The 57,671-nt window shown below is 34.0% G+C and carries 52 protein-coding genes, 1 tRNA gene and 1 other RNA gene (1 of these 54 running past the window's edge); 34 read left to right on the plus strand and 20 right to left on the minus strand.

The features are described 5' to 3' along the window. Nucleotides 1-108: 108 nt before the first annotated feature. A complete protein-coding gene (locus EBF09_RS05435; protein ID WP_121764123.1) occupies nt 109-672 on the minus strand; it encodes a hypothetical protein in 564 nt (187 codons plus the stop codon). 55 nt (nt 673-727) lie between these two features. Here EBF09_RS05435 and EBF09_RS05440 point away from each other — a divergent pair, with 55 nt between their 5' ends. Further along, entirely contained in the window at nt 728-3,952 is a 3,225-nt protein-coding gene (locus tag EBF09_RS05440; RefSeq protein WP_121764124.1) for a two-partner secretion domain-containing protein, read from the plus strand. Between the two features lie 734 nt (nt 3,953-4,686). On the opposite strand, the gene flgL is transcribed toward EBF09_RS05440, so the two are convergent. Further along, nucleotides 4,687-7,281 carry a flagellar hook-associated protein FlgL gene (gene flgL / locus EBF09_RS05450; protein WP_121764126.1) on the minus strand — a complete coding sequence of 865 codons (2,595 nt, stop codon included), beginning with the start codon at nt 7,279-7,281 and terminating at the stop codon, nt 4,687-4,689. Between the two features lie 148 nt (nt 7,282-7,429). On the opposite strand from flgL, the gene aspS reads away from it, so the two are divergent. The 12 genes from aspS (at nt 7,430) to EBF09_RS05510 (ending at nt 17,859) form a co-directional block, all read left to right on the plus strand. Then, on the plus strand, nt 7,430-9,181 hold the full coding sequence (gene aspS / locus EBF09_RS05455; protein WP_121764127.1) for an aspartate--tRNA ligase: 1,752 nt from the start codon (nt 7,430-7,432) through the stop codon (nt 9,179-9,181). A gap of 9 nt (nt 9,182-9,190) precedes the next feature. Continuing rightward, on the plus strand, nt 9,191-9,763 hold the full coding sequence (locus EBF09_RS05460; protein ID WP_121764128.1) for an adenylate kinase: 573 nt from the start codon (nt 9,191-9,193) through the stop codon (nt 9,761-9,763). Nucleotides 9,764-9,772: 9 nt separating this feature from the next. Next, nucleotides 9,773-10,291: an inorganic diphosphatase gene (gene ppa, locus EBF09_RS05465; protein ID WP_121764129.1), complete on the plus strand. Its 519-nt coding sequence runs from the start codon at nt 9,773-9,775 to the stop codon at nt 10,289-10,291. Nucleotides 10,292-10,462: 171 nt separating this feature from the next. Then, entirely contained in the window at nt 10,463-11,488 is a 1,026-nt protein-coding gene (locus EBF09_RS05470; RefSeq protein ID WP_121764130.1) for a DctP family TRAP transporter solute-binding subunit, read from the plus strand. A 54-nt stretch (nt 11,489-11,542) separates the two neighbouring features. Next, complete coding sequence (locus tag EBF09_RS05475; protein ID WP_121764172.1) at nt 11,543-12,061, plus strand: TRAP transporter small permease; 519 nt, start codon at nt 11,543-11,545, stop codon at nt 12,059-12,061. Between the two features lie 9 nt (nt 12,062-12,070). Then, entirely contained in the window at nt 12,071-13,345 is a 1,275-nt protein-coding gene (locus tag EBF09_RS05480) for a TRAP transporter large permease (RefSeq protein WP_121764131.1), read from the plus strand. A 2-nt stretch (nt 13,346-13,347) separates the two neighbouring features. Continuing rightward, nucleotides 13,348-14,100, plus strand: a complete 753-nt coding sequence (locus tag EBF09_RS05485; RefSeq protein ID WP_121764132.1) for a cytochrome c biogenesis CcdA family protein — start codon at nt 13,348-13,350, stop codon at nt 14,098-14,100. Between the two features lie 9 nt (nt 14,101-14,109). Then, nucleotides 14,110-14,784, plus strand: coding sequence for a hypothetical protein (locus tag EBF09_RS05490; protein ID WP_121764133.1), 675 nt, complete (start codon nt 14,110-14,112; stop codon nt 14,782-14,784). 165 nt (nt 14,785-14,949) lie between these two features. After that, on the plus strand, nt 14,950-15,456 hold the full coding sequence (gene pseH / locus EBF09_RS05495) for a UDP-4-amino-4,6-dideoxy-N-acetyl-beta-L-altrosamine N-acetyltransferase (RefSeq protein ID WP_121764134.1): 507 nt from the start codon (nt 14,950-14,952) through the stop codon (nt 15,454-15,456). A 48-nt stretch (nt 15,457-15,504) separates the two neighbouring features. Then, on the plus strand, nt 15,505-16,596 hold the full coding sequence (pseH, locus tag EBF09_RS05500; RefSeq protein WP_121764135.1) for a UDP-4-amino-4,6-dideoxy-N-acetyl-beta-L-altrosamine N-acetyltransferase: 1,092 nt from the start codon (nt 15,505-15,507) through the stop codon (nt 16,594-16,596). A gap of 53 nt (nt 16,597-16,649) precedes the next feature. Beyond that, complete coding sequence (hisF, locus tag EBF09_RS05505) at nt 16,650-17,420, plus strand: imidazole glycerol phosphate synthase subunit HisF (protein WP_121764136.1); 771 nt, start codon at nt 16,650-16,652, stop codon at nt 17,418-17,420. 7 nt (nt 17,421-17,427) lie between these two features. After that, nucleotides 17,428-17,859: a YqaA family protein gene (locus tag EBF09_RS05510; RefSeq protein ID WP_121764137.1), complete on the plus strand. Its 432-nt coding sequence runs from the start codon at nt 17,428-17,430 to the stop codon at nt 17,857-17,859. Between the two features lie 14 nt (nt 17,860-17,873). Here EBF09_RS05510 and EBF09_RS05515 read toward each other — a convergent pair whose 3' ends face one another. Genes EBF09_RS05515 through EBF09_RS05525 form a run of 3 tightly spaced genes read right to left on the minus strand, consistent with a single transcriptional unit; the run spans nt 17,874 to nt 21,445 of the window. Further along, complete coding sequence (locus tag EBF09_RS05515) at nt 17,874-18,425, minus strand: UbiX family flavin prenyltransferase (protein WP_121764138.1); 552 nt, start codon at nt 18,423-18,425, stop codon at nt 17,874-17,876. Further along, entirely contained in the window at nt 18,422-19,318 is an 897-nt protein-coding gene (flgA, locus tag EBF09_RS05520; protein WP_121764139.1) for a flagellar basal body P-ring formation chaperone FlgA, read from the minus strand. The genes EBF09_RS05515 and flgA overlap by 4 nt, the downstream gene beginning before the upstream one ends. Next, nucleotides 19,319-21,445, minus strand: a complete 2,127-nt coding sequence (locus EBF09_RS05525; RefSeq protein WP_121764140.1) for a heavy metal translocating P-type ATPase — start codon at nt 21,443-21,445, stop codon at nt 19,319-19,321. Nucleotides 21,446-21,615: 170 nt separating this feature from the next. Between EBF09_RS05525 and EBF09_RS05530 the strand changes: the two genes are divergently transcribed. From EBF09_RS05530 to EBF09_RS05595, 15 genes are all read left to right on the plus strand, one after another. After that, nucleotides 21,616-22,641 (plus strand): ribonucleotide-diphosphate reductase subunit beta, encoded by a 1,026-nt coding sequence (locus EBF09_RS05530; RefSeq protein ID WP_121764141.1) that lies wholly within the window; start codon nt 21,616-21,618, stop codon nt 22,639-22,641. Beyond that, the gene (locus EBF09_RS05535; RefSeq protein ID WP_198672546.1) at nt 22,631-23,353 is read left to right on the plus strand and encodes a carbon-nitrogen hydrolase family protein; all 723 of its coding nucleotides are present in this window, start codon (nt 22,631-22,633) and stop codon (nt 23,351-23,353) included. Before EBF09_RS05530 ends, EBF09_RS05535 begins: the two co-directional genes overlap by 11 nt. Continuing rightward, nucleotides 23,354-23,983, plus strand: coding sequence for a protein-L-isoaspartate(D-aspartate) O-methyltransferase (locus tag EBF09_RS05540; protein WP_121764143.1), 630 nt, complete (start codon nt 23,354-23,356; stop codon nt 23,981-23,983). Nucleotides 23,984-24,047: 64 nt separating this feature from the next. Then, nucleotides 24,048-24,147, plus strand: a tRNA-Sec gene (locus EBF09_RS09085). Between the two features lie 68 nt (nt 24,148-24,215). Continuing rightward, nucleotides 24,216-27,833 carry a DNA translocase FtsK gene (locus tag EBF09_RS09495; RefSeq protein ID WP_332870711.1) on the plus strand — a complete coding sequence of 1,206 codons (3,618 nt, stop codon included), beginning with the start codon at nt 24,216-24,218 and terminating at the stop codon, nt 27,831-27,833. A 171-nt stretch (nt 27,834-28,004) separates the two neighbouring features. Then, nucleotides 28,005-28,826 (plus strand): substrate-binding domain-containing protein, encoded by an 822-nt coding sequence (locus EBF09_RS05550; RefSeq protein WP_121764144.1) that lies wholly within the window; start codon nt 28,005-28,007, stop codon nt 28,824-28,826. Nucleotides 28,827-28,866: 40 nt separating this feature from the next. Next, a complete protein-coding gene (gene pstC / locus EBF09_RS05555; protein WP_121764145.1) occupies nt 28,867-29,730 on the plus strand; it encodes a phosphate ABC transporter permease subunit PstC in 864 nt (287 codons plus the stop codon). Between the two features lies 1 nt (nt 29,731). Next, the gene (gene pstA, locus EBF09_RS05560; protein ID WP_121764146.1) at nt 29,732-30,550 is read left to right on the plus strand and encodes a phosphate ABC transporter permease PstA; all 819 of its coding nucleotides are present in this window, start codon (nt 29,732-29,734) and stop codon (nt 30,548-30,550) included. 1 nt (nt 30,551) lies between these two features. After that, nucleotides 30,552-31,310, plus strand: a complete 759-nt coding sequence (pstB, locus tag EBF09_RS05565) for a phosphate ABC transporter ATP-binding protein PstB (protein ID WP_121764147.1) — start codon at nt 30,552-30,554, stop codon at nt 31,308-31,310. A gap of 69 nt (nt 31,311-31,379) precedes the next feature. Further along, the gene (locus EBF09_RS05570) at nt 31,380-32,045 is read left to right on the plus strand and encodes a response regulator transcription factor (protein ID WP_121764148.1); all 666 of its coding nucleotides are present in this window, start codon (nt 31,380-31,382) and stop codon (nt 32,043-32,045) included. Continuing rightward, on the plus strand, nt 32,045-33,700 hold the full coding sequence (locus EBF09_RS05575; RefSeq protein WP_121764149.1) for a sensor histidine kinase: 1,656 nt from the start codon (nt 32,045-32,047) through the stop codon (nt 33,698-33,700). The genes EBF09_RS05570 and EBF09_RS05575 overlap by 1 nt, the downstream gene beginning before the upstream one ends. Before the next feature lie 856 nt (nt 33,701-34,556). Beyond that, on the plus strand, nt 34,557-36,587 hold the full coding sequence (locus EBF09_RS05580; protein ID WP_121764150.1) for a TonB-dependent receptor domain-containing protein: 2,031 nt from the start codon (nt 34,557-34,559) through the stop codon (nt 36,585-36,587). A gap of 76 nt (nt 36,588-36,663) precedes the next feature. Then, the gene (locus tag EBF09_RS05585) at nt 36,664-37,224 is read left to right on the plus strand and encodes a hypothetical protein (RefSeq protein WP_121764151.1); all 561 of its coding nucleotides are present in this window, start codon (nt 36,664-36,666) and stop codon (nt 37,222-37,224) included. A 41-nt stretch (nt 37,225-37,265) separates the two neighbouring features. Beyond that, nucleotides 37,266-38,171: a DUF3137 domain-containing protein gene (locus EBF09_RS05590; protein ID WP_121764152.1), complete on the plus strand. Its 906-nt coding sequence runs from the start codon at nt 37,266-37,268 to the stop codon at nt 38,169-38,171. 9 nt (nt 38,172-38,180) lie between these two features. After that, entirely contained in the window at nt 38,181-39,098 is a 918-nt protein-coding gene (locus tag EBF09_RS05595) for a DUF3137 domain-containing protein (protein ID WP_121764153.1), read from the plus strand. On the opposite strand, the gene EBF09_RS05600 is transcribed toward EBF09_RS05595, so the two are convergent. The 9 genes from EBF09_RS05600 to ssrA all read right to left on the minus strand — a co-directional run bounded on the left by EBF09_RS05600 (nt 39,088) and on the right by ssrA (nt 46,791). Further along, nucleotides 39,088-39,960 (minus strand): ATP-binding cassette domain-containing protein, encoded by an 873-nt coding sequence (locus EBF09_RS05600; protein ID WP_121764154.1) that lies wholly within the window; start codon nt 39,958-39,960, stop codon nt 39,088-39,090. The genes EBF09_RS05595 and EBF09_RS05600 overlap by 11 nt on opposite strands. Then, nucleotides 39,957-40,616, minus strand: a complete 660-nt coding sequence (gene modB / locus EBF09_RS05605) for a molybdate ABC transporter permease subunit (protein WP_121764155.1) — start codon at nt 40,614-40,616, stop codon at nt 39,957-39,959. Before modB ends, EBF09_RS05600 begins: the two co-directional genes overlap by 4 nt. 8 nt (nt 40,617-40,624) lie before the next feature. Then, nucleotides 40,625-41,002 (minus strand): molybdate ABC transporter, encoded by a 378-nt coding sequence (locus tag EBF09_RS05610; RefSeq protein WP_121764156.1) that lies wholly within the window; start codon nt 41,000-41,002, stop codon nt 40,625-40,627. Continuing rightward, a complete protein-coding gene (gene modA / locus EBF09_RS05615; RefSeq protein WP_121764157.1) occupies nt 40,995-41,756 on the minus strand; it encodes a molybdate ABC transporter substrate-binding protein in 762 nt (253 codons plus the stop codon). The genes EBF09_RS05610 and modA overlap by 8 nt, the downstream gene beginning before the upstream one ends. Before the next feature lie 18 nt (nt 41,757-41,774). After that, complete coding sequence (locus tag EBF09_RS05620; protein ID WP_121764158.1) at nt 41,775-42,584, minus strand: molybdenum-dependent transcriptional regulator; 810 nt, start codon at nt 42,582-42,584, stop codon at nt 41,775-41,777. A 174-nt stretch (nt 42,585-42,758) separates the two neighbouring features. Next, nucleotides 42,759-43,472: a YebC/PmpR family DNA-binding transcriptional regulator gene (locus tag EBF09_RS05625; protein ID WP_121764159.1), complete on the minus strand. Its 714-nt coding sequence runs from the start codon at nt 43,470-43,472 to the stop codon at nt 42,759-42,761. A 44-nt stretch (nt 43,473-43,516) separates the two neighbouring features. After that, entirely contained in the window at nt 43,517-44,962 is a 1,446-nt protein-coding gene (guaB, locus tag EBF09_RS05630) for an IMP dehydrogenase (RefSeq protein WP_121764160.1), read from the minus strand. 2 nt (nt 44,963-44,964) lie between these two features. Further along, entirely contained in the window at nt 44,965-46,326 is a 1,362-nt protein-coding gene (gene gatA, locus EBF09_RS05635; protein ID WP_121764161.1) for an Asp-tRNA(Asn)/Glu-tRNA(Gln) amidotransferase subunit GatA, read from the minus strand. Between the two features lie 85 nt (nt 46,327-46,411). Next, nucleotides 46,412-46,791: a transfer-messenger RNA gene (ssrA, locus tag EBF09_RS05640) on the minus strand. Nucleotides 46,792-46,870: 79 nt separating this feature from the next. On the opposite strand from ssrA, the gene panB reads away from it, so the two are divergent. Together panB and ruvB are read left to right on the plus strand one after the other, a co-directional pair. Further along, the gene (gene panB, locus EBF09_RS05645; protein ID WP_121764162.1) at nt 46,871-47,686 is read left to right on the plus strand and encodes a 3-methyl-2-oxobutanoate hydroxymethyltransferase; all 816 of its coding nucleotides are present in this window, start codon (nt 46,871-46,873) and stop codon (nt 47,684-47,686) included. 3 nt (nt 47,687-47,689) lie between these two features. Continuing rightward, nucleotides 47,690-48,691, plus strand: a complete 1,002-nt coding sequence (gene ruvB / locus EBF09_RS05650) for a Holliday junction branch migration DNA helicase RuvB (RefSeq protein ID WP_121764163.1) — start codon at nt 47,690-47,692, stop codon at nt 48,689-48,691. On the opposite strand, the gene bioD is transcribed toward ruvB, so the two are convergent. From bioD to EBF09_RS05680, 6 genes are read right to left on the minus strand one after another with little or no spacing between them, the layout of a single operon-like run. After that, nucleotides 48,692-49,300 carry a dethiobiotin synthase gene (gene bioD, locus EBF09_RS05655; RefSeq protein WP_121764164.1) on the minus strand — a complete coding sequence of 203 codons (609 nt, stop codon included), beginning with the start codon at nt 49,298-49,300 and terminating at the stop codon, nt 48,692-48,694. It abuts the gene before it with no gap. Then, on the minus strand, nt 49,300-50,073 hold the full coding sequence (locus EBF09_RS05660; protein ID WP_121764165.1) for a HesA/MoeB/ThiF family protein: 774 nt from the start codon (nt 50,071-50,073) through the stop codon (nt 49,300-49,302). The genes bioD and EBF09_RS05660 overlap by 1 nt, the downstream gene beginning before the upstream one ends. Nucleotides 50,074-50,118: 45 nt before the next feature. Next, nucleotides 50,119-51,267: a glycosyltransferase gene (locus EBF09_RS05665; protein WP_121764166.1), complete on the minus strand. Its 1,149-nt coding sequence runs from the start codon at nt 51,265-51,267 to the stop codon at nt 50,119-50,121. Then, on the minus strand, nt 51,264-52,379 hold the full coding sequence (locus EBF09_RS05670; protein ID WP_121764167.1) for a glycosyltransferase: 1,116 nt from the start codon (nt 52,377-52,379) through the stop codon (nt 51,264-51,266). The genes EBF09_RS05665 and EBF09_RS05670 overlap by 4 nt, the downstream gene beginning before the upstream one ends. Continuing rightward, nucleotides 52,376-53,308: a glycosyltransferase family 2 protein gene (locus EBF09_RS05675; protein WP_121764168.1), complete on the minus strand. Its 933-nt coding sequence runs from the start codon at nt 53,306-53,308 to the stop codon at nt 52,376-52,378. The genes EBF09_RS05670 and EBF09_RS05675 overlap by 4 nt, the downstream gene beginning before the upstream one ends. Nucleotides 53,309-53,317: 9 nt before the next feature. Continuing rightward, the gene (locus tag EBF09_RS05680; protein WP_121764169.1) at nt 53,318-55,027 is read right to left on the minus strand and encodes an ABC transporter ATP-binding protein/permease; all 1,710 of its coding nucleotides are present in this window, start codon (nt 55,025-55,027) and stop codon (nt 53,318-53,320) included. Nucleotides 55,028-55,174: 147 nt separating this feature from the next. Here EBF09_RS05680 and EBF09_RS05685 point away from each other — a divergent pair, with 147 nt between their 5' ends. The 4 genes from EBF09_RS05685 to EBF09_RS09540 form a co-directional block, all read left to right on the plus strand. Further along, the gene (locus EBF09_RS05685) at nt 55,175-56,257 is read left to right on the plus strand and encodes an FUSC family protein (protein WP_121764170.1); all 1,083 of its coding nucleotides are present in this window, start codon (nt 55,175-55,177) and stop codon (nt 56,255-56,257) included. Between the two features lie 199 nt (nt 56,258-56,456). Continuing rightward, a complete protein-coding gene (locus tag EBF09_RS09500; protein ID WP_332870712.1) occupies nt 56,457-56,603 on the plus strand; it encodes a hypothetical protein in 147 nt (48 codons plus the stop codon). Nucleotides 56,604-56,620: 17 nt separating this feature from the next. Further along, nucleotides 56,621-56,962 (plus strand): PAS domain-containing protein, encoded by a 342-nt coding sequence (locus EBF09_RS05690; RefSeq protein ID WP_332870713.1) that lies wholly within the window; start codon nt 56,621-56,623, stop codon nt 56,960-56,962. Between the two features lie 655 nt (nt 56,963-57,617). After that, nucleotides 57,618-57,671, plus strand: partial view of a methyl-accepting chemotaxis protein gene (locus EBF09_RS09540; protein WP_408609808.1) — the start only. The gene runs 636 nt beyond the window's last position; 54 of the gene's 690 nt are visible here — the first part of the coding sequence; the start codon lies at nt 57,618-57,620; its stop codon lies off the right edge, out of view.

Here is a 57,671-nt window from a genome sequence, read left to right on the forward strand (position 1 = left end):
CCCCCCCCCCCCCCCCCCCCCCCCCCCCCCCCCCCCCCCCCCCCCCCCCCCCCCCCCCCCCCCCCCCCCCCAAAATAGCCTCTCTTTATTAACCCCTTCTTTTACTTTTTATCCATACTTACATAATACACATACAAATCTTACAAACAAACTCTTATTTAATAAATTTAAAACAAACACTATAAACAATTTTAAACTATCCACTTTGTCATTGCGAGCAGTGCTTGCACTGCGTGGCAATCTAAAAAGAGCAACCAAAAAATCTAAACCATTCCTTTTTAATTTCTCTACTCTCCTAAATTCTTTATTCAAAAGTAATTCTCTTAGGCGAGAAGTGGGAGCCCTGAATTTATAAGTAAATTCTTCCCATTCACTGCCTAAGCAGTTAATCCTTTGGAAATCGCCACGAGAATTCTTTTGCAATAAAGAGTATTCCTTCCCTTTGTCATTACAAGGCTTAAAGCCCATCACTCTGTCATTGCGAGGAGCAAAGCGACGAAGCAATCTAAAAGAACAACCCTTAAATGTAAATTCTTTTAGACTGCCACGAGCTAAAGCTCTCGCACTAATCAATAACAATCTTAAAGAATCTACTAGAGGATTCTTTTCCCCATTTATGAATCCTCTACTAGATTCTTTAATTAAATAAGAAAGAATAAAAAAGAAAAACAATTTCTTTTTTAAACAAAGAATCTAAATTTGAAAGATATTTTTAAAAGGAGAATGAATGAAAACTTTAAATCTAAAGAAAAGTATTAGCATTAGCATAGTAACTTCTATACTTTTATCTAATCAATTACTCTTAGCTAATCCTAATAATATCCCTAAAGGTTCTTTACCTAATGGTGGAAAGTTTGTAGGTAATAATGGAGGGACTATTATTTCTAATGGTAATACTATGACAATTACCGGTAAAGGTAATGGAGGAAATCATGTAATAGCTTGGGGTGGAGGATTTAATATAGGTAATGGCTATCAAGTTAATTTTGAAGGAAGTGGAACAAAAGGATATTTAAATTTAGATTATTCAAAGAATCCTTCTAAAATTGCAGGAGTTTTAAATGGTAATAACCATAATATATTCTTAGTTAATCCTAGTGGAGTATTAGTAACAGAGACTGGAAGCATTAATGCTAATAGATTTGTAGCTTCTACTACTCCTGTGAGTATTGATGATATAAATACTTTTAGTGATCCTAAAACAGATTCTTTTACTTTCTCTCCTGTCTTTAAACCTTCTAAAGCTGGAGATATTATCAATAAAGGAAACATTAATGCTAATAAAGTCTTACTAATAGGAAATAATGTAAGAATAGATGGAGGAAAGCTAGGCAATGAAAATGCAAAAGCACATTTAGTGGGGAATTATATCCATTTAGATAGAAATATTAATGTAAGTCACTTACACAACAAAAAGATAGATGTAACTTCTAAAAATGCAACCTATCTCCAAAATAAAATGATAGATTTTGCTAACAATAACTATATCTTTTTAGGAGATTTAAACCATTTAATCAATGTAGTAAATTATCAAGAAACAAATGGAGAATTACATTATGGTTCTAATACTTTTAAAAAGGCAATCACTCTAGGCAATATGGGAAGTGCTAAAGAGAATGCAATAGAATGGTGGTATTTTGCTAATGGGTGGAATAATAATAAAGGGGAAACTAGGAATATTAGCGAATTTAAATTAGTGGGGGATATTGATTTTGGCGGGAAAGAAGGAAAGAATTATACAAATTATTGTCTAAGCAATGGGGAATGCACGAGTATGATTGTGGGAAAAGATTACGAAAATGCTTTCACGGCTGGCTTTGATGGACAAGGACATACGCTAAAGAATATTAATATTAAAATTAGCGAAGAGGCTACAGGGGATTATAAGCCTTTATATGCTGGGGTATTTGGAATGATTAAAGATGGAAATCTTAAAAATATTAATGTGGATTATAAAGGTGGTGGGCTGGAAGTTGTTAATTCTACAACGGGCGGTTTTGCAGGGTATGTCGTTAATGGAACTTTTACAAACATTACTTTAAAAAATATAGAAAATATTAATGCTGTATCAAATGGTGCTAATAGCAGGCAGGTTTCTGTGGGTGGTTTTGCAGGATATATTAAAGAAGGAGATTTTAGAAATATTTCTTTAAATGATAGGGGAGATATTTATGTAGACAATGACCGTGAAGCTAATATAGGCGGTTTTGCGGGGTATGTCGCCAATGGAACTTTCTCAAACATCATTCTAAATAATGCAGGAGAAATTAGAGATTATAGCTTTGGGAACTATCTAGGTGGCTTTGCAGGCAGTATTAAAAATGGAACTTTTACAAACATTGCTTTAAACGGCATGGATAGAATTTATGTTCAAGCTGCTGGTAGTGGCACATTAGTCTATTTAGGTGGCTTTGCTGGAAGAATTTATAATGGAACTTTCTCAAATATTGTTTTAAACAATATAGGAAATATTAGCGGTAGTGCATCTGGATATGGTGGTAGCGCTTATATAGGAGGTTTTTCAGGATGGATTTTAAAGGGAAACTTTGAAAATATTATTCTAAATAATAATGGAATTTTTTATGGTAATTATACATATTATCAAGGTATAGGTGGCTTTGCAGGCAAGATTGAAAATGGAAGCTTTTCAAACATTACAATGTATCTTAATGGCTGGATACGAGGGGAGAGTGCAAAATTGTTTGCAGGTAGCGGCAATAGTAATAGCTTAATATTAAATAATATCAATATCTACTATACAGACAATGTAGGAGTTTCTATCATCATGGGTTCAAGCGATTCGGTTACGGGTATCACAGCTGAAAACCTACACAACGAAACCGCCCTCAATAACAAAAAAGAAGAATTTGCAGGATATGAAAATGATAAAGGCAGAGTCTATTGGGATAAAGAATTGCAGAAGTTTGTGGTTTTGGATAAAAGTTTCACAAGTGATAATAATGGGGGTGATTCTGGCTTTAGCGATTTAAACAACGATGGCTTAAATGATGTAGATTTAGACGAACTACAAGACCACTTTGATTCTCTAGTATCTAGCTCTAATGGAGAAAGCTTGCTAGAACAAATCCTAAATGATATTCTAAATGGAAATTATAAACTAGATTTATCTATGCTAGATTTAGCAAATGTAGATGGAATAGAAGATTTAAAACTTCTATTAAAAATGAGTGAAGATTCTCCTGAATATCAATCCATAAAACAATCTATTGAATTTCTAACTTCTCTTTATAGTGATAAAGATATTAAAGAAGTTTTACAAAAATGGTATGGTAATAAACAAGAATATAAAGACTTCTTAGCAAAAGGTAAAGATATGCAAGAGAATGCAGATAAACTAAGAAAGTTTATTTCTACTTATGGAGAATCTATTAAAGCCATTAAAGGTAATGCAGATAGATTAAATTCTATTATTGCACAAATCTATGGAAAAGATGGATTAATGGAAGCCTATAAAAACCTTATACAGATAGGAGAATTAGAAGAAGCAGAAAACACAAAAAGAAAAATCCTCTCTTTATACAAGGAAGCTTTAGCATTACAAAATGGATTAGAAACAATTAAACCCATTGTAGATAAACTCCAAGTAAATATTCCTTTTGATTTAAAATTAGTCAATGGAGATAATGGAGGAACTTTCACTTTCTTAGATAGCACAAATATTAAAGAAGGAATAGCAAATATCCCTAGCATTGAAGAACCAAAATTTGATATTGAAGATAACAACACAGGAAGCAAAGAAGATCCTAAAATCAATGCACCCCTAAAAGACATTAATGCTTCTATGATAAATAAAGAAAAGATAGTCTTAGTAAAACCCGCAGAAGAAGAAAAAGAAGCTCTTGATGAAGAGAAAGGAACTCTAAATAGTAGAACTTGTGTAGTAAGTGAGAATTTTAAAACAAATAATCCTTGTATGGCTGAAAGGATTTGAAATTCGTATTGGGGACAACATTTGCAGAGATTTAATAAATTTTATGGAACTCGCAGAGGCTTACTCTAGCCTCGTTCCGCACATTGCATAGCAATTTGCCCACACTTGCAAAAAATTTATTAAAAACTCGCAAAGCTCATCCTCCACTACTGGAATTTATTATCTTATCATTCTTGCTAACTTTAATATCTTTAGCACTTTTAAAATTTAAAATGCTTTCTAATCTTATTTGTCTTTATTGCAAAAGAATTCTCGTGGCGTTTTTCAAAGGATTAAGTGCTAAAAGCAGTGAATGAGAAAAAACTGCTTGCAGTTTTAAGGGCTCTCACTTCCCGCCTAAGAGAATTACTTTTGAATAAAGAGTTCTATAAGGTATTTATTTTACACCAACAAAGGAGTGTAACTTTATATAAAAGAGGGGATTGATTTTTTCTAGGATGGTTTAATTTTTTTGGTTACTCTTTTTGGAATGCTTTATCGTTCCACTCTTTGCAATGACAGGTTGGTGGGGTAAAATCTTGCGATGACAAGAGGGGGCATAAACTTCGTAATGACAGGTGGAGGCGTTTGGTTATTTTTTAGATTTGCACTGCACTTTGCTTGTTCCAAAGGATTGGTTGCTTTGGCAACAGATGGATAACTCTAGCATACCCTTATTAGATTTTCAAAATTATTAAATATGAATTTAAATATTACTCTAGTGGGATTTTTGGGATAAGCCCCTTTAAAAGGGCTTATAAATAATTTACAAGTGAGAGTTGAGAGATCTTACCTACGGTTGAAAGCATAGATTGGTAGTTCATAGTGAGTGTTGAGAATTGCAACCAGTTTTCTGCCAAGTCTGTGTCAATAGTTTCAGAACGCAAAGTTTTAGTTTGCACGATTAGCATTTCTGTGCGTTCAATGGAGTATTCAAAAGAATTTCCTTGAGAACCATTTTTAGTATGCACCTTATTAACATGATCGGCTAAATGATCAAACATTAAAAGAGCATTTTGAATCCCTGGATTTCTCATACTATCATCATATTCACTGCTTCCACCAGGTCTATATGTGCCATCTTCTAGGGCTTGTATGATTTGATCAATTTGTTTGAAGAAATTTACATGAGGATCATCTGCTACGATTGCATTGTTTGCTTGGAAAGTAAGGGCAGGGTGGTTTGTAGTATTTACCCTACCATTTGCATCAAGAGCAAAATTGCTACTTTCATCATCATAAAGTGTAAATTCCATTCTTGAAGGAGAACGATTTAAGTCTTTTATTTCCATTTGTCCATCCATATTTAAAGAAAAAGATACATTATTTTTAGATTGGCTAATCATATTTTCATAAGCTGCTTTGACAGCAGGGTTGTTAAAATCCGCTCCACCTGCACCATTGTTTGTAATGGCTTGTAAATCCCCTGGATTTGTGTTGGAGAGATTCATAACCATTCCTAAAGTGTCAAAGAGTTGTTGATAGGTTACATCATCTGCAGGAGTTGGCTCTCCTGCTACTTGTGGTGGATTGCCATTTGGATTTAAGATAGGGATTTCAACTCCGCCGATATTTACTCCATTCATAGTGGCAGGACTATCAATGATTAGCACACTTCCACCATCTCTAAATTCTATTCTACCATTGATTGGCACACCATTTACATCTTTGAGTTCAAAATTATAAGTATGTCCATCTAAGCTTCCACCCGCCACTTCTGAAAGTTTTGTAGAGTTTGTTGCATATTCATTGCTACCGCGGATGATTTGAGAAACATTGGAGCTTAGAGTGGAGCCATCTTTGCTAAAGGCTGCTCTGTCATATTCTACACTATAATCATTTCTAAAGCCATTTACAGGATTTCCTCCTCTATCTTGTGCTTGGATATTGATTACAAGAGAGCTTTCGCCTGTGAAAGGCAAATTAGCTTCATCTTGATCGGCTGGATCTTTTTTGGAAACATTTTTATCAATGACTTGAATCTTGCCATCGCTAAATTCCACATCCACATCGCCATAGACATTCTTAATCTCATCCATTAAATCTTGCACGGTGGTATTAGGACCGATATTAAAAGTAGTAGGACCTACTGCGCCCCCTGGTGTGTCAGGAGCAGTGTTTGCAGCATTACCTCCCAAAACAAGGCTTGTTACACCCTCTGGGAAAATATCAGTTAGTTTTGTGCTAGTTTTTGCGATTTGATTATCATGTGTTCTAAAAGTAGTTGGGATTGTATGGATTCTATGATCATTATAATCTTCCACAGAAGTGATACTATCGCTTGAAAAACTCCCTAAAAATGGGCTTTGCACATAGGTATTGACTTTTGCACCACTTTTGATTAGCTCATCCATATCAGCTACCCCTACACCATCTGGATTATTAGGATCTTGGTAGTTGCTTGAAACCATGTGGAATTCAATGTTTGATCTTCCACCGCTTAAATCTTTAATCTCAATTTCTCCCCACTCATTTAAAGTAACATCTACGACTTTTGTGGTTTCTGTATTGCCAAATTCGCGTCCGATTCTATCTAATAAATCTTGCACTTTAGAATCTGTCCCCATTTCAAACTTAGCTTTAAAAGGCGTTCCATCTGCTTTTCTTCCACTAATGTAAAAGACTTCATTAGGATCATTTGTTGGATCGCTATCATTATCGCCTACCATATCGCGAATGGAATCTTCAGCTTTTAGATAAACTTCCTCTCCTTGTCCTGTTTCATGGTTTGGATCCATAATTTCTGGGTGGAGTTTGCTTTGATTGAATTTTGGGACATTGGTTGAAATAACGCGATTAGTATCATTATCACTCCCAAAAAATAATTCATATCCACTAATATTATAAGGAAGTGAATTATTAGAGCCTAAAAGTGCATTTAAAGTCCCATTGTTGCCATTATAAGAACCATCGGGATTAAAAGGTTTGTTAGTTGTGGCAGTCCCACCAAAGAGATATTCACCTCCCACAGAAGTATTTGCAATGGATAAAAAGTGATCTCTCATTGCCTTTAAGTCTTTAGCAATCGCAAGTCTTGAAGTTTCATTGTGAATATCATTGGCTCCTTGGACTAACTTAGTTTTAAAATTATCCATAGTTTTTGTAAGCTCTTGCAATGCTGTATCGGTGTTTTTTGTAAAAGTATAGGCATTATTAGCAATATCTTTACTTTGATTTAGCATGGTAAGATTATAGTCTAATGACAAAGTTTTGTTAAAAATGCTTGTGCCTTGATAACCATATTGGATTTGTAAACCACTCATACGCTGCATTACTAAGTCTAGTTGTTGTTCTAGACGATTTTGGCGGTATGAGATGGAATTGTAAGTTGAACCTGAACCTATTCTCATTACATTGTCCTTAGAAAATAAATTTTATTTTGTTAAAAAACAAGCAAATATTATTCCAAGTAATAAAATATGTAAGATTAAAGTTGTATTCTAATATTTTTTGCTACAATCACAAATTATTTTTTTACTAAAGCTAGGAGTAAATATCGTGAGAACCCATTATTGTGCAGAGATTAATGAGCAAAATATCGGGCAGGAAGTGAGTTTGTGTGGGTGGTGTAACACCTATAGAGATCATGGTGGAATTATTTTTATAGATTTGCGTGATAGAAGCGGACTTATTCAGCTTGTATTTGATCCAAAAGATTTTGAAACTTCGCATAAAATCGCTTCTGAAGTTAGAGATGAATATGTACTAATCGCTAAAGGAAAGGTGAGAAAAAGAGGCGAGGGGCTAGAAAATCCAAAGCTAAAAACTGGAAAAATAGAAGTTTTAGTAAGTGAGCTAGTTATAGAAAATAAAAGTTTAACTCCTCCTATTGCTGTGGGCGATGAGAGTGTGGGCGAAGATGTGAGATTAAAATACCGCTATTTGGACTTAAGAAATCCAAGATTACAAGAGATTTTTATCACGCGTTCCAAAGTGGCACAAGCTACAAGAAATACGCTAAGCAATTTAGGATTCTTAGAAGTAGAAACTCCTATTTTAACCAAAGCCACACCTGAGGGAGCTAGGGATTATCTAGTGCCAAGTAGGGTGCATCATGGTGAGTTTTACGCACTTCCTCAAAGTCCGCAACTTTTTAAGCAGCTCTTAATGGTGAGTGGATTTGATAGATATTTTCAGATTGCAAAATGCTTTAGAGATGAAGATTTGAGGCTTGATAGACAGCCTGAATTTACTCAAATTGATATTGAAATGAGCTTTGTAGAGCAAAAAGATGTAATGGCAGTAGCTGAAGAGGTGGTAAAATCTATCTTTGGTGCTTGTAGTATAGAAGTAAATGCTCCATTCCCACATTATACATATAGCGAAGTAATGGAAAGCTATGGAAGTGATAAACCAGATTTACGCTATGAACTGCCACTTGTTGAAGTATCGGATTTATTTGTGGATTCTTCTAATGAAATATTTGCTTCTATTGCAAAAGATTCTAAGAAAAATAGATTTAAAGCTTTGTGTGTCAAGGGTGGGGATAACTTCTTTAGCCGAAAGACTTTAGGAGAAGCAGAAGAGTTTGTAAGGAAGTTTGGTGCTAAAGGACTTGCATATATTCAGCTAAAAGAAGAAGGTGCTAAAGGACCGCTTGTTAAATTTATAAGTGAAGATAAGTTAAAAGTATTACTAGATAGAGTGGGTGCGAGTGTGGGTGATATTATCTTCTTTGGTGCTGGGGCTAAAAAAGTCGTATGGGATTATATGGGAAGACTACGCCAAAAAATCGCTAGCGATATGGGAATGATTGATGAGAATATGTATAAATTCTTATGGGTTGTGGATTTTCCTATGTTTGAGAGAAATGATGATGGAAGCATCTCTGCATTGCACCACCCCTTTACAATGCCAAAAAATATAGATGCAGAGGATATTGAAGAGATTAACTCTGTGGCGTATGATATTGTGTTAAATGGATTTGAAATTGGCGGAGGAAGTATTAGGATTCATAAACAAGATATTCAAAGCAAAGTATTTAGCCTTCTTGGAATTAGCAAAGAAGAAGCAGAAGATAAGTTTAGCTTCCTCTTAGAAGCATTGCAATTTGGTGCACCACCTCATGGGGGAATCGCATTTGGATTAGATAGAATTATTATGCTTTTAACAAAGGCAAATTCTATTAGAGATGTAATTGCATTCCCTAAAACGCAAAAAGCGACTTGTCCGCTAACTTCTGCACCAAGTGCTGCAGGAGAGGAGCAATTAAGAGAATTGCATATTAAAGTTAGAGAAACAAAAAAATAAGGAGAATAAATGAAAAAATTATTTTTAGTTATCGGAGCGCCCGGAAGCGGGAAGACAACTGATGCGGAGATTATTAGTAAAAATAATGCAGAATCTATGGTGCATTACTCCACAGGGGAGCTTCTAAGAGCAGAAGTTGCAAGTGGTAGTGAGCAAGGAAAGCTGATTGAAAGCTTCACAAGTAAGGGGAATTTAGTGCCTTTAGAAATTGTAGTTAAGACGATTGTAGATGCGATTTCTAATGCTCCAAAAGATGTGGTGCTTATTGATGGTTATCCAAGAAGTGTTGAGCAAATGCTAGAGCTTGATAAGATTTTAGAATCTAAGAGCGATATTAGCCTTGCTTCTGTGATTGAAGTTGAGGTTAGCAAAGAAGTGGCATGTGATAGGGTGCTAGGACGCGCTAGGGGTGCTGATGATAATGTAGAAGTGTTTAACAATAGAATGAATGTATTTTTAGAGCCATTAAAAGATATACAAGATTTTTACAATAAAAAGGGAATCTTGCATAAAATTAATGGTGAAAGAACTATTGAAGAGATAGTAAGCGAAATGGAAAGCTTTATAAAAAGTAAAATTTAAGGAGAAAAAATGGATTTAAGTAAAATTGAAGTAGGAGAGAATCCTAGTAAGCTAAATGTTGTGATTGAGATTCCTTATGGGAGCAATATAAAGTATGAAATCGATAAAGAGAGTGGTGTAGTTGTAGTAGATAGAGTAATGTATAGTGCGATGTTTTATCCTGCAAATTATGGTTTTGTGCCTAATACTCTAAGCGATGATGGTGATCCTGCTGATGTGCTTGTGATTAATGAATATCCTTTGCAAGCGGGGAGCGTTATAAAGGCTAGATTGATTGGTGTTTTAATCATGGAAGATGAAAGTGGAATGGATGAAAAACTAATTGCTGTGCCTATTTCTAAGATTGATCCTAGATATGACAATATTAAAAGCCTAGAAGATTTACCAAAAATCACACTGGATAGAATCAAAAACTTCTTTGAAACCTATAAAATGCTAGAGCCTAATAAATGGGTTAAAGTTAAAGAATATAAAGATTTAGACGCTGCTAAAGTAATCTTAGATAAGGCAATTGCTAACTATAAATAAAATTTAAATATGTAAAAAAGTTTCAAAAAGTAATCCTTAGCTTACTTTTTGTATTACTTTTTTACATTTATTTTTCTAATATAAGATTTTTTAATTTTGATTGTTGAAAAAATTTGTAAAATAAAACTACTCTTAGATTTTTAAGAGAGTGTTTATTTTTAAGGAGAGAAAATGAAAAAGTTATTGTTAGCTTCCCTATTTGCAGCATTTGCACTTGTGGGTTGTGGAAGTGAAAAAGGAAGCGAAAATGCAGGGGCTAAGGCAGATCCTAATAAAACTTATGAGATTAAGTTTGCACATGTTGTGAGTGCAAATACTCCAAAAGGAAAAGCAGCGGACTTTTTTGCAAAAAGAGTAGAAGAGTTAAGCGGTGGCAAGATTAAAGTGCATGTGTATCCTTCTGCACAGCTTGTAGATGATGATAAAGTTTTTCAAGAGCTAAAGAGAAACAATGTGCAAATGGCAGCACCTAGCTTTTCAAAATTTACGCCTTTTGCAAAAGAATATAATTTATGGGACATTCCTTTTATTTTTAGGGATACAGAGCATTTACATAAAGTAATGGATGGAGAAGTAGGGCAAATCCTAAAAGATGTAGTATCTAAAAAAGGATTTATTGCATTAGATTATTGGGATGCAGGATTTAAGCAATTTAGCACAAATAAAAAACCTATTGTAAATCCAGAGGATGCTAAGGGACAAAAAATGAGAATTATGAGTTCTAAAGTGCTAGAAGAGCAAACTAAAGCAATTAAAGCTATTCCTCAAGTATTACCATTTGGTGAAGTTTATTCAGCACTTCAAACAGGTGTTGTAGATGCAGCTGAAAATCCACTCTCAAACCTTTATAATTCAAAATTCTATGAAGTGCAAAGCTCTATTACTATGTCAAATCACGGATATCTAGGATATTTAGTAGTAGTGAGTGATAAATTTTGGCAAAGTTTGCCACAAGATTTACAAGAAGTGGTTAAAACAGCTATGAAAGAAGCTACTGCATATGAAAGAGAAGAAAGTGCTAAAGAAGAAGCAATGCTTTTAGATAAACTAAAAACAGACGATAAAACAGGCACAAAAATCTATGAGCTAACAGAAGAACAAAAGAAAGCTTGGCAAGATGTGATGATTGCTATCTATCCAAAATTCTATGATATTGTTAGCAAAGAATTGATTGAGAAAACTATTAATACAAAATAATCAAGTGAGGTTAAGGTGAATTTCTTTAAAGTTTTAGATATTCTTATTGCAGGAATGAATAAGAATGTCGCTGTAATTGGTATGGCTTTAGGTATTGTAATCACTGCACTCAATGTGGGAGTGAGATATATTGCAGGATTTTTTCCTGAAATTGGCTCGCTCACATGGGCAGAGGAGGTTGCTAGATACTGCTTTTTGTGGTCGGCTTTTTTTGGAGCAGCTTATGGTTTTAGAAAAGGAGTGCATATAGCAGTTACCATGCTAATTGAGAAATTCCCTCACAAATTTGCTAAAGTTTGTGTGATAGGAAGCCATGTATTAAGTTCTGTCTTTTTAGGTTTTATGTTTTATGCAAGTTTGAAAGTATGTCTTTTAAATTATGAAATGGGGTATATGAGTGAAGCATTGCATAATGTGCCATTATGGGTATTTTTGCTTTGTTTGCCTATTGCGTTTTTAGGTGCTACTTATCGGAGCTTAGAAAAGATTTATGAGGTATCCAAACTTCCAGCAGATAAGGTAGTTAAAAGCGCAGAAGATGAGATGATACACGATTCAGTAATAAAAGACTAGGGTGGAAAAATGAGTGTTGCATTTTTGTTGATTGTTTTATTTGGTTTATTGTTGCTTGGGGTGCCGGTTGCTATTTCCTTAGGAGTGAGTGCGGTTGCTACGATGTTGCTTTTTAGCTCCTATGATATTTTGGGTGTGCCTGAGATTATGTTAAATGGATTGAAGCCTGCATTGATGGCTATTCCTATGTTTATCTTAGCTGGATCTTTAATGAGTAAAGGAAGCAGTGCGCAAAGAATTGTAGATTTTGCCAAAAGTATTGTAGGGCATTTACCCGGTGGGCTTCCTATGAGTGCAATTTTAGCTTGTATTATTTTTGCAGCTGTTAGTGGTAGCTCTCCTGCTACGGTTGTTGCGATTGGTTCTGTTATGTTTGTAGCATTAAAACAAGCAGGATATCCTAATAGCTATTCAGTGGGTGCAATTACTTCAGCAGGAAGCCTTGGGATTTTAATTCCGCCTTCTGTGGTTATGATTGTCTATGGAGTAACTGCGGAAGTTTCTATTGAGAAGCTTTTTATTGCTGGGGTGATACCTGGATTGCTAGTGGGTGGAATGATGATGCTTTATGCCTATGTAGGTGCAAAAAGACTAGGTTTTAAATCTGCTAAACCCGCAAGTTTAAAAGAAAGATGGTTAAAATTTAAGGAAGCATTTTGGGCGCTTTTAATCGTGTTTGTGGTAATTGGTGGGATTTATGCAGGGATTTTTACCGCCACAGAAGCTGCTGGGATTAGTGCGGTGTATGCTTTTATAGTTTCTGTTTTTGTATATAGAGATATTAAGATTAAAGATCTTTATAATGTCTTTTTAGATGCTGCAATTACTACTGCGATGATTTTCTTTATCATTGGTTTTGCAGTTGTTTTTGCACATTTTTTAACAAGTGAGCGAATCCCACATATGGTTGCTGAATATCTAGTAAGTATTGATATGAGCTGGTGGGTATTTTTAATTTTAGTGAATGTGATTTTATTTATTATGGGGCAATTTATGGAGCCTAGCTCGGTTGTTATGATTATGACCCCTTTACTTTTGCCTATTGCTTTACAGCTTGGAATTGATCCTATCCATTTTGGGATTGTGATGATTGTAAATATGGAGCTTGGTATGCTAACGCCTCCTGTTGGGCTTAATCTCTTTGTGGCAAGCTCCCTTACAGGGCTTAGCTTAAAAGATGTAACACTCTCAATCGTTCCTTGGCTTTGTGTGCTTTTAGTAGGGCTAGCACTTATTACTTACATACCAAGTATTTCTTTATGGTTGCCTAGTCTTTTAGGATAGATATGGAAGAATCTCTACTAGTTTTTTTTGATAAAGCACCTTTAATAGTTAGCTTGCTAGCTGGGATTCTTACCTTTCTTAGCCCTTGTATTTTGCCACTTATCCCTGCTTATCTTTCCTATATTTCTGAAATTTCTTTAAGTGAATTAAAAAGTAACACAAAGATTAATTTTGCTACAAGAATAATCATTTTAAGAAGTGCATTCTTTTTTGTGCTAGGGCTTGGGATTGTTTTTGTGGTGCTAGGGGCGATTAGTGCTAGAATTTTAAGTGGAGGGATTTTGCTTAGTCCTTATGTTGCATATATTGCAGGGGGGATTTTGATTGTTTTTGGATTGCATACTATGGGGATTATTCAGATTCCTTTTTTAAATTACCAAAAGACTTTCACGATTAAAGGAGTGCAGAAATTTACCTTTATGCGAGATTTTTTTACTCCTTTTTTGCTAGGTGTTAGCTTTTCTTTGGGCTGGACGCCTTGTGTAGGACCGATTTTAGCGGGTATTACCTCTTTGGCGAGTTTAGAAGCAGAGAGGGGAATAATGCTTATGATTATCTATACTTTAGGACTTAGCATTCCCTTTTTGCTGTGCGCTTTACTTATTGGTTCTAGTTTGGCTTTTTTAAATAAGATTAAAGCTTATTTTAAATGGATTGAGTGGATTGCAGGGGGGCTTTTGATTTTAATAGGTATCTTAGTAGCTAGTGGAGGGATAAGTGAGGTTTCAGGGTTTTTAATAAAGATGTATTCATAAGGCTTTACAATGGAATTTGATACAGAAAATTTGCCTTGTTTGCAAAAATATGTAGATTTATTCTCAAAAGAAAGGCTTATATCTTATAATAATGAAATTGCAAAACATTATGAGAATCTTAAACTCATAGGGAAAATCACGCCCAAAATTGCTACGCTAGAAATTATCCTTAGAAATAAGCTTGATGTTAAAATGTTAGAAAAAGATAGCGAATGGATAAAAAACTCTAATGATGAGAAGATTAAAAGCATAAAAGAAGAAATTAATAGAAAGGAAAAAGATAGATTTTTATCCCACTATCAATATCTTTCTCGTATGAGTTTGGGAAATATTATTTATCTGATTAGGATAAATAAGCTACAAAATTCTATAATGGATTTAAAAAATATTGATTTTAGAAATTATGGACAATACAATAGGAATTTCTTTTTAAAGAATGGAAATAAGTTACGCTTTAGAAATATACATAAAGTAGATATAGCTCTTAGTCTTTTGCAAAATTTAAGAAATAGAAGTTATCATTGGGAAAATATTTTAAAAATTACAAAAAAAGATGGTAAAGATTATCCAAGATTGACAACAAACTTTGACAATACTTATATAGGTGTTAATCCTAGCAAAATAGAATTGTTTTTAGAAGATTTAATTAAAGTATTTGATGAAGAGATTTTGGAATATTGTTAAAAAGTGGGCTACAAGGAAGCCCTCGAATTTCGCTAAAATTATAATGAATAAAATATTAACATAAGCTAAATAAATTACTAAATTTTTAAAAAATTAGCAAATAGAGTAAATTTAGCAATTTATAGGTTTTTTGGAGGAAAATTTGATTTTAGCAAGGCTTCATCTATGATAAGATTAAAAAATTTCACAAAGCTAAGCAATGAAGAAACAATAAGGGTGCTTTCATGGCGTAACCACCCAAAAATCGCTCCTTTTATGAACAATACTTTAGTAAGCCAAAAAGAGCATTTAGAGTTTTTAGCTAGTTTAAAAACTTCTTTAGATAAAGAATATTTTTTGGTTTATAATGAAGAAATCCCCATAGGTGTGATAGATTTTATAGATATTAAAAGAGGGGATTCTTGTGAGTTTGGTATTTATTCTAATCCTAATTTGAGTGGGTGTGGCAAGTTATTAATGGAGATTTTGTTAGAATATGCTTTTAACAATCTAAAAGTAAAAGAGATAAAAGCACAAGTACAGTGTGAAAACATAAAAGCAATGAAGCTCTATGCTAAATTTGGCTTTATAAAAATTGGAGAAAAAATGATGAATAATAAAAAATTAAATCTTATCAAACTAGATTCTTTATTTTATTATAGTAGCGGGGGGGGGGGAGCAATTAACCCTTAGTAGAGATATACAAAATCTCTTCTTTATCCTAGAGTTTAGGAGGGTTGCATGAAAGTAGCCATTCTAACTTCTAAAGATCAGTGGTTTGTCCCCTATGCTAAAGAGTTGGCAGAAAATCTTCAATGTCCTTTGTATTTTTCTCATAAAGACTTTATAGAATCTTATGAGATTGTTTTTATCCTTTCATACCATTTTATAATCCCTAAAGAATTTTTAGAAAATAATAAACACAATCTTGTAATCCATGCTTCTTCTTTGCCAAAAGGCAAGGGTTGGTCGCCGATGTTTTGGCAGGTTTTAGAAGGCAAGAGTGAGATAGTCTTTAGCCTTTTTGAGGCAGATTGTGGCATAGATAGTGGGGATATTTATCTGCAAGATGCGCTAAAATTGAGCGGTTATGAACTCTATGAGGAACTAAGGGAGCTTCAAGCTAGAATGTGCCAAAAAATGTGCTTAGATTTTTTAAAAAAATATCCGAATATAGAATCTAAAAAGCAAGTTGGAAGTGAGAGTTTTTATCAAAAACGCACAAAAGAAGATAGCAAGCTAGATATAAAAAAGAGTATAGAGGAGCAATTTAATCTTTTAAGGATTGTAAGCAATGAGGAGTTCCCTGCGTTTTTCTATAAAGATGGTAAGAAATTTATCATAAAAATCTATGATTCTAGCGGGGGGGGGGGGGCAAAAATAGCACTTGTTGATTATTTGCAGATAGATAGGGAAGAATCTTTAGAGGTTTTGCAAATGAGAAACCAAAAAAGCGTAAGAGAATTTTTATATAACAAAGAAGAAATTACGCTAAAAGAGCATTTAGAATTTTTAGAAAGTTTAAAAAAGAGCACAAAGAAGTATTTTTTAATTAAATTTCAAAATAAAAATTTAGGAAGTATTAATTTTGAAATTAAAAAAGGGATTGTAGAATTTGGATTTTATGCGAATCCTTTTTTAGAAGTTGCTGGTATTGGGAGGATTTTAGAGCAAATTTCTATTTTTTATACCTTTTTTGTGTTGCATAAAGAAATTTTAGAGCTAGAGGTATTTAAAGAAAATAGAGCGGTGGTTAATCTACATAAAAAATTTGGTTTTAGAATGGTAGAAGAAAAGGAGAGAATTTTAAGAATGCAGCTTAAAAAATATTAGTTTTAAAGTGGAATTTGCTAGTATAATGCAAAAATTTTTTAAAAGTGGTTAAAATGAGTTTGAAATTGGCAAAGCGGATTATTCCGTGTCTTGATATTAAAAATGGACGCGTAGTTAAGGGTGTGAATTTTGTGGGTTTGCAAGATGCAGGAGATCCTGTGGAGATTGCAAAGCGGTATAACAAAGAGGGTGCTGATGAGCTTGTGTTTTTGGATATTACAGCGACACATGAGGGCAGAGGGACGACACTAGAGGTTGTGAAAAATGTGGCAAAAGAGGTTTTTATACCTTTAAGCGTGGGCGGGGGAATAAGCACGCTAGAAGATATTTATAATCTTTTAGATGTGGGTTGTGATAAGATAAGTCTTAATTCTAGTGCGATTAAAAATCCCGCACTCATTAGCGAGGCTGCAAAGTGTTTTGGTTCTCAATGTGTTGTAGTGGCCATTGATGCAAGAAAAAAAGAAGGTAAAGAAGATGAATGGGAAGTTTATACACATGGTGGGAGAAATAATACAAAAATAGATTTAAAAGCATGGGTAAAAGAGGCACAAGAGAGAGGAGCGGGGGAGATTTTGCTTACAAGTATGGATGCTGATGGAACAAAAGCTGGGTATGATTTAAAGCAGTTAAAAGAAATTTCTTCTTTAGTGAGAATCCCACTTATTGCAAGTGGGGGTGCTGGAAGTAAAGAGCATATTTATGAAGCATTTGCAGCAGGGGCTGATGCGGCACTTGCAGCTTCAATCTTTCATTTTCAAGAGATTAAAATCAAAGATTTAAAAGCTTATTTACATAGCAAAAATATCCCTATGCGTTTGTAAGGGGAGCATGGAAGCATTTTTGGAGAGCCTTGGGCTTGTTGGACTATTTTTCATCTCTTTTCTTTCAAGTACTCTTTATCCGCTAGGTTCAGAAATTTTTGTGGTGTTAGCACTTAATTTAGGCTATGAATCTTTAAATGTATGGATTGTGGCGACTTTAGGGAATACGCTTGGAAGTCTTAGCACCTATCTTTTGGGATTTTTAGGGAAAGAATACTTAATCAATAAATACTATTCCAAAACCTATGCTAAGCTTCAAAAACTAGAAAATTTCATTAAAAAATATGGCTTTTTATGTGCGTTTTTAACATTTTTGCCTTTTATAGGCGATGTGTTTGCCTTAGGACTTGGGGTTTTTAAATATTCCTTTAAAAAATGTATTTTCTTTATCGCACTTGGCAAAGGGGTGAGGTATTTAGCCCTCATTGCCCTTTTTTAAACTTATTATTCTTTTTAGCTTTGCCATCTTTTGTAGTTAGAGGGAATGCCTAAAGAATCGCACCATTTTCCGATTAAAAGTTCTTCTATTTCTTCTAAGTTTTTGCCTGCATAATAGCCTAAAATCGGAGGAGCAATAATCACATTTAAGCGAGCAAGTTTTAGCATATTTTCTAGCACAATCGCACTTAGGGGCATTTCACGCACAGCTAGAAGTAATTTTCTTTGCTCTTTTAGCATAACGCTTGCAGCACGACTTAGGAGGCTATCACAAATCCCACAAGAAATTTTAGCCAAAGTATTTTGCGAACATGGAATAATCGCCATAGCCTCACACACAAAAGAGCCACTTGAGATACAAGCGCCCAAATCCTCATTATCTAAAATTTCTAAATTTTCTATTTGTTTTAAGAGATGAAAACCCTCTCTTTCTTCGTTTTGTAAAACTTTTTTAGCCCCTTTTGTAATTACGCAATATTTTTCTAGCTCTTTTGGGAGGGCTTGTATAAATTTATAGCCCAAACTTGCTCCACTTGCTCCGCTAATCCCAATAATCAAACGCTTCATAAGAGTTTGCCTCTTCCTTTGCCTATGATTTCTACTTCATAAGTTTTTTTGCCTTGCAATGCTTTAGCTTTAATCACATCGCCAATGGCGGCATTTTTTTGTGCTTCTAGCACAAACTCTAAAAGAACCCCATTTTCTTTTACACTAATAACGATTTTATCCCCCTTTTTAACCACTCTTTTAGCGATTAATCTATCTTTTGTAAGCAATGTATCACTGGGTGTGTAAGAACGCAAAGCTACGCGCCCTAAATCACTTTGCTCCATTAAGGCCACCCCTATTTTGTCAAAAGGGATTTTTTCTATTTTGGTATTAGAGTAGTTTAGGGGTTCTCCTCCACTTAGTGGAGTGTTTGTTTTGAGAACATTTAAAGTGGCATCTATTGTGTAGCGGAAGAAGATTTTTCTATTTCTTCCTTCATTAAAGACAACCACATCAAAACTCCCTTCTTTGCGTTTTAGGAGCTTTTTATTAAAATCAATTTCTTTAATATCTTCTTCATTAAAGTCAATAGGTGTCATTTGCTCTATTGTAAGATCGTTGATAGCAATTCCATTTTTGGCATATTCTTGCAAGAAAAGTCCTAAAATATGGTTTTTTATGCCTTCTGTGTTTGCATTAATGGCTTTTTTAAAAGTTACTAAAGCACTTTTGGCGCCTACATGCATTCCTTCTTGTTCAAATTTATCAATAAGTTGTGTGCTTTTGATTTGATAGCCATTAGAGCTTTTTGGAATCTCTAAAATCAAAAAATCATTTTCTATATCTTTAAAAATATCACTTGCATAGATTTTGTTGTTTTGAAAATAATAAGTTTCTTCCAAGATTTTAAAATCTAATGCAAAGATGTGTTGCAAACTAAAAAGCCATAAAAATAAAATTATTTTTTTCATCTATTTATCCAAATTTATTTTAGAGATTCTAAGTGCATTTAGAACCACACTAACCGAGCTAAACGCCATAGCCGCTCCTGCAAATGCAGGTTGTAAAACTATCCCAAAAAAAGGATATAAAATCCCAGCAGCTATTGGAATAAGCACTAGATTATATACATAAGCAAAGAATAAATTTTGCTTAATATTTTTTAAAGTAGCAAAAGAAAGTTTAAAAACTTCTACAATGCCCTTTAAATCATCTTTTAACAAAAGCACATCGCCCACTTCTTTTGCAAGTTCAGTAGCATTGACAAAAGAGATTCCAAAGCTAGCTTCTTTAAGTGCGAGTGCATCATTAATCCCATCTCCTACAAAGCAAACCTTTCCTTTTTGGTTAAGCTTGGCTATTTTATCCGCTTTTTGTGTAGGATTAATTTGTGCGTAAAATTCTTCTATTCCTAAAGTTTTGGCAATTTTTTCTACACTTTGTGTGTTATCCCCGCTTAAAATCACAGGAGTAATGCCTAAGGCTTTTAAAGAAATAATCATCTCTTTTGCTCCCTCTTTAATGCTATCTTGCAGATAAAAAAGTGCTAGAAGTTCTTTTTTGTTGCTTAGGGCGATTAGATTTTCTCTTTTTACTTGAAGATTTTTACCCAAAATCTCTTCAATCCACTCTAATGCTCCTAAAAAATATTCTTCATCTTTGTATTTTGCTCTAATTCCTTTGGCGATTAAATATTCTTTTTCTTCTAATTTTAGGGGTTGCAAATCTTGTGTGTAGTTAATGATGGCCTTAGCTATGGGGTGAGGATTATGCTCTTGCATCGCTTTAGCTAGGCTTAAGATTTCTTCTGTATTTGAGGTAAAAAACTCTACATTTTTTAGGCTAATTTCTCCTTTGGTTAGAGTGCCTGTTTTATCTAAAGCGATAAATTTAATCTCTTTTGCTTTTTCATAGACATCAGGATTCTTGATTAAAATTTCACTTTTTTTAGCACGCATAGAAGCACAAACAATCGCTAAAGGCACAGCAAGTCCTAATGCACAAGGGCAGGATACAACTAAAATTGCTGCTACTATACTAAGCACAAAAGAGATTTCATAACCCAAAAAAAGCCAAATGAGTGCAGAAATGATGCTTAAAAGCACAACGCTTGGCACAAAAATAGAAGCAATTTTATCTGCTAATGCACCAATAGGGGGTTTTTGTGTTTGGGAGAGTTCTAAAAGATCTAGCATTTCATAGACAAAAAATTCACTAGAATCTTTTGTGGCTTTTATATATAACTCCCCATTTAAAAGCACGCTTCCACCCACTACTTCATCGCCTGTTTTTAAGACTTTAGGCATCTCTTCTCCATTAATATGAGCGCTACTTACTTCTGCTTCTCCTTTTAAGATTATTCCATCAAGTGGGATTTTTTCTCCACTGACTACTAGACAAATATCTTCTTTTTTAATCTCTTTTATCTCACACCATAAAGCCTTATCTTCTACTATTTTGCGTGCTTTTTGGGGTAAGATTTTAGCAAGGAGTTCTAGTTCATCGCTTGCTTGTTTTTTAGCACGGGATTTTAAAAATTCTCCTAAAAGCACAAAGCAAATTACCGCACTGGATCCTTCAAAATAATACCCCCCTTCATCTCCTAAATACATTAAATAGAGTGAATATAAATAGGCCACACTTGTGCCAAGTGCGATTAGGACATTCATATCTGCACTTTTTGTTTTAAAAAAGCTTTTTGCTCCTACATAAAAAGGATATGCACAATAAAATTGCACAATACTTGCCAAAATAAGCTGCACTAATCCGCTTAAAAAGCCATGAAAACCACCCATGTGTAAAATAAAAATACTTAAAAATAAAGGCACAGCTACAAAAAGACGCTTTTTAAGTCCTTGTATGTAGGCTATTTCTAGCTCTTTTGCGTTATCTAATGAGGCAGGAAAGCCATAGGAAGTGATAAGATTCATAATTTCTTGTGGAGTAAGCTTTGTGCTATCATAAGAGATTTTTGCTCTTCCGCTGATGGAATTAATTTTAATTGCACCAATACCACTCACACGCTCTAGGCTATGAGTGATGGTGGCCGAACATGCAGAGCAGTGCATTCCGCTAATATTTAATTTCACAACTTCCATTTAGATTCCTTAAGTTTAAATAAAATATTATCTTAGCTTTGGTAAATACTAAAATAATAATTGTATTCATAGTAATATAATATTATACTTAGAATATTCAAGCTATAATCTCACAATTTTTTAAAAAACTAAATTTTAGTTTTAGTTATTTATATGGAAGTAGGAATAATATGATAGGTAGAAAAAAGATTTATAACCCAAACTCTACAGAGGGGGTAAATGAACGCAAGATATTTGGTGGGAATCCCACAAGTATTTTTGAGCTTAATAAAATCAAATACCAATGGGCTTACAATCTTTGGAAAGTAATGCTTGCAAATTCATGGTTTCCAGAAGAAGTGAATATGACACAAGATAAAAGGGACTATGCAGATGGGCTAACACCTGAAGAAAAAGTAGGCTATGATAGGGCTTTAGCACAGCTTATTTTTATGGATTCTTTACAAACTAATAATTTAATTGATAATGTGAATCCTTATATCACAAGCCCTGAAATCAATCTAATCTTAGTGCGTCAAGCGTTTGAAGAAGCACTGCATTCACAAAGTTATGCGGTAATGGTGGAATCTATTTCGGCAAATACCGATGAGATTTATGAGATGTGGCGGACAGATATGCACCTAAGAAGCAAGAATGATTATATTGCAAATGTGTATGAAGAGCTTGCTAAAAACCCAACAGAAGAGGCATTGCTAAAGGCTATGTTTGCAAATCAGATACTAGAAGGGATTTATTTTTATTCAGGTTTTGCATTTTTTTACACACTTGCAAGAAGTGGTAAAATGCTAGGAAGCGCACAAATGATAAGATTTATCCAAAGAGATGAGGTTACGCATTTGTTATTGTTCCAAAATATGATTAACTCTTTAAAAAAAGAAATGCCACATCTTTTCACAAAATCCTTAGAAGAAGAGGTAATAGAGATGTTTAGGGAGGCAGTGCGAGTGGAGACTGCATGGGGGGAATACATCACTCAAGGGCAGATTTTAGGGCTAACTGGAGAGATTATTCAAGAGTATATCCGCTATTTAGCAGACGATAGATTAAGACGCGTGGGCTTACCTATTTTATATAATGCAAGCCATCCTATTAAATGGGTGGAATCTTTTAGTTCATTTAACGATCAAAAGACTAATTTCTTTGAAGGAAATGTTACAAATTACGCAAAAGGGAGTATAAATTTTGATGATTTCTAAGCAACTTTACACACTACAAGTAAAAACTAAGCAAAATTTTGAGGAGAATTTAAACCATTTAAGAGAGCTGATTATAAATTGCGAGGAGGATTCTATTATCCTAGCACCTGAAGTTTGTTTGACAAATTTTTGCTATCAAAGAATGGAAGAGGCTAGTGAGTTTGCTAAGAGTGCAACAGAGATTTTATTGCATTTATCAAGCTCTAAGACAATCATTTTAACGATGATTGAAAAATATAAAGGGGGTTATTATAATAATCTTAAGGTTTTTCATAAGGGCGAGTTGCTTCATAAGCAAAGCAAAAATAAGCTTTTTCCTTTAGGAAATGAGCATTTGCATTTTGAAGCAGGGGGATTTGATGAGATTTCTCCTTTTAGCATTGATGGGTTAAGATGTGGGGCTATTAATTGTTTTGAGCTTCGTTTTATTGAAATATGGCAGAGATTAAAGGGATGTGATTTACTCTTTGTTCCTGCGCAATGGGGAAAAGAAAGAAAGGATCATTTTGAAGCATTGATTAAAGCACTTGCAATTACTACTCAAAGCTTTGTAGTTGCAAGTGATGGAGCTAATGATGCTATTGCTAAAGGAAGTGCGATTGTTACGCCTTTTGGTTATGTGAATTTAGATGATAGCAAAGAAATCATTACGCTAAAAGCAAATTTTGGAGATGTTGCAAAGGTTAGAAAATTCATAGATATAGGGCTTTAAATGCAAGGGTTAAAAGCTGCTAATATGGTAAGGGAAATTATTGCTAAATTTCCTTTGGATTCTAAAGTGCAAAATGCTTTGCTTGGAGTTAATCGTGAGCTTTTTATGCCAAAGGGTTTTGTTCCCCATGCTTATAGTTTAGATGCCTTGCCTATGGGTGCAAATCAATGGATTAGCTCTCCGCTTACTGTGGCAAAGATGACTCAATATCTTCAGTTAGAAGGTGCAGATAGTGTTTTAGAGATTGGTTGTGGGAGCGGTTATCAAGCGGCTATTTTATCTTTGATGGTACGACGCGTATTTAGTATAGAAAGGATTGAGCGACTTTTAAATGAAGCTAGAATGCGTTTTAAGCAATGTGGATTAAACAATATTCACACAAAGCTTGATGATGGCACTTTGGGTTGGAGTGCTTATGCGCCTTATGATAGGATACTTTTTTCAGCCTTTATTGCCGAGATTCCACAAGAAATTATTAAGCAACTTAGTGAAGGGGGTATTCTTGTAGCTCCTATTCAAAAAGAAAATTGTCAAGTTATTACGCGTTTTGTTAAGAGAAACAATGTTTTAAGAGTGCAAGATGAGTTAGAGGTTTGTTCTTTTGTGCCTATTTTAAAGGGTATAGAATAGCTAAAAACTTTCTTTTTGATTTAATTCCCATTTTAAGCATTTTTTAGTAAAATTGCAAAATTTTGGAGGGTAAATGTCACTGGTGGGCATCGTGGGCTTCAAACCCATTTTGAGTGGGCAGGTGTCTGTCTGCTGGGGAGTTCGATTCTCTCACCCTCTCGCCAAATAAAATTTATAGGATTTAACCATTAAAAAAATAAATAAAGAATTATTAAATTATAAAAATATTGGAATGATTGTTTTAATAATTGCAGGACTTCTATCTATTATAGGGGCTTTTAATTTTTTAGGAAGCACATTAAAAGCTTATAGTGATTTGCATTTTAAAGTTTTTGGATATTTGGGGTATCTATGGCTTTTTGGTTTAGCATATCTTTTTACTTTACCTAAACCCAAAACACAACAAATCTTTTTTGAAAAACTCTTAGGGGTTGTAATTGTTTTTATTGCAATCCTGATTTTACAAGGGCTTTTTATAAAAGATTCAGGGATTTTTAGTAAAGCCTTTAATAGTGTTTTAACGCCTATTATTACTCCTATTGGGGTATTTTTACTCACTCTTTTTCTTTTGCTTTTTGGGATAAGCTTTTTAAAGCAACAAAGTTTAAAGGATATAATTAGTTCTTTTGCCTTAGATTTACAAAAAGAGCTTAAAGAAATGTTTGGTGCTAAAGCTTCTTTGAAAACAGAGAAAAAACCTTTAAAATATAAAGCTTTTTTGCAAAGTGTGAAAGACTTTTTTACTCTGCCTACTAAAGATTCAAACAAGCAAGAGCCACGCCCATTGACTTTAGAAGAGTTGATTGCAGAAAGTGCTAAAGAGGGCACTCATGAAGAAAGAAAAGAGATAAAAAAAGAAAATGTAGAAGAAATACAAGAAGATTTAAGGCAAGATTCCTTAGAAGAAGGCTTTAATCCTAGTATTGATGAAGAAAGGCAAGGGGTAGATTTACCAACTTATGAAACTTTCTTAAAAGAAGAACAAGATAAGCAAGAAAAAGAAATAGAAATTAAAGTTATTTCTGCAAAAGATACAAAAAGTAGTATTTCATCAAATAATGGATTTGTGCAAATTAACCCCCAACAAGTGCTAGAAAAGTTGCAAAAAATTGATAATCTTTTGCATAAAACAGAGGAAGAAGAGAGTGATTGTGTTAGGATTGTGCCAAAACCTATCCAAGAAGAAATTGTTAAAAATGATTTTGAAGAAGTAGAAATTCAAGAAGAAAGTCCTATAAAAAAAGACTTTAAGCCCATTAAATCCTATCCCAAGAATCTTTATTCTACAAAGCCTTTTAGTGCTCTAAAAAAGGAAGTAGAAGAAAAGCAACAAGAAGCAAAACTTCCTAATACTATTTTTTACTATGAAAAAACAGAACAAGAATCTTTGGGAGTTTTAGAGCAAACAGAGCAAAATTTGCAACAAACTATGGAAAATGACTTACAAGATATTCAAAACGCATTAAGCAATGAATTACAAGAAGCACAAAAAGCACTAGAAAATAGAACACAAGAAAGTGAACTTTCACAAATTAAAGAAGCCATTAAACCACAAATGCTACAAGCACAACAAGACTTAGAGCAAAGAGAGCAAACCTTTGAAGAAGATGAAAGCACATTTATAGAAGCACAAAACAACCAAGATGACTTACAAGATATTCAAAACGCATTAAGCAATGAATTACAAGAAGCACAAAAAGCACTAGAAAATAGAACACAAGAAAGTGAGCTTGCACAAATCAAAGAGGCTATTAAACCACAAATGCTACAAGCACAACAAGACTTAGAGCAAAGAGAGCAAACCTTTGAGGAAGATGAAAGCACATTTATAGAGGAAAAAGAAAGCCAAGAGTTGTATCAAACACAAGCTACTTTGGGGCATATGGATATTCTTAAGGAAAGAGAAGAAGTTAGAAATGCTTTCAATAAGGAATTACAAAGTCCTAAAAACTCCATGCCATTTTTTAATTATGCAAAACAAGATTTCAAAGAAGAAAAAGAAGAAGTTGAAACAAGCTTTGCTATGCCTAATTTTGCAAGTTTTAATGCAAGTTTGCCAAGTTACAGACAAGATTTTAAAGAAGTTCACAAGAGCGAAGAAGTGGCAGTGCAAAATGCTCCAAAATTAGAGCAAGAGCAAGTAATTAAAGAGGCTAAGGATATGCAACCTACTCTAAGCGAAGCTTCAAGCATTGATGTGGCCTCGCCAAAATATACAAAAGAACAAATCCAAAATCCAAATGCAATTCATCAAATAACACAAGATTTTATGGAGCAAACAGAAAAAGAAGCACCACAGGTTTTAAAAGAACAAACTCCTATGAATCTTCAAAGTGCACCTATGGATTCACAAAATTTACAAATCCCTCAAGCAGTTTTAAAACCAAAAGCATTAGAGGAAAATCAAGCGCTTTTAAAAGAGCTTACTTTAAATGATGAAAGCACACAGATAGAAAATAAGGATTTTATTTTGCCTCCGCTTGACTTTTTGCAAACCCCAAGTGAAGAGAGAGCAGAAGTTGATGAGAGCGATATTGATAGAAAAATCAACGATCTTTTAAGTAAGCTAAGAATGTTTAAGATTGAAGGGGATATTGTCCGCACTTATTCAGGACCTATTGTTACAACCTTTGAATTCCGTCCAAGTCCTAATGTAAAGGTTTCTAGAATCTTAACGCTCCAAGATGATTTAGCAATGGCTCTAAGGGCTAAAACTATCCGTATTCAAGCACCTGTCCCAGGAAAAGATGTGGTGGGGATTGAGATCCCTAACCAACACATTGAAACCATTTATCTAAGAGAAATTTTAGAAAATGATTTGTTTAAAAATTCCACTTCGCCTCTTACTTTAGCACTAGGAAAGGATATAGTAGGAAATCCTTTTGTAACCGATCTTAAAAAGCTTCCACATTTGCTAATTGCAGGAACTACGGGTAGCGGTAAGAGTGTTGGGATTAATGCAATGATTCTTTCTTTATTGTATAAAAATTCCCCAGATACATTAAAACTCATTATGATTGATCCTAAAATGTTAGAATTTAGTATTTATAATGATATTCCACATCTTCTAACCCCAGTAATTACGCAAGCTAAAAAAGCTATTATTGCATTAGATAGCACGGTTAAAGAAATGGAGCGAAGATATAGTCTAATGAGTGAAGCACGCACTAAAAATATAGAGGGCTATAATCAAAAAGCACTGAATGAGGGCTTTGAGCCTTTCCCTTATATTGTAGTGATTATTGATGAGTTAGCAGATTTAATGATGACAGGAGGTAAGGAAGCAGAAGTTTCTATCTCGCGTCTAGCACAAATGGCAAGAGCAAGTGGAATCCATTTAATTGTAGCAACCCAACGCCCAAGTGTAGATGTAGTTACAGGACTTATTAAAGCAAATCTCCCCTCACGCATTAGTTATAAAGTAGGGCAAAAAATTGATTCCAAGGTAATTTTAGATACTTTTGGGGCTGAATCACTTTTAGGAAGAGGGGATATGCTTTTTACTCCTCCAGGTGGTGGGATTGTGCGTTTGCATGCTCCTTGGAGTAGTGAGAGTGAGATTGAAGAGATAGTGGAGTTTATAAAATCTCAAAGAGCACCCGAATATGATGAAACTTTTATGCCAAGCGAAGATGAGGCTTTAGGGCTTAATTATGAGGGTGAAGTAGATGAACTTTATGAAGAGGCAAAACGCATTATGTTAAATGAAGGCAAGACTTCTATTAGTTATCTTCAAAGAAGGCTAAATATCGGTTATAACAAAGCAGCAAATATTGTAGAACAAATGCAGGCTAAAGGATTTTTAAGTGCTCCAAATTCTAAGGGGGTTAGAGAGATATTAAATTCCTAATCTATGCTGGATATAGATTAATTAAAAGCTCTAAGATGTAAGCTTTGGCAAATATGTGTTTTGTGGCTTTTAATCTTCTTTATATAAGTTCACAAATATTTTACAAATAGAAATCTTTGTTTTTACAAGCCTTTTTTATACTTTCATAAATTTAAAGCAAAGGATAAATTTATGAAAAAGTATTTTTTAGGAATGCTAGCTGGGTTAAGCCTTAGTGCAAGTGTGACTATGGCGGAGAATATTCACCCAATTTCTAGGGAGATGGGTTCTGGGACAAGAGGAGCTTTTGTAGAGATTTTTGGTATCTTTAAAGATGTAAAAGGAAAGAAAATTGATGCAATTTCAAAGAGTGCAGAAGTTACAAATTCCACGGGTGTAATGATTACAAGCATTGCAAACTCTAAAAATTCCATAGGTTATATTTCATTAGGTTCTTTAAAAGATAATGTAAAAGCATTAAGCATTGATGGGGTAGCACCAAGCGTGGAAAATATCAATAATAAAAGCTATAAAATTGCAAGAAATTTTAATTTAGTAACTAAAAGCACAAATCCTTTAATGGAAGATTTTTTAAGCTATGCAGTATCAGCTAAAGATGTTATTGAAAAAGCAGGTTATATTGCACTAAAAGAAGCGACTTTTAAGAGTAAAAATCCTAGTGGAAAGCTTGTAATTGCTGGTTCTAGCTCTATTACTCCACTTGTGGAAAAGTTAGCAGAAAGCTACAAGTCTATCAATCAAAATGCAACCATAGAAATCTTGCAATCTGATTCTACAACAGGTGTAAATTCAGTAGTTGATGGCTTGGCAGATATTGGTATGGTTTCTCGTGATGTGAAAAAGGGCGAACTTGATAAGGGCATTAAAGTGCAAGTTTTAGCAGTAGATGGCTTAGCAATTATTGTAAATAAAGAAAACAAGTTAGACAACATCTCAAAAGAGAATGTCAAAAAAATCTTCACAGGAGAAATAAAAGAGTGGGAGAAGCTCTAAGCTTTTCTTGCTACCCATATACAAGGATTTAATAAGACAAATGATAACTATTCTTTTTTCTTCATCTTTTAAAGAGAGATTTTTTCAATCTCTTTTTGGTATTTGTGCTTTAATCTCCATTATAGCTGTGGCTTTGATTTGCGTGTTTTTGTTTGCAAATGCGATTCCTACAATTAGTCAAATAGGATTGTTTGATTTTATTTTTGGGCTTGAATGGTATCCTACGGAAGATATTTTTGGGATATTGCCTATGATTGTTGGGAGTCTTTATGTGAGTGCATTAGCGATTTTAATGGGTGTTCCTATTGGGGTTTTAAGTGCGATTTATCTTTCGCAATTTTGCCCTCCAAAATTAAAGCGTTATCTGCTTCCTTGCATAGAACTTTTAGGGGCTATCCCTAGCGTTGTTTATGGGTTTTTTGCACTTGTTATTATTGTGCCTATGCTTTCAAATGTTTTTAGTGGAACTTCAGGGAAGAGCTTGCTAGCTGCAAGTTTGATTTTGGCTATTATGATTTTACCTACAATTATTTTAGTTTCTAAAGCAGCCATAGATTGTGTGAGTAAAACCTACTATGAGGGGGCTTTGGCATTAGGAGCATCTAAAGAAAGAAGCGTATTTTTTGCGATGCTTCCTGCTGCAAAAAGTGGAATCTTAGCTTCTGTGATTTTAGGGATTGGTAGGGCTATTGGGGAGGCTATGGCTGTGATTATGGTAGCAGGAAACCAAGTCCAAATCCCAACTGCACTCAGTGATGGCTTACGCACACTTACTACAAATATCGTGCTTGAAATGGGCTATTCACAAGGATTGCATAGAGATGTATTAATCGCAAATGGTGTGGTGCTTTTTGTGTTTATTCTCTTAATCAATCTAAGTTTAAATGCTTTAAAAAAGAGGTAAAATGCAAAAAGACTATACTTCAATTTTTATTTATTATGCACTTAGAATCTCTATTTGCATAACTTTAGGAATTTTTATATTATTAATAGGATTTATTTTCATAAAAGGCTTAGCACATCTTAGCCCAAAGCTATTTGCCCTAGAGTATAATAGTCAAAATGTATCTATGATGCCATCTATCATAAATACAATCAATATGATGCTTTTATCTCTTGTGATTGCGATACCTTTTGGGGTTTTTGGGGCAATTTTCTTGAGCGAATATGGTAAGAAAAACTCAAAAATTAAAAAGATTATTGCGATTGCTTCAGAAACCTTAGTGGGGATTCCTAGTATTGTTTATGGGCTTTTTGGTTATTTGGTGTTTGTAAGCTATTTAGGGTTTGGTTATAGCTTTTTAGCAGGTAGCCTTACGCTTTCTATTATGATTTTGCCACTAATTTTAAGGAGTGCAGAGGAGGCTTTGCATTCTGTGCCACTTCCTTTAAAAGAAGCAAGTTTCGCTCTAGGTGCTAGCAAGCTTCGCACACTTTTTTCTATTGTTTTGCCTGTGGCGATGTCAGGTATTTTAGCGGGTGTGATTTTAAGTATTGGGAAGATTTTTGGAGAAAGTGCAGCATTGCTTTATACAGCAGCCACCGTGCCTCAAATTGCTGGCTTTTTAGATTCTGCTAGGACTTTAAGCGTGCATATGTATGTGATTTCTAGTGAAGGGCTACATATCAATGAAGCTTATAGCACAGCGATGGTTTTAATTTTAATCGTTTTATTTATAAATCTTGTTTCTAATTTTTTAGCAAAAAAACTCACAAAGGCTTAATATGGATAAAAAAATATGCTTTAACATTAAAGAAATGAATCTATTTTATGGGGATTTTCAAGCATTAAAAAATATTAATATGGAAATTTATAAAAAAGAGGTTACAGCTTTTATTGGACCTAGTGGATGTGGAAAATCTACTTTCATTAAGTGTTTAAATAGAATGAATGATTTAGTAGAAAATTGTAAAATTAAGGGAAAAATACTTTTTAATGGAGAAAATATTTATAAAAAATATGATGTTACCACTTTACGAAAAAAGGTGGGTATGGTGTTTCAAAAGCCTAATCCTTTTCCATTAAGTATTTATGAAAATATTGCTTTTGGTCCTAAAACGCATGGAGTAAAAGATAAGGCTAAGCTAGATAATATAGTAGAAGAGAGCTTAAAAGATGTGGGACTTTGGAAAGATTTAAAAGATAGATTAAAGCAATCTGCCCTCTCTTTAAGTGGAGGACAACAACAAAGGCTTTGCATTGCAAGAAGTATTGCGATTAATCCAGAAGTTATTTTGATGGACGAACCTACAAGCGCACTAGATCCTATCTCTACTTTAAAAATTGAAGAGTTAATTTCTAAGCTTAAAAAAGATTATACGATTATTATTGTTACACATAATATGCAACAGGCTAATCGTATTTCAGATAAAACAGCATTTTTCTTACTTGGGGAAATGATAGAGTTTGATGAGACGCAAAAGATCTTTAGTAAGCCAAAAGATAAAAAAACACAAGATTATATTCAAGGAAAATTTGGATAATAAAGAAAAATAAAATTAATAATGTATTATAATCCATTCAATATAAAGGTTGTCTGTTAAGGAAAATATATGGTATATATACTAGAAGATGATAGTTCTATTTTGGAGCTAGTTTTATATGCATTAAAAACTCAAAATATTCAAGCTAAAGGATTTAATAACGCACAAGATTTTTTTGAAGCACTTAAACAAACATTGCCTAAAGTTGCGATTTTAGATGTAATGCTCCCAGGGATTGGGGGCTTTGAAGTGCTAGAAAAGCTAAAAAGTTCTCCAAAAACTAGAAATATCGGAGTGCTTATGCTAACAGCACTAAGTAGTGAATATGAAAAGGTTAAAGGGCTAGATTTGGGGGCAGATGATTATATTACAAAGCCTTTTGGAGTTATGGAATTGCTTGCTAGGGTGAGAGTGATTTTAAGGCGTCTTGAAAACAAAGAGCAAGAAATTTTCTTAGAGGGGCTAGAGTTTTCTGCTAGAAGTCATAAGGTTGTCGTTGAGGGCAAAAGGGTGGAGCTAACTTTAAAGGAGTTTGAACTTTTAGGATTTTTGCTTAAAAATATTGATCGTGCTTTTAGTCGTGATGAACTTTTTGAAGTGTTGTGGGGATATAGCTATACAAATGAAAGCAGGACTTTAGACGTGCATATTAAAACTCTAAGACATAAGCTAGGCTCTTGGGGGAGCAAGATAAAAACAGTGCGAGGTATGGGCTATAAAATAGAGGTAGAATAGTGCATAAAAAGATATTTTTAGCTATATTTCTTGCTTGTATTAGCCTTTTAGTGGTTGCTAATCTTTTTTTGCTTTTTAGTTTAGAAAATACTTTACAAAAAGAAGCCTTTAATCTTTTGAAAAAAGAAGCAATGCTGTTAAAGATGAATCTTTCTAGTGTCGTTAAAGGCGAGATTCCAACAACTTATCGCATAAGTGTAATCACTAAAGAGGGCAAGGTAATTTATGATAGTGATGTAAGCGAATTAGAAGCACATAAGGATAGAGAAGAGATTAAAAAGGCTCTATTAAATGGAGAAGCAAAGGCTGTGCGTTATTCTAGCACTTTGCAAAATGAAATGCTATATTTTGCCACACAAGCTTCTATGCAAGGAGAGATTTTTATTTTGCGTCTTGCCATCCCACAAAGTAAAGTGGAGGAGAATTTTAAGGAGTTTTTGCCCTTTTTTGCGATCGAATTTGCTTTGTGCTTTGTGCTAAGTTTAATGATTGCAAAGGTGCTTACAGCTTCTATCATCAAACCTTTAAAATCTTTAACTTTAGAGAATCTATCCCAAAAAATGCCCTATAAGGAGCTAGAGCCTTTTATTAAAGCATTAAAGCAAGAACATAAAATAGTAAAAAATAAATTAAAAGGCTTAGAATATAAACAAAATCAAATGCTTTTGCTTACGCAAAATATGAGCGATGGAATAATTTTGCTAAGTAAAGAGGGTAAAATTTTGCTTGTAAATGAGCGTGCAGAAGAATATTTTGGTGCGATTTCTAATCTGCATTCTATTTATGAGTTAAAAGATACACTTTTTTTACAAAAGATTCTTCCTCTTTTGACACTTTTTAAAAAACATAAAAAGCAACAAACACAATTTATGACTTTAGGAAATAGAGAATGTGAAGTGGTGTTTTGTCCTATCCATTCTAAGGATAAATTTAAGGGAATTATTATTATATTGCACGATTTAGATGCACAAAAACAAGCACAAAAACTCCGCAAGGAATTTAGTGCAAATGTAACCCATGAGTTAAAAACTCCTTTAACTTCAATCCTAGCTAGTAGTGAAATGCTAAGCAATGGGCTTGTAGGAGAGGAAGATACGCAACAATTTTTACAAAAAATAGAAAAGGAAGCCAAAAGGCTTTTGGAGATGATTGATGAGATTTTACGCCTTTCTTTTTTAGATGAAGCACAAGGCAATCTTTTAATGCAAAATGTAGATTTGAAAAATATAGTCCAAAATGTTTTTGAAAGGTTAAAGATTATCGCAAATAACAATAAAATCACACTTTCAAGTGAGCTTAGTGAATGCTTTATAAAGGGAAATGCAGAGCTATTAGAGAATCTTATATATAATCTTTGTGATAATGCTATTAAATACAATAATAAAGGAGGGTTTGTAAAGGTTGGGATAAAAGAGGAAAAAGATCGCATTTGTTTGAGCGTTAAAGATAATGGGATTGGCATACCAAAAGAATCGCAAAATAGAATCTTTGAGCGTTTTTATTGTGTGGATAAGGGTAGGAGTAAACAGCTTGGAGGCACAGGGCTTGGACTATCTATCGTAAAATCCGTAGCCAAACTCCATCAAGCAAAAATTGAAGTAAAAAGTAAGATAGATAAAGGAAGTGAGTTTTTACTCTACTTTCCACGCATTTAATGGCTAAAAAGTGAGATATTAGCGGATAGTAGGGTGCAATGGAGTTTATGGGCTTCATTGCTTTGCTTTTTAATGGCATTTAAAAAATCTATCATTTCACTGCGAATGAAGCATTAGTGTGGTGTAGCAGTCTATAAATTTACCTTACAAGGCAACTACTTGTCAGTGCGAGAGCTGAAAGCTTGTGGCAGTCTAAAGGCTTGCAATGTGATTTAAAGTTTTATTGTAAGGTTTTTGAAATTAAAAAACTAAATATTGATATTTTTCTAAAGTTTTATGAGAAGTCAAAAATAAATTTGTTTTTTAGATGATAGTAGGTAGATTGCCACGCTACACTATGTTCCGTTTGCAACGACACAATGGGTGTTAAAGTGTTACTGTGAAGCTTTGTAAGAAGCTGTGGCAGTCTAGAAATTACTTTTAGGGAGTTTTTAGATTTGCACTTCGTTATTGCTCGTGGATAACGTTTTGCTTGTATGCTTTGGCGGATAAATCCATCTTGCAATGACGGGTGGAGGATTTTTTAATGATAAGGCAGGAGTGTTGTAGTCTCTTTGCAGATTGCTTCAGTCCCAAAGGGCTGTAATGGCACAATAGGCAGTTTAGGTGTATCTGTAACATTCATAGATTGCCACGCAAATATTGCATTATTTGCAATGATACACTATTTAGATTGCCACACTTCATGTTTACGCACTCATTTGCAATGACAAAGGCTTTGCAATAACTTCCTGCGATACAATTTAGCCAAATTTTAAAAAATGATAATGATTATCTTATTTTTTATTTAATTTTAAACAAATAGTAAATAAAATCCAATCTCATTATTATTTTTAAAACAAAGGAATTTAAATTTATGAAAAAATATTTTAGAGGTGCTTTGGCTTTGGCTTTTTGTGGTGCTTCTTTAAATGCAGTAGAATCTTATAATCTTGATACTTCTGTTGTAAGTGCCACAGGATTTGAACAAGATGTTAAAGACGCTCCAGCTTCTATTTCAGTGATTAGCAAAGAGGAGTTAGAAAGTAAGCCTTTTAAAGATATTGGGGAAGCTTTAATGGGATTGCCCGGTGTGGATGTGAGTATGAATAAGCTAGGGAGCTATGATTTTTCTATCCGTGGTTTTAGCTCTAGTAGCGGATATGTACTTGTGCTTGTAGATGGCAAAAGGCAAAATAGCGTTCAAGGGCTTTATGATGATGGTTTTGGAGGGGTTGAGAGCAACTTTTTACCTCCGCTTTCTATGATTGAACGCATCGAGGTTATTAGAGGTCCTGCTTCTACACTCTATGGAGGCGATGCAGTAGGGGGTGTGGTAAATATCATTACCAAAAAAAATCCAAGCACTTTTGTGGGTTCTTTTAGTTTTGATAATACATTTGTGCAACACCCTGATATAAATGGTAGCTCTAGGGGAGTGAATGGATATATGGCTTTTCCTTTGGTAAAAGATACACTTTCACTTGCATTGAGGGCTAAATACTACACAAAAGGTGATACAGCAATCACAACGCCTAGTAGGGATTATGCAAGCCATAGTGCAGGGGAGATGAGAATGGGCAATGTGGGTGCTAAGCTAAATTGGACGATTAATGAATCTAATAATGTTTATTTGGATTTAGAGCATTCTTTAGCCTATACTGCTTCACTTTCTTCAAGCTCAGCAGGGACTTATTCTCCGCGCGATGTGATTAAAAATAGAGTGTTATTAAACCATGATGGAAATTATGGATTTGGCAGTATAAACACTTATTTTCAATCTAATTTAACAGATGATAAAACAACCGATGCACAAGGTGAAACTTATATTTTAGAAACTAAATCCGTGCTTCCCTTTGAGCTTGGTAAATATGGGGCAACTACTCTAAGCAGTGGGATTCAATATATGCATGAAATGTATGTAAATAACAACACAGATGCAAAATATAAAGAAATTAGGGGTAAAGAGTTTAAGCAAAACACTATCGCTCCTTATGCAGAAGCAGAATATTACATAACCGATGATTTGATAGTAACAGGGGGTTTAAGATACACACATAGTGATTTATTTAATGGAGAGCTAACTCCAAGAGGGTATTTGGTTTATCATCTAACAGATTTAATTACACTAAAGGGTGGAATAGCAAAGGGTTATAGAACCCCAGAGGTGCGACAGCTTTTTGATGGTATTTATCGCTTGAATAATAGAAACCAGCAAGGGGTTTATGGGAATCCAGATTTAAAACCAGAAACTAGCACAAACTATGAAATAGGTGCAATTTTTGAAGTGCCAAGATGGGGGAATTTAAGCCTTACAGCATTTCAAACAGACTTCAAAAACGCTATTGAATATAAAGAATATGCAGAGGGTGCTACACTCCCAAATGGTGGCATTTGTAATGGACCAACAGGTGATCCAACCTATGATAAAGCGTGCCGTTATTTTGAAAATGTAGGGAAAACACAAGTTAAGGGTATAGAGCTTGGAATGCAGAGTGCTAAATGGTATGGAGTGAGCGTGGATGCAAGCTATACTTTTATGGATAAAAAGTATAAAAGTGGTGTAGATAGTGGAAAAAGATTTGTAGATACTCCAAGACATATTGCGATGCTAAAGCTTAACTATACTAAGGGTAGATTTAGCTCCTATCTTAAAGGCACAGGCAGATATGATAGCCTCATAGAAGAGGGCAAAAAATATAATGATTATTATGTAGTGGATTTGGGTGCTAGTTTTAAGCTTACTAAAAATTCACAAGTAAGTTTTGCTATCAATAATCTTTTTGATAAAGATTTTTATGATCCTTATGCAACAATCGGTAAAGGCGGGGCAATCTCTTATTCTAATGCTTATCAAGATTATTTAGATGGCAGAAACTTTTGGCTTAGCTATAAGCTAGATTTTTAAACTAATTTCATTCATTCTCCTTGATTTTAGGTGTAGCTTTGGCTATGCCTAGAACTTTAACTATAAAAGGCATACAATGGCAAAAAAACTTATTAGCAACAAAACTTGGATGCAAATCCATCTTTATGTGAGTTTATTTTTTATCCCTATGGCGTTAATCTATGCAATCACAGGGGTTGGGTATATTTTAGATTATCGTCAAAATTCAGGAGCGACAATCCAAAAGATAGAAATCAAGCAAGAAATTCCAAAGGGTAGCGAAAAAGAAGTGATTTTGAATACTCTAAAGGCAAATAACCTAGAAATTCCGAGCAATACAGAGGTGAGATTCTTTAAAGGAGCATATTCTATGGGGACTTTAAAATATCAAGTATTGCTTAGTAAAGATAAGATGGGCGATGGCTACACTCTAAGCACGATTGATAGGAATTTTTATGGAGTGATTTTGCTTTTGCATAAGGCTGCTGGAAAGTATTATTTTGATATTTTGGCGATTGGATTTTCTATCGCACTTGTTTTGCTTTATTTATCAGGGCTTTTTATTACAGCATTTTGCAAGAAAAATCAAAAAGGAGCGATTATTGCGACTTTATTAGGATTTGTGATTACGGGGGTTGTGATTTATTTTAGTATTTAGATATAATTTATTTAGTTTATCCTACTAAATAAGGATTGTAAATGTCAAAATTTATTCATCTTAATGTAGATTTTGAAAAGGAGATTGCCCCACTTTTAGAGGAAGCTAAAAAGGCTACGAGTAGCTATATAAGAGAAATTGTAGCCTTTTTAATTGCGAGTGCTTTTATTGTTTTGGTGAGTTATTTGATTATTCTTTATGAGGACTTACCGCAAGAAAATATAAAATATAGCCTTGTGCCTATTATTCTTTTAGTGGTTGTAGCTTTTATGCAAAGGCAAAAGGATAATGAAAACGCACTTAAAGCTTATAGTTTAGATGAGATTTTAGAAAAGCTAAATTATACTTGGGGGGTTAGCATTATAAATGATGAACTCATTCAAGAATCTAAACTTTTTCCAAAATATGATTATATGGAGAGAGATGATGAGTTTTTGGGCTATGAAGAGGGGTTTTCTATCACCATTGCAGAGCTAACTCTAGTCTCTCGTGTATCTGCAAATGCTGGAAATAGGCATATTGATTTTAATGGATTAGTATTGCTTTATATTTTTGAAGAGGTGCAAATAGAAACAAAAATTTTACTAAAACCCAAAAAATTTCTTAATTTATTCACCACTCCTAAAGGCTTTGAAAAAATAGAAACTAAGCTAAATATTATAGATAAGGATTTTGAATTTTACACAAATGATAAAGAAGAAGCACAAAAGGTTCTAACGCCTAAATTTTTAGAAAAACTCACAAAGGTGCAAGAGTATTTTGGTTTTTCTAATGTTTCTTGTTGTATTAGCGGGAATTATTGCCTAGTAGCACTCCATACAAAACAAGATTTTTTCAAGCTAAAAAGTTTTGAGCTAGAAGGGTTTAAAAAAGAATTTAATGTGCTTTTAAAAGAATTACAAAACATCAGCGACTTTGGCAAGGAGCTAAAAGAAGCGCTTAAATAAAGGGATAAAATGCCAAAGCCTATGAATCTTAATGTGGATTTTGATAGAGAGATTGCACCGCTTTTATGGGAAGCTAAAAGGGATACTCTAAAATTTAAAGCAAAAGATATTAAGATATTTTTTATCTTTATTGTTTGTAGTATTTTGGGGACTTTGTTGGCATATTGGAGGCTTAGCACGCAAGGTGATATGAAAAATTTGCTTGCTGTGGGGGTTGTGATTGTAATTTTTGGGATTGGCTTACTCTCATTGCGTCAAAAAAGAAGTGAAAATATCTTAAAAGCTCATATTTTTAATAAATTATTGGACAAATTTAATCTTGAATATTTTAATGATAGTAGTGAATCTATCATATTTGCCATAGATAATGGCCTTTTTCCTCCTTATGATTATAGTAGGATAGATGATGGATTTAAAGGATATGAAAAGGGCTTTTTTGTCTCTATTTTGGAGCTATCTTTGCATAATGTAGGGCAACAAGATATTCCCCAAAAGGCAAAATTTAAAGGACTTCTTTTGGAATATACCTTTGAAGATTGCCTTAAAGATGATTTGTATCTTTTGCTAAAGCCTAAAAAATTCTTTGATTTTTCTAAAAATCCTGATTTAATCAAGCTAGAAAGCACCCTAGAGCTTTTAGGCAAAGAATATGAGATTTTTACAAATGATGAAGAGAAGGCAAAAGGCTTTTTAACTCCTAAATTTTTAGACAAACTTGCAAGGGTGCAAGGATATTTTGGAATTTCTAGTGTTTTTTGCTCTGTGTTTAATAATACTTGTATGTTGGCACTCCCTACAAATAGAGACTTTTTTAGGTTAAAAAGTTCTAAACTAGAAGAGCTTAGGGTTGAATTTAATGTGCTTTTAAAAGAATTACAAAATATTAGCGACTTTGGCAAGGAACTAAAAGAGGTATTTAAATCTTAGTAACAATAGGATTCCAAGCCTTAGAAGAAAGCATTACTAAATCCCCTACCTTTAGTGTTTCTGCTTCTTCTTTGCTTAAAGTAACCTTTAAAATATCATTACCACTAAGAATGCTTAAAATATAGTTTATCCCGCAAACTTTGATGTCTAAAATGCTTCCACTTTGCCTAAATTTGCCACTAGGTAAATGGCTTAAAAATACCTCACTAGGAGTGCCACTTTTAAAAGCTTCCCCCTTTTTAAGCCACAAAACATAACTAGACAAGTAAAAAACCTCACTAAAATTATGGCTTACTAAAAATGTGCTTAGATTAAAATGCTTATGAAGCTTTAAAAGTTCTTCTTGTAATTTAAAGCTAAGCTCCCTATCTAGTGCGCTAAAAGGCTCATCTAAAAGCAGTATTTTAGGCTTTCTGACTAAAGCTCTTGCGAGGGCTACTCTTTGTTGTTGTCCCCCACTTAAGAGGCTAGGTTTTAATTTGCGTAATTTTTCTAATTCTGTGATTTCTAAAATCTCTTCTATAATCTTTTTATCCCCATTTTTTGGGAGTGCATAGGAGAGGTTTTGCTCTATATTCATATTAGGAAAAAGTGCGTAATCTTGAAATACAAAGCCAATTTGTCTTTTTTGTGGGGGTAAATTGATCCCCCTTTTTTTATCAAACCATACTTCATTATTTACTTCTATGCTCCCACTATCAGGCTCTACTAATCCAGCTAAAATGCGTAAAATTGTAGTTTTTCCAGCACCACTTTTGCCAAAAAGTGTGATAAGCTCTTGTGAGTTTAGCTCACAATTTAGATTTAAATTTATTTCTCCATCTACGCTGTGGAGCGATTTTGTGAAGTTTAGCTTTATCATTTTGATTTCTTTAAATAGAAAGTTAAAAGAAGTATTGAAAATGTAATTATAAATAATATTAAGGCATATTTATGTGCTAAAGAATAATTAAGTGCTTCTACTTCATCATAAATTGCAATGCTTGCCACTCTAGTAACCCCCTCAATATTCCCTCCAATCATCATCACAACGCCAAATTCACCAATTGTGTGTGCAAAGCTAACCACAATCCCCACCAAAAGAGATTTAGAAATATTAGGTAAAAGCACCTTTAAAAGAATGCTTAAACGCCCTTTGCCAAGCGTTAGTGCAGCTTCATAAAGGGATTTTGGCAAAGTTGCAAAACCTGCTTGAATGGGATTCACCATAAAGGGCAAAGAAAAAATTACAGAACCCACAATCAACCCATAAAAACTAAAAACAAGTTTTAGATTAAAGGTTTCAAGCAAGAAGCTTCCAAAGGCATTTTGCGGACTAAAAGCCACGAGCAAATAAAATCCCAAAACCGAAGGAGGTAAAACAAGAGGCATAGATACGATAGCTTCTAAAATGGGAGTAAATCTACTTTTGCTAAAAGCTAAAAAATAGCCTAGAGGAATCCCAATAAAAAGCAGTATCAAAGTCGTAATGAGTGCTACTTTAAAAGTGAGTAATATCGTAACTAAAAAGCTATCCATGGATATTCCTAAAAAATTACCATAATTTCACTCTCTAGCACACACCAATCCACTTCTTTAAGTCTTCTTAATTCTTTATTTTTTGGCACAAGTGCATAGATTTTACCCTCATTTGCTTCTTTGCATTCTAGGCTTAAACGCATAAAAAGCTCATCTTCTTCTATTGCTAAAATAGATGAGGTAAAGACATTTTGCGCTCCTTTGATTTGCCTTGCTATAAGCACATTATTTTCTTTAAAACCAAGTGTGATGGGCTTGTGTATAAAGTCTTTTAAATTCTGCTCCAAAAGTAGAACAAAAAAAACTTTATCTCCTGCTATTACTTTTAGCCTAGAAATCTCCAAAAGAGATTCTAGTGCTTCTAAATTACCCTCTATTTTATTCAACGCTATAACCAAATTTTATAAATTTTTCCTTAGCATCTTTTCCTAAAATATATGCTTTAAATTCATTTGCAAGTTTAGAATCTTTTCCATAGTTTGGAATGATTAGGGCTTGTAAAATGGGCTTGTAAAGATTTTCAGGAATGGCTACAAAGCTCATAGTAGGCGTGTTAATACCACCTTCTCCAAGCATTGAAAGTGCAGTGAAACCCACTTCGGCATTTTTAGATTCTACATAAGTGGTTGCTCCTCCTATGCTTTCTCCAAATACAAATTTACTTTCTACCTTTTTTAGCATATTTGTAGCTTCTAATGCTTCTATGGAGGCTCTTCCATAGGGAGCGACTTTAGGGTTTGGCACAGAGATGTGCTTGATTTTAGCATTTAAAATATCTTCAAATTTTTCTAGTTTAAAATTTGCATCATTGCTCCATAAAACAAGCTTGCCTTTTGCATAAATTTCTTCTTTTTGTGGAGCGAGTTTTTCTGCATAAAGCTTAGCAGGATAGGACACATCAGCAGCTACAAACAAATGCACAGGCGCACCATTTTTGATTTGTGAATAGGCTTTGCCACTAGAAATATAAGAAATTTCTATGCTATCATGGGGGCGATTTTTTAAAAAATCCTTTTTAATATCCTCTAGCACATATTTTAGTGAAGCAGCCCCTAAAACTCTAATTTGCTCTGCATAAGAAAGTTGCACACCAACTAACAATGCACAAAAAAACGCAATTTTTTTAACATTTTTTAACACTTTTTCTCCTTTTTTATTTTAGATTCCTAAAATTACATGACTGGCTTTAAAGCCAAACCATACCTTTTTGCCTAAACTTAACCCCAAGCTTTTAGCGCTTTCTTCTGTGATGATAGCACTTAAAGCTGTATCTTTGTATTTGATTTCTACTTCTGTATTTACCTCTCCTTTAGTTAGATTTGTGATTTTTCCCTCTAGCGTATTTCGCATGGAGCCTTTAGGCTCATCGCTAAAGACAATAATCCAGTTTGCTTTAATGAGTGCATAGCAAGAAGTGCCTATTTTTAAGTCCATTTCTTTTAATGAGTGCATAGTGATTGTGCTAACAATATTTAAACCTTCTCCTATTTTAAGGGTTACTTCTGCATTCACAGCCCCTTCTTTTATGTGGCTAACTTCGCCAAAAAGCTGATTTCTAGCACTTGTTTTTATCATAGGTCTCCTTGTGGTTTGTAGTAAGTTTTGCAGATTAAAAGCTTCTTCAATTTTTAGGTTATTCCAAGCTTGTAAGTCTTTTTCAAACATTTTTAAAAGCTCTTCATAAATATTTTCCATTTGCCTAAAGGCTTTAATCATCTCTAAGCCCTTTTGGGTAACTTTTGTGCCGCCACCATTTCTCCCGCCAAGAGCAGAGATTACAATAGGCTCAAGCGAGAGCTTATTCATAGCGTCTATGCAGTCCCAAGCAGCTTTATAGCTCATTTTCATTTCTTTAGCTGCTTTTGAGATAGAACCGCTTTTGCTAATGCGTTCTAATAGCTCTACTTTTCCATGCCCTATGAAATTTTTTCCTTGTTCTTTGATCCAGATTCTACCTTCAACTTCCATAAGATTTACCTTTGTTAGGAATGAATTTGAATAATTATATTTTAAAATATATAGCTTTGTCAAGAAAATTTATAGGCTTTTAAATGCGGTTAAAATAATGGGGAATTTAAGGGGAGCTTAAAAGAATGGGCTTGCAAAATTTTATAAAATTTTGCAAACTTTTAAGAAAATTATTTAAGCAATGTTTGTAAAGACAGCTTGGACATCATCATCTTCTTCAATTCTATCCAAAAGCTTTTCAATATCCACTAATTGTTCTTCACTAAATTCCACAGGATTGTTTGCAATTCTTTCCAGTGCTGCTTTTTTAACCTCTAATCCTAATTCATCGAGTGCATTTACCAAAGTCCCAAAGCTTGTGTAATCTCCATAAATATGCACGATTTCATCTTCTACTTCTAAACTTTCTAATCCCGCATCAATTAAGTTTAGCTCAAAGTCTTCTAAATCAGAAATTTTGTCTTTTGCAACTTCAAAATGTGCTTTTCTTGAAAACATAAATTCCAAAGAATTATTTGTTAGCATTGTGCCACCAAATTTATTCGCATAGCTTTTTAGGTTAGCCACGGTTCTTGTAGTATTATCAGTGGCACATTCCACAAAAAATAAAGCACCATGAGGGGCTTTAATCTCGTAATTAACTTCATGAATTTCTATTCCATCTTTGCCTAAAGCTCTTTTGATAGCTGCTTCAATATTGTCTTTTGGCATATTTTGTGCCTTAGCAGCTAAAATTGCGGTTCTAAGCTTAGAATTCATATCAGGATCGCCACTTCCTCCCTCTTTTACTGCGATGCTAATTGCCTTGCCTAATTTGGGGAAAAGTTTTGACATCTTATCCCAACGCTTCTCTTTACTTGCTCTTCTATATTCAAATGCGCGTCCCATAAAACCTCTTTTATAAAATTTTTGTAATTATAAACTAAAATATCTTATTGATGATAATTTGGTGCTTCTTTTGTAATCATTACATCATGCACATGCGATTCTCTTAAGCCACTTTGTGTGATTTGCACAAATTCAGCTCTTTCCCATAAAGTAGGAATATCACAAGAGCCTAAATATCCCATAGAGGAGCGTAATCCTCCTAGCATTTGATGTACTACATCAGCAATCTTTCCGCGATATGGCACTCTACCTTCGATGCCTTCAGGCACAAGCTTTTCTTGAGCAGTGCCTTCTTGGAAATATCTATCTGCACTACCTTTATTCATAGCTCCTAAGCTTCCCATTCCGCGATAGCTTTTGTATTGTCTTCCTTGAAAGATGATGCTCTCCCCTGGAGTTTCTTCAGTTCCAGCTAGCATACTTCCTATCATTACAGAGCTAGCTCCTGCACCAAGAGCTTTTGCAATATCTCCAGAATATTTAATCCCTCCATCGGCTATGAGTGGCACTCCCTCTTTATGGCAGATTTTAGCCACATCATCAATTGCACTAATTTGAGGCACACCTACACCTGCTACGATTCTTGTGGTGCAAATGCTTCCAGGTCCAATCCCAACTTTAACCCCATCTGCTCCTGCATCAATGAGTGCTTTAGCTGCTTCTTGTGTAGCGATATTTCCTGCAATCACATCTACGACAAGATTTTTCTTAATCTCTTTTAGGGTTTCAATAATGCCTTTACTATGTCCGTGTGCAGAATCTAGCACCAAAACATCTACTCCTGCATCTACAAGTGCTTTAGCTCTTTCATACTGAAAAACGCCAATTGCACCACCTACGCGTAATCTTCCAAAATCATCTTTATTGGAGTTTGGATATTCAATGCGTTTTTGAATATCTTTAATAGTGATTAATCCTTTTAAGATTCCTTGCTCATTTACAATAGGAAGCTTTTCAATTTTATGCTTATTCATAATATCTCTTGCTTCTTCTAAGCTTGTGCCAACTTTTCCAGTAATAAGTGGTGCTTTTGTCATTAAATCTTTTACAGGGCGGTGTAAGTTTGTTTCAAAACGCATATCGCGGTTTGTTAAAATACCTATTAAAGCTCCATTGCTATCTACCACAGGAACACCAGAAATTTTATAATTATCCGTGATGGCTTGAGCTTGCATAAGTGTTGCATCAGGGCTTATGAAAATAGGATCAATAATCACACCACTTTCGCTTTTTTTAACCTTTTTGATTTGTACTACTTGTGAGTTAATATCCATATTTTTGTGGATAATCCCAATCCCACCCAGTCTTGCCATAGCAATAGCGGTTTTGTATTCAGTAACTGTATCCATAGCAGCAGAAACTAAAGGGACATTCAAAGGGATATTTTTAGAAAGTTTTGTGCTTAGAGAAACTTCTTTGGGTAAAATTTCAGAATAAGCAGGGACTAGCAATACATCTTCAAAAGTTAGGGCTTGTGTTCTAATTTTCATAATTATCTCCTTAGGGTTTGTTCTAAATTAAGTGCTATATCTAATAACTCTTGTTCTTTAAAAGCTTTGCTAATAAATTGCATACCAATGGGTAATCCTTTATCTTCACAAACAGGCAGTGAGATTGCAGGTAGCCCTGCTAGATTAACCCCAATGGTGTAAATATCTTCTAAATACATTTGCAAAGGGGTTTTGATTGCATCAAAGCTAAAGGCTGTGCTAGGAGCTACGGGGGATAAAATCACATCTGCATCTTCTAAAATTTCATTGTATTGTCTGGCAATAAGTGTTCGCACCTTTTGGGCTTTAATGTAATAAGCATCATAATATCCACTGCTTAGTACAAAAGAGCCAAGCAAGATTCTTCTTTTTACTTCATCGCCAAATCCAAGTGAGCGTGTTTTTAAATAAAGCTCTTTTAGATTCTTTACATCTTTGGCTCTATTTCCATAACGCACTCCATCAAATCTAGCTAAGTTTGAACTAGCTTCAGCGGTGCAAATTACATAATATGCAGAGATGATGTAGCTTGTATCTAGCATTTTCTTTTCTAAGATTGTATGCCCTTCTTTTGCTAGAGTGTCAATGGTTTTAGAATAAGCATCTTGAATATTGCTTTGTGCGTCTTTTAATAAATCAGGTAAAATTGCCACTTTAAATTTTCGCTTAGGATTTAGATTTTTAAAAGTTTCGCTTTTGGGAAGATTAGCAGAAGTGGAATCTAAACTATCAAAACCAGAAATAGCATCAAATAAAATCGCACAATCGCTTACATCTTGCGTAATAGGTCCAATTTGATCTAAACTTGAGCTATAAGCAACAAGCCCATAGCGACTAACGCGTCCATAAGTGGGCTTTAATCCCACGCATCCACAAAAACTAGCAGGTTGCCTAATGCTCCCACCTGTATCGCTACCTAATGCTGCAATAGCAAGCCCTCCACCTACCGCAGCTGCACTTCCACCACTGCTACCACCGGGTGTTTTTGTAGGATCTTTAGGATTTAGGGTTTTGCCATAGCAACTACTTGCAGTGGTGCTACCCATAGCAAATTCATCCATATTTGTGCGTCCAAAGGGGGCAAATTTATGACTTAAAAGATTATTAATCGCACTAGCATTATAGGGGGCTATGTAGCCTTTTAAAATATTACTAGCACAAGTAATCTCCCAGCCTTTTACATTGATATTATCTTTAATAGCGATTGGAAGATAATCGCTTTGATAGTCTTCTAGCTCACCAACATAGGCATTTAAATTACTTGCTTTAATTTTTTGGGTTAGATTGTATTTTAATTCTTTAATGGCTTCTGTATCAAACTTTAGTGCCTCTTGCAGAGTAGGGATACTCATTATTTTCTCCATTATTAATTTGCTTTGTGAAAAGTTTTTGTGATTATAGGAAAATTTTATTAATAGAGAGATTAAGTTTTGTAAGATTTTAAGATTTTGGTGGAGCTGTGGGGAATCAAACCCCAGTCCAAAAACCAAACCAACAAAAATTGGATTACATGCTTTTGCTAGGCAGAAATTCTTTCTTTTTATAGTAAAAACCTAGCCATTTACTATAAAAAGGCAACCTCTTAAGAGCTTAGTTTTATGCAAAGGTGGCATAAAACGCATCTAGCAAAGATGATGTTTTTAGCTAATAGCTAGAATCTTAAGCTAAAAACAGCTCCAAAAAGCTTAGATAAACTTACGCAGCTTTAGCGTAAGCTGGAGCGTAATTTGCGTTGTTTGCGTTTATATTTATGAACCAGTTTTACGACTTAGCACAAGTCGGCATGCAATTTAAGCCATTTAATTCCTGTCGAAATTCAAGTCAGCCCCAAATAAAAAGAAAATTATAACATATTTTATAGTAAAATTTTTAAAAAGCCCTTTTGGTAAGTTTTAAGGATGGTGGATTTTGAGCATACAAAATAGTTTAAAACAAATAACTTCTACACAAATTTTAAAGAAAAAAAATCAAGAAAAAATTACGATGATTACGGCATATGATGCACTTTTTGCTAAAATTTTTGATCCTTATGTGGATATGATTTTAGTAGGCGATAGTTTAAATATGAGCTTTTTTGGGGAGCAAGATACGCTAAGTGCGAGTTTAGATCAGATGATTTATCACACAAAAGCAGTTTGTAATGGAGCTAAAAGAAGTCTTATAGTGTGTGATTTGCCTTTTGGTAGCACAAAAACTCCTAAGAGTGCTTTAAAATCAGCCATTAGAGTTTATAAAGAGACAAAAGCACAAGCTATCAAGCTAGAGGGTGGAATAGAAGTGGTAGAACATATTAAATTGCTTGTTAAAAATGGCATTGCAGTAGTAGGGCATATCGGGCTAAAACCACAGCTTGTAAGGTTAGAGGGGGGTTATAAAATAAAGGCTAAAGAGGGGGTGGAGAGTAAAGAGTTTCAAAAACTTTTAGAAGATGCACTAAAAATTGAAGAAGCAGGGGTGTTTTGTATCGTGCTAGAGGGGGTGAGTGCAAGTGTGGCAAGTGAGCTTACAAAAAGGGTAAAAGTGCCTATAATTGGTATAGGAAGTGGGGTAGATGTAGATGGGCAAGTGCTTGTTTGGAGTGATGCATTTGGGTTTTTTCAAGAGTTTAAGCCAAAATTTGTAAGGGAGTATCTAAAGGGTGCAAGTTTAATGCAAGAGGCTATCCAAAAATATGTAGAAGATGTAAAAGAGGGTAAATTTCCAAATGAAGAGGAAAGTTATTAAGAGATGGAAAGAATTGTAGAAATTGAAAAAATGAGCTTAGAGGGCGAAGAGGAAGTAAAGCTTCGTCCTACAAATTGGGAAGATTATATCGGGCAAGAGAAGCTTAAAAAGAATCTTCAAGTATTTATTAATGCAGCTAAAAAAAGAGGCGATGTGCTAGATCATCTTCTGCTTTTTGGACCGCCTGGGCTTGGCAAGACTACATTAGCACATATTATAAGCCTAGAGATGAATGCTCCTATTAAAGTAACAGCAGCCCCTATGATAGAAAAAGCAGGGGATTTAGCAGCGATTTTGACTAATTTAAGTGAAGGGGAGATTTTATTTATAGATGAGATTCATAGGCTAAGCCCTGCAATTGAAGAGATTTTATATCCTGCTATGGAGGATTTTAGGCTTGATATTATTATAGGAAGTGGTCCAGCAGCTCAAACAATAAAAATTGATTTGCCAAAATTTACTTTAATTGGTGCTACAACGCGTGCGGGTATGATTAGCAATCCTTTGCGCGATAGATTTGGTATGCAGTTTCGTATGCAATTTTATGAAAAAGAGGAGCTAGCAAGAATTGTGATGATAGCTTCTATCAAGCTTCAAAAAGAATGCCAAAAAGATGGGGCGTTAGAGATAGCTAAGAGGTCGCGTGGGACGCCAAGAATCGCATTACGCCTTTTAAAAAGGGTGCGGGATTTTGCCGATGTAGAAGATGAAGCGATGATTACAAAAGAACGCACGCAATATGCTCTAAATGAACTAGGTGTGAATGAATATGGATTTGATGAGCTTGATTTACGCTTTTTAAAAATCATTTGTGAAAGTAGGGGGCGTCCTATAGGGCTTAGCACGCTTGCGGCTGCTATGAGTGAAGATGAGGGGACTATTGAAGATGTGATTGAACCTTATTTGCTGACGAATGGATTTTTAGAACGCACTGCAAGGGGGAGGATTGCTACACAAAAGACTTATGAGCTTTTTTCTTTTAGAAACCCTGAAAGCTTGTTTTAATTAGTTTTTAAGGGTAATGTTTAACTTTTCTAGCTCTTCTTTAAGTTCTAGGGCTTTTGTGTGAAAATCTTCTTTGTAAGTGCTTAAATGGGCGATATTTATTTTGGAATATTGTATGATAAAGCTATCCATTTGCATATTTTGCTCTCCACTAATAATGAGTGCTAGGAGTTCTATCCCATAGCTTTTTAATGCATGGATACTTAAAAGAATGTGATTAATCCCGCCAAGATAATAGCCTCCTACTAAAATTGCAGGAAGTTTGTGAGCTTTTGCATAATCAATCATACAATGCTTTAAATCAAGCGGGGTGAAAAGCCCACCTGCGCTTTCAATGAGGAGATTTTTAGAATCTGGTAAAGGGATATTTAGTCCATCATAATTTACATTTTCTTTTAACATTCCTATATGTGGGCTTGCAGGAGTTTTTAAAAACACTCCTTGTGGGTGGATTTTTACATCTTTGCAAAGAGAGGCGATTTTTTGGCTATCAGTTTGGCTCCCTGCTTGAACGAGCTTAAAATAATCTAGTTTAAAAGCATAGCATAAAGCCGCACTTACAGAGGTTTTGCCCACATCTGTATGTGAGCCACAAACAAAAACTTGCATTAATAATCCTTTAGCGTTTTTATGCCATTTTTTCCACAAACGCGACAATTTTCATTGCGTTTTATTGCAATTTTTCTAAAATCCATTTCCCTTATATCACAAGTTAGAATCTTATCGTATAAAGGAGTGCCAACTCCTGTGATAATTTTAATAGCTTCATTAGCTTCTAGTGTGCCAAAAAGTCCAGCAACTGCACCTAAGATTCCTACACTTGCTCCTGTTGGGACTTCTCCACTAGGGGGTGCATCAAACAAACAAGCATAACAAGCACTAACTTTAGGCTTGATGCTCATAAGCTGTCCGCAAAAATGCAATGCACTTCCGCGAATAAGGGTTTTATCAGCTAAGACACATGCATCATTGATTAAAAATTTTGAACTAAATACATCGGTTGCTTCTATCACACAATCATAATCTTTTAAAATCTCTAGAATATTTTTGGAATTTACTCTATCTTTATAAATTGAGATTTTTAAATCCGGATTTAGTGCGAGTAGCTTTTCTTTAGCAGAAATTGCTTTTAGTTTATCTAAGTCGTTTGTAGTGTGGATAATTTGGCGTTGCAAGTTTGAAAGCTCTACCACATCACCATCACAAATCCCTAGAGTGCCAACTCCAGCAGCTGCTAGATAATAAAGCACCGGAGAGCCAAGCCCACCCGCACCGATGACTAAAACTTTGGCATTATGGAGCTTTTCTTGCCCCTCTTTTCCAATGCCACTTAGGAGGATATTTCTATTATAGCGTTCTAATTGTTCATTTGTAAAATTCATAATTTGCCTTTTTTGTAAGAATTGTAGCAAGAATTGCTTAAAGGTTTATTGCATAAGCCATTGTTTATAAAGAGGTAAAAGAATGGGAATGCTAAATCTTTTGGCACTTTCTTTAATGTCTTCTTTAGAAAATAAAGGCTCTTGCATAACTTTTTCCATTGCCATTTGCAAATGCATAGAATCTTTTAATGGGATAGTGATACCGCATTTGCTAATTTTAGAGTTTTCTAAAAAATCTTCTTTGCATTCTAAAATCATCTTAGGAGCACAATCTGTGGTGATAACAGGCACACCAAGCGCTAAAGATTCCACTAAAACATTTGGAAAGCCCTCATGGTTTGAACCAAACACAAAGCAATCTGCTTCTACTAATGGAGCATAAGGGTTTTTTAACGCTCCTAAAAGGGAGATATGCTCTTTTAAATCTAAGTTTTTAATTTGCTCCTCTAGTGCTTCTTTTAGCTCACCTTTGCCGATGATAAAAAGATGTGCTTTATCTTTATTTTTAAGCCTAGCAAAGCTATCAATTAAAAGTGCGTGATTTTTACCACTATCTAGCCTTCCTATGCTTAAAAAGATGAATTTTCCTTCTTTCTTTTTTTGCAAGATAAGCTCTTTTTCTTGAGTATTTTTGCTTGAAAGCTCTTCTATTTTAGTTAGGTTAAAAAGATTAGGCAAAAGGGTTAATTTCTCTTTTTTGATTTTAAAATTTTCTTGCAAGTCTTGCAAAGTTTGTGGCGAGTTTGTAGAGATTTTATGAGCTAAAGGATAGAGGGTTTTAATTAAAAATCTATTAATTTTAGAATTTAGATTTTTATAGCCATATTGCTCACTAGGGAAGGAGCGCTCACTAATTAAAATTTTAGGCTTTCTAGCTAAAAATGAAGCAAGGATATTGATGTAGTTTGGGCGATTCATCAAAGAAAGAGAGTGTGTGGAATCTTTAATGATTTTAGAATATTTATAGGCTAAAAGTGGGATTTTTAGAAGTTTTTTAATCCCACTTTCTTGCATTTTATTTTGTCCTAGAATGATTTTTTCTATCCCTTGTGGCAGGGGATAGTGCAAAATATCTTCTAAAAGCACCAAAGTGATTTTATAATCTTTATCTTTGCAAAGCTCTTCTAAAAGCAAGGAAGTAATGCGTTCTGCCCCTCCTGCTCCTAAAGAATAGAGTAAAATGACAAGTTTCATATTTTTAAAATCCTTAAAGTATTTTCTACCATTTGAGAAATTGAAAAATTTTCTACAATATGTGTGCGTGCGTTTTGTTTGAGTGTTTTTAAATCTTGTGAATCTTTTAAAGCTAAAAGTGAATTTAGGCAATTTATAAAGCCCTCTAAATCTTCTTTTTCAAAGCTAAAAGAGTAGGGTTGGTTAAAATTGGCAATGATTTTAGATTCTCCTACATTGGATACAATCGGTAAAGCTCCTGCACTCATCGCCTCTGCTATGGAGTTTGAAAAGCCTTCGCTTATAGAGGTAGAAACCACGCAATCAAAAAGCGGTAAATAATCTTCTACATTTTTAATGGCATCTAAAAATAAAAATCTCTCCCTAAACTCTCCTAAAATCTCTAAACATTCTTTTAGGATTTTTTCATCTTTTTTTCCTAAAGAAATAAAAAACACATTTTTATTATTTTTTAAAATCTCTCTTGCGCCCTTAGCACAAAGTGGATAATCCTTAGCCACATTCATTCTAGCACAAATCCCAAAAACAAAGGCGTCTTTAGGGATATTTAAAGTTTTTTTTAAATCATCTACATTTTTAGGAGAAAACCTAGCTGTATCCATGCCATTATAAACCACTTTTGCATTTTTCATGATGTAGCCATGCTGTGTATAAAAGCTAATTGCATCGCTAGAATTGCAAATAATCTTATCTGCAAAGGGGCTAAAAAATTTTTGTGTGTAAAAATAGAGCTTAGAAAAAAAGCTAAGCTTAGCAAGATTAATCCCACTTGTTCTAAAGCCCCATACACGTTTTGTTTTAAGAGATAAACTAGCAAAAAGACTAAAAAGATTCATATCAGGCATAAAAGAGTAAATGCAATCTGGCTTAAAATCTTTAATAATCTTTCTATAACGCATTAAAAATAAAAAATCTCCTTTGCCTTTTTTATGAACGCAAATATGGGGAATCCCGCTAATCTCATCTTCTAGTTTGCCCCCTGCATAAAGTGTGCAAAGAAGCAAGTCTATTTCTTCTTTTTTGGCAAGTTCTTTGGCTAAAAGCACCCATTGTCGCTCCGCCCCTCCAAAATTCAAAGAACGAATGGATAAGAGGAGCTTAAATTTACTCATTTTTCCACTCTTTGTTTGATGTTTAAATGTGGCAAGAAACAATCAGGAAGCATAAGACAGCCTAGAGCCTTTAGGGCAAGTAGGTTTGGGCGGATGAAGAGGCTTTGTAAAATCTTTTTAAAAGATTTTTTATAATCTCCTCCTTGTCTATAAAGAAGTGCAGCAATTGCACAAAGTTCAGCTAGATGTTTTGGGCAGTACTTTATGCGTTCTTTATAAAAGAGTAAAATGTCTTGCTCGTAGTTTTTTACCATTTCTAAGGGTTTATATTTTAGGTTATGCGTTAGTGATTCTGCGTGGATTCTATAAAATTTCAAAGGGCGGTGGAGGTAAAAACAGGGACTTTGTTTGTGGAGTTTGAGCCATAAAAGTCCCATATTGCCTCTTTGTAAATTTTCATTAAAGCGTCTTTTTCCAAGTAAATTGCGTCTAAAAAGGGTGATAAATTCTCCTTTTAATTCTCCACAAAGCACTTCAATAAAGCTAATTTCTCTTGATTCAAACACACCTTTGCCAGAAAGTGATCCATCATCGCTTCTAGTGCAGTTTGCTATGATAATCCCATATTTTTCATTATTTTGCAAATAAACTTCCATCATTTGAGAAATTGCCTCTTTAAAAAGCAAATCATCATCGTCTAAAAGCATTACTAAATCCCCACTTGCATAATCTAGCCCATTATTACGATTTCCTGCAGAGCCTTTAGTGCGTGAGTTTTGCACCACTTTGATGAAGGGATAATCATTAGCATATTCGCTTGCAATGCTAAAGGTATTATCGCTTGAGCCATCATCGCTAATAATAATTTCTAAGTTTGGGTAGTCTTGTTCTAGTATGCTTTCAATCGCTTCTGTGAAGAAATATTCACGCTCATAGGTGGTTAAAATCACGCTAACTTTTGGGAGATTTTTAAAACGAGATAAATCCATATCACCTCCTTATATCAGCTCATCATAGCTAATGGGCTTTGGCACGCCCTTTTCTAGCTTGTAAATCACATCGCAATCTTTAATTGTGCTTAGGCGGTGGGCTATGATAAGCAAGGTTTTATTTTTAGAGATTTGATAGATTTCTTCCATAATCTTTTGTTCTGTTTGATTATCTAGCGCACTTGTGGCTTCATCTAAAACTAAAATTTCAGGATCGCCATAAAGCGCTCTAGCAATGGCTACTCTTTGCTTTTGTCCGCCACTAAGTGCAACCCCTCCATCGCCTACTTGTGTGTAAATTCCCTCTTTTTGGACTAAAAAATCATAAATATTTGCAAGTTTTAAACAAGCGATAATTTTTTCTTCATTAAATTCTCTACCAAAAGCGACATTTTGGGCTATATCCCCATCAAAAAGATAGACATTTTGCGGAATATAGCCTATTTTTTTACGCCAACTTTTTAGATTTTTAGGCTCTAGAGGCACCCCATCAATTTCTATCTTGCCATTTTTTGGCTCTAAGAGACTGATGATTAAATCTACCAATGTGCTTTTTCCGCTTCCTGATTCTCCTACAAATGCGACTTTAGAGCCTTTTTTTATGTTAAGATTTAAATGGCTTAAAATTTCTTTATCATTTTTATAGGCGAAGCTTACATCGCTAAGTTTGATTTCATTTTTAAAGCTAATTTGTTCTTCGCCTAGTTTTTTGGTTTGCAATAAAACATCTTTATAAATAATTTCTAAAGAGCGGAAGTTAAAAAGGATTTTATTATAAGAATCTAAAATGCGGTTAATAGAGGGCAAAAGGCGGTAGAGTGCTAAAACATACATAGAAAGCAAAGGCAAATACCCGCTAATATCACCCTTTTGGCTAATGAATAAATAAAGCACCACCAAAATCATCATACAAAATCCAAGTGCTTCTAATAAAAGGCGTGGAATATGAAAGAAAGTTTGATTTTTGATATTTGCTAAAGAATAGCCCAAAGATGAGTGGTTAAACTTCTCTAAAATCACAGCATCATTGCATTGGAGTTTGATAATTTTATAATTTCCAAAACTGCTTGTTAGAGTTTCAAAAAAGCCTTTTTGGTAAAATTCCCTTTCTTTTCCTTGACTTTTAATGCGTCTTGAGATGAGTTTGCTCATCAAAAGTCCAAAGACACCAAGAATTAAGGTAAGCCCTAGAGTAATTTTAAAATTTACAAACAATAAAGTTCCATAGAGTAATAAAACAACAAAAACTTCAGAAGTCATAAATAAAAATGCTGAAAGTAAAATAGTGAAGTTGTGTGCTTCTGTGGTAATGGTTTTGGTTAAATGGCTTGTATTTTTGGTAATAAAATCTTGATAATTCATACCTAGATAATTCACGAATAAACGCCCTACAATCAAATGATAGCGAAAGAAAGTAAAACGCGCTAAGAGATGCTGATAAAAAAGATTTATAAGGCTTCTAAAAACATAAAAAACTAAAAGTCCCACTCCAAAAAATACTACAAAATCATAAGGATTGCTAAAAGAAAATAGATTGTAAAAATAAGCATAATAAGGCTTTTGTGTAATGAGTGAAAAATCACTCGCAATAGAAATAAAAGGTGCAATAGCACTAATGCCTACAAGCTCAATTAAAGAGATAAATAAAGACATAAAAAGCAAAAAAAAGACATAGCGTCTATCGCTTTTAGAAAGTATAATTTTTAATTGTGAAATCATAGCTAACCTAAGTTTTTTCACATTATAAAATAAAACTCTTTAAATTTTTGTAATATAAAAGCTAAATTTTTAGGTAGGTATTTTTTATTGTTTGATTTATATGTTAAGATTCTTATAAAAATTATTTAAAATATTATAAGGAAATCTATGGCCTTTATACAAAAAATACAAAAGGAATGTAAACTTATCTTTACTTGGAATAAAAGTGATAGACTTTGGCAAATGCCCTTTTTTGCAGGACTAAGTGTTGCGATTTTGCTTTATATTTCTGCAAAACTTGGCTATCCACAATATGGGCTTGTAAGTGTGATTGGGGCGATGATTTTTTTATATGTGCCAGATACTCCAATTTATCATAAAATGATTTTAAGTATGTCTTGTGCGTTTGGAATTATTGTAAGCTTTACTTTAGGGCTTATAGGACAAGCTTTTCCTAGCTTTATTCCTTTGATTGTTTTTTTGGTAACTATGGTAAGTGCGCAAGTAGTGCGGTATTTTAGTATAGGAGCACCCGGATTTTTCTTTTTTACCTTTGCTACGATTTTGGGCACTTATATTCCTTTTCCTTTAAAAGATTATCCCTTTGCTATTGGGCTTGTTGCATTAGGGACAATGGTTGCAAATATTATGGTTTTGCTTTATGCATTAAGTGTGATTTATCTTTTTAAGCACCCTACAAAGCCTATTCCTAAAGTGGGGGAATTTGGATTTGGCGTGATTGTGGTTGATCCTATTATCATTGCGTTTTTTGTGGGAGCTTCTATGTTTTTGCAAAGTTGTTTAGAGCTTGATCGTGGGTATTGGGTGGGGATTTCTTGTGCTGCTGTGATGACTGCGATTACTTTTAAGCAAATTTGGGTAAAACAACTCCAAAGAATCTTTGGAACAATCATTGGAGTGAGTTTGGCTTATTTTCTTTTGCATTTTACTTTTACACCTTTAGTGTTTGCAATTTTAATGATGGTGCTTATGTTTTTTGCGGAATTTTTGGTGGTAAGAAATTACGCACTTGCTATGATTTTTTTAACCCCTTATTCTACTTATCTAGCAGAGATTACAAGTTTTATGAATTATAATCCTGATATTATTATTAGAGCAAGAGTGCAAGATATCGTGGTAGGAAGCCTTATTGGATTGCTTGGTGGGGCATTTATGCATTGGGATATTTTACGGAATATTTTAAATAAAGTAACAAGAAAAATAGTATTTAAATGGATTGGACAAGATTAAGTTATTTTAATGTATGAATTAGGTAACATATACTTAATCATAAATAATATTTGGTATTAGCAAAGCAAAATTTTTAATTTTAGAATTCCATATAATCTTTACATTTTCTTGATACTTTCTTGATAATTGTAAATTAGAATTTCTTTTTTTGATGATAAAAATTTGTAATGCTTTGTTAGGTTAAAAAAGGAGTATAGTTATGAAACAACAAATAATCCCAACAAACGAACAAAAAATTGTTCCAGAGGGAGAATTAATCGTATCCAAAACAGATTTAAAAGGCAAGATACTTTATTGCAATGATGTTTTATTGAGCTTTCAGGTTATGAGGAGCAAGAGCTTTTAGGAAAGTCACATAATATCGTGCGACATAAGGATATGCCACGTATTATCTTTAAGCTTCTTTGGGAGAATATTCAAAAAGGCAAAGAGATTGTCGCTTATGTAAAGAATCTTTCTAAAGATGGGGCTTATTATTGGGTAATTGCTTATGTTAGTCCTTCTTTTAATGGAGAGGGTAAGATTGTAGGCTATCACTCTGTGAGATTAAAGCCAAAAATAGAAGCGGTTTCAAAAATTGAAAAAGTTTATTCTAAGCTTATTAGTGAAGAAAAAGAGGGCGGAATAGCAAAAAGTCAAGCATTTTTAGAAAATTTATTAAAAAAAGAAGGGGTAAACTATGAAGAATACATTTTATCTTTATAATTCATTTCGTTTAATGAGTATAGGTTTTATCTTAACTTTTATTGCTTTATTTGTCGCAGAAGCATTAAATATCCACTTTTTACTAGAATTTGCTATTTTTATTTTGGGAATTATTTTCTGTGTTGTGGGATTAATCGCAGGAAATAGGCGTGATAAATGTATTCAAGATATTGCAAAATGTATTAAAGAAATGTCAGAAGGGAATTTGGAAGCAAGAATTGTTAATATCAAGGATAAAAGTGGTTTAGGAGAGGTTGCATGGTCGCTCAATCGTTTAGCAGATCAAGTAGAAACTTTTGTAAAAGGGAGCTATATGACAATTAGTGCTGCTAGTGAGGGGAGGTATTTAAGGAAGCTCTCTGTTAGTGGATTAAGAGGGACTTTTGCTTATGTTGGAGGTTTGATTAATCAAGCGACTATTTCTATGGAGGAGGCGGATAAACTAGGTGCTAAAGGTTTGGTAGTGAATCAAATCTCAAAAAGGAGTGCTAAAAGTTTAGATGAAGATTTGAAGTTGGTTTCTAGTGATTTGCATGTTGTGATTGGAGCTATGGATGGTGTGAAAGAACACACTAAAGATATTTCACATCAATCTAAAGAGGGAATTTTAAGTATTGAAGCAATTTCTGATAATTTTTCAAATTTAACCCTAACAATGGAGCAAACATCTGATGCTTTTGAAGGATTTGTAAAACGCATAGGAGAGATT

The sequence above is a fragment of the Helicobacter burdigaliensis genome (assembly GCF_003670295.1).
GTDB lineage: Bacteria > Campylobacterota > Campylobacteria > Campylobacterales > Helicobacteraceae > Helicobacter_D > Helicobacter_D burdigaliensis.

What these genes read in the sequence shown, in the direction of transcription:
- EBF09_RS05440 (WP_121764124.1), top strand. Translation starts at nt 728, where the DNA reads ATGAAAACTTTAAATCTAAAGAAAAGTATTAGCATTAGCATAGTAACT.
- flgL (WP_121764126.1), bottom strand. Translation starts at nt 7,281, where the DNA reads ATGAGAATAGGTTCAGGTTCAACTTACAATTCCATCTCATACCGCCAA.
- EBF09_RS05460 (WP_121764128.1), top strand. Translation starts at nt 9,191, where the DNA reads ATGAAAAAATTATTTTTAGTTATCGGAGCGCCCGGAAGCGGGAAGACA.
- ppa (WP_121764129.1), top strand. Translation starts at nt 9,773, where the DNA reads ATGGATTTAAGTAAAATTGAAGTAGGAGAGAATCCTAGTAAGCTAAAT.
- EBF09_RS05470 (WP_121764130.1), top strand. Translation starts at nt 10,463, where the DNA reads ATGAAAAAGTTATTGTTAGCTTCCCTATTTGCAGCATTTGCACTTGTG.
- EBF09_RS05475 (WP_121764172.1), top strand. Translation starts at nt 11,543, where the DNA reads ATGAATAAGAATGTCGCTGTAATTGGTATGGCTTTAGGTATTGTAATC.
- EBF09_RS05480 (WP_121764131.1), top strand. Translation starts at nt 12,071, where the DNA reads ATGAGTGTTGCATTTTTGTTGATTGTTTTATTTGGTTTATTGTTGCTT.
- EBF09_RS05485 (WP_121764132.1), top strand. Translation starts at nt 13,348, where the DNA reads ATGGAAGAATCTCTACTAGTTTTTTTTGATAAAGCACCTTTAATAGTT.
- EBF09_RS05490 (WP_121764133.1), top strand. Translation starts at nt 14,110, where the DNA reads ATGGAATTTGATACAGAAAATTTGCCTTGTTTGCAAAAATATGTAGAT.
- pseH (WP_121764134.1), top strand. Translation starts at nt 14,950, where the DNA reads ATGATAAGATTAAAAAATTTCACAAAGCTAAGCAATGAAGAAACAATA.
- pseH (WP_121764135.1), top strand. Translation starts at nt 15,505, where the DNA reads ATGAAAGTAGCCATTCTAACTTCTAAAGATCAGTGGTTTGTCCCCTAT.
- hisF (WP_121764136.1), top strand. Translation starts at nt 16,650, where the DNA reads ATGAGTTTGAAATTGGCAAAGCGGATTATTCCGTGTCTTGATATTAAA.
- EBF09_RS05510 (WP_121764137.1), top strand. Translation starts at nt 17,428, where the DNA reads ATGGAAGCATTTTTGGAGAGCCTTGGGCTTGTTGGACTATTTTTCATC.
- EBF09_RS05515 (WP_121764138.1), bottom strand. Translation starts at nt 18,425, where the DNA reads ATGAAGCGTTTGATTATTGGGATTAGCGGAGCAAGTGGAGCAAGTTTG.
- flgA (WP_121764139.1), bottom strand. Translation starts at nt 19,318, where the DNA reads ATGAAAAAAATAATTTTATTTTTATGGCTTTTTAGTTTGCAACACATC.
- EBF09_RS05525 (WP_121764140.1), bottom strand. Translation starts at nt 21,445, where the DNA reads ATGGAAGTTGTGAAATTAAATATTAGCGGAATGCACTGCTCTGCATGT.
- EBF09_RS05530 (WP_121764141.1), top strand. Translation starts at nt 21,616, where the DNA reads ATGATAGGTAGAAAAAAGATTTATAACCCAAACTCTACAGAGGGGGTA.
- EBF09_RS05535 (WP_198672546.1), top strand. Translation starts at nt 22,631, where the DNA reads ATGATTTCTAAGCAACTTTACACACTACAAGTAAAAACTAAGCAAAAT.
- EBF09_RS05540 (WP_121764143.1), top strand. Translation starts at nt 23,354, where the DNA reads ATGCAAGGGTTAAAAGCTGCTAATATGGTAAGGGAAATTATTGCTAAA.
- EBF09_RS09495 (WP_332870711.1), top strand. Translation starts at nt 24,216, where the DNA reads ATGATTGTTTTAATAATTGCAGGACTTCTATCTATTATAGGGGCTTTT.
- EBF09_RS05550 (WP_121764144.1), top strand. Translation starts at nt 28,005, where the DNA reads ATGAAAAAGTATTTTTTAGGAATGCTAGCTGGGTTAAGCCTTAGTGCA.
- pstC (WP_121764145.1), top strand. Translation starts at nt 28,867, where the DNA reads ATGATAACTATTCTTTTTTCTTCATCTTTTAAAGAGAGATTTTTTCAA.
- pstA (WP_121764146.1), top strand. Translation starts at nt 29,732, where the DNA reads ATGCAAAAAGACTATACTTCAATTTTTATTTATTATGCACTTAGAATC.
- pstB (WP_121764147.1), top strand. Translation starts at nt 30,552, where the DNA reads ATGGATAAAAAAATATGCTTTAACATTAAAGAAATGAATCTATTTTAT.
- EBF09_RS05570 (WP_121764148.1), top strand. Translation starts at nt 31,380, where the DNA reads ATGGTATATATACTAGAAGATGATAGTTCTATTTTGGAGCTAGTTTTA.
- EBF09_RS05580 (WP_121764150.1), top strand. Translation starts at nt 34,557, where the DNA reads ATGAAAAAATATTTTAGAGGTGCTTTGGCTTTGGCTTTTTGTGGTGCT.
- EBF09_RS05585 (WP_121764151.1), top strand. Translation starts at nt 36,664, where the DNA reads ATGGCAAAAAAACTTATTAGCAACAAAACTTGGATGCAAATCCATCTT.
- EBF09_RS05590 (WP_121764152.1), top strand. Translation starts at nt 37,266, where the DNA reads ATGTCAAAATTTATTCATCTTAATGTAGATTTTGAAAAGGAGATTGCC.
- EBF09_RS05595 (WP_121764153.1), top strand. Translation starts at nt 38,181, where the DNA reads ATGCCAAAGCCTATGAATCTTAATGTGGATTTTGATAGAGAGATTGCA.
- EBF09_RS05600 (WP_121764154.1), bottom strand. Translation starts at nt 39,960, where the DNA reads ATGATAAAGCTAAACTTCACAAAATCGCTCCACAGCGTAGATGGAGAA.
- modB (WP_121764155.1), bottom strand. Translation starts at nt 40,616, where the DNA reads ATGGATAGCTTTTTAGTTACGATATTACTCACTTTTAAAGTAGCACTC.
- EBF09_RS05620 (WP_121764158.1), bottom strand. Translation starts at nt 42,584, where the DNA reads ATGGAAGTTGAAGGTAGAATCTGGATCAAAGAACAAGGAAAAAATTTC.
- EBF09_RS05625 (WP_121764159.1), bottom strand. Translation starts at nt 43,472, where the DNA reads ATGGGACGCGCATTTGAATATAGAAGAGCAAGTAAAGAGAAGCGTTGG.
- guaB (WP_121764160.1), bottom strand. Translation starts at nt 44,962, where the DNA reads ATGAAAATTAGAACACAAGCCCTAACTTTTGAAGATGTATTGCTAGTC.
- gatA (WP_121764161.1), bottom strand. Translation starts at nt 46,326, where the DNA reads ATGGAGAAAATAATGAGTATCCCTACTCTGCAAGAGGCACTAAAGTTT.
- ruvB (WP_121764163.1), top strand. Translation starts at nt 47,690, where the DNA reads ATGGAAAGAATTGTAGAAATTGAAAAAATGAGCTTAGAGGGCGAAGAG.
- bioD (WP_121764164.1), bottom strand. Translation starts at nt 49,300, where the DNA reads ATGCAAGTTTTTGTTTGTGGCTCACATACAGATGTGGGCAAAACCTCT.
- EBF09_RS05660 (WP_121764165.1), bottom strand. Translation starts at nt 50,073, where the DNA reads ATGAATTTTACAAATGAACAATTAGAACGCTATAATAGAAATATCCTC.
- EBF09_RS05665 (WP_121764166.1), bottom strand. Translation starts at nt 51,267, where the DNA reads ATGAAACTTGTCATTTTACTCTATTCTTTAGGAGCAGGAGGGGCAGAA.
- EBF09_RS05670 (WP_121764167.1), bottom strand. Translation starts at nt 52,379, where the DNA reads ATGAGTAAATTTAAGCTCCTCTTATCCATTCGTTCTTTGAATTTTGGA.
- EBF09_RS05675 (WP_121764168.1), bottom strand. Translation starts at nt 53,308, where the DNA reads ATGGATTTATCTCGTTTTAAAAATCTCCCAAAAGTTAGCGTGATTTTA.
- EBF09_RS05680 (WP_121764169.1), bottom strand. Translation starts at nt 55,027, where the DNA reads ATGATTTCACAATTAAAAATTATACTTTCTAAAAGCGATAGACGCTAT.
- EBF09_RS05685 (WP_121764170.1), top strand. Translation starts at nt 55,175, where the DNA reads ATGGCCTTTATACAAAAAATACAAAAGGAATGTAAACTTATCTTTACT.
- EBF09_RS09500 (WP_332870712.1), top strand. Translation starts at nt 56,457, where the DNA reads ATGAAACAACAAATAATCCCAACAAACGAACAAAAAATTGTTCCAGAG.